The organism is Seonamhaeicola algicola, from assembly GCF_007997385.1.
In the GTDB taxonomy this organism is placed as follows: domain Bacteria; phylum Bacteroidota; class Bacteroidia; order Flavobacteriales; family Flavobacteriaceae; genus Seonamhaeicola; species Seonamhaeicola algicola.
Genome location: NZ_VOSC01000019.1, coordinates 607,562 through 665,232, shown reverse-complemented (window position 1 = coordinate 665,232; position 57,671 = coordinate 607,562). Strand labels below are relative to the sequence as shown.

The window sequence follows — 57,671 nt, the reverse complement described above, 5'->3', positions numbered from 1 at the left end:
GTAATAGTAGCGTTTTCAATAAGTACACCATCAACAATATTTTCGGCAATACCTTTCTGGGTTTGTGAGTACAAATCAAAACTACCATTAATAAACCACCATTTTGTTGGCCTGTAGTTTGTTGAGAGTTCTAAACCAAATGCAGAGGTGTCATCAAAATTATCATGGGTTAAAATAACACGCCCCGATGTAACATCACTTCTGTCTATAAACAAGGCGCGGTTAATTTCATCAGAAATGGCTCTATAAAAAACACCTGCTGTAACGCTACCTTTACGGTCTTTTAAATTGCGTGTATAGTTTACTTCAACTGAATTTGTAAATTGTGGCACCAATGCCTGATTACCAAATGATGAAATTAAAGGTGTACTCCATTCTTTTATTGGATTTACTTGCCCAATGCCTGGTCTGTCAACACGTCGGCTATAGCTAAATTGATATGAGTTTTTCTCAGAAGCTTCATAGGTTATAAAAACTGATGGGTAAAGTTCAAAATAATCATTATCAAAAGGTATGTTAGTAATGTTACTTGTTGTAACGTCTTGTTGTATGGCTAAGGTTTCTACATTTACATTTTCTGCTCTAACACCAACTTGGTAAGTCCATTTATTAATTTTTTTATTGAAGTTAACATAGGCCGAATAGATATTGCGTGTATAATCAAAATTAGTGCTTGGTGTTGGTATTAGTGCGCCGGTTTGATCATAAGAGTCGCCTGTTGAGGCATAACTAATATCAGTATTAAATAGGCGGGCTTCAAGGCCAACTTCAAGTTTTGCAGTTTCTGATAGTGGATTTGTGTAATCTAAATTAACAGTAGTGCGCTTTCTGTAGGTTTCATTAAAATCGGTATAATCGCTTAAAGGCCCTAAAATTTGATCAAAGAATACGGGATTTTCGCCTTCATATGTGTTATAATCTACTTCTAATTCAATATTTTCACCTTCTTTAGTAAAATCTAATTTATAGTTAAAGTTGTACTGTTCAGAAGTGTTTTCACCAATATTTGTAAAAATTTGGTTTTGATTAAAAGCTTCGTTATCTCTAAAAGTAGCTAGTGTTTTTCCAATGGTACTATTGTCGGTTAAGTTTTGATTTGTAAAAACAGATATGGTGTTTTTTTCGTTTAAATAAAAATCTAAACCAACTTTAAATTGATGGTTTTTTCTAGAATCTAAAAACGAAAAGTTTTGAACTGAGTTGTTTTCTGGTCGGTTAACTTCACCACGATTTCTGTTTTTTGAAATATTGTTGCTATAGCTACCAAATACATTGAATTTTCCGTTGCGGTAATTCATATTTAAAGCACTATTAAATTTAGCCTCTTTTTCGTGTGTAACACCTACATTAAGGTTACCATTAAAGCCAACCATGGTGTTTTTATGTAGTACAATGTTAATAATACCACTCATGCCTTCTGGGTTGTATTTTGCTGAAGGGTTTGTAATTAGTTCAATAGATTTAATGGCTGTAGATGGAATTTGTTTTAATAGTTGTGCTGTTGGTATGTTTGATAATTTACCATCTACCATTACACGCACGTTTTGATTGCCTCGCATACTAATATCGCCCGTTTGAGCATCAACATTTACTGATGGAATACCTACCATTAATTGCGATGCTGTACCAGTTGCGGCAAGGTCTTTACCTATTGTAATAACTTTTCTGTCTACTTTTTGTTGTATGGTAGAGTTTTCAGCAATAACGGTAACAGCTTCTAAGCTTTCAGCTTCTTCTTCTAAAAAAATATCACCTAAATTTACATTGTAATTACCTTTGCCTATGGTAATATTTTTAGTGTAAGTTTTATAACCAATATATTGAATGCTAACAATAACATTACCTTCAGTAATTTTATCAATTTTAAATGTTCCGTCATCTAAAGTAATACCGCCCGTAATAGTTTGGTTATTACTATTTTTAATAATAACGTTAACATAAGGTAAGGGTTGTTTTAAAGTAGCGTCTAATACAGTGCCGATTATAGATCCTTTTTTATCGGCGTTTGTAGGATCTGTATGTGCATTTGCTATTAGAGAAAGCAAAAAAATACACATAAAAAATGCATGTTTCATTTTGTTGTTTTTTGATTGATTTTGTTTGATATGATACCAAAGAGACGTAAGAAAACGCATAATGTTACTGCATTTAACAAAAAAAATATAAAAACTCATTTATTTAGAGTTAATTTAAATAACAAAAACTGTTTTATGAATAAAAAAACATTGGTTTTAGGAGCCTCATTAAAACCTAACAGATACTCAAATTTAGCTGTTGAAAAATTATCGGCTAATGCTATTGAAACTCATGCATTTGGATTGCGTAAAGGCCAAATTAATAAGGTTGAAGTTGATACAGAATTACAAGATTATAAAAATATACACACAGTAACATTGTATTTAAACCCTATGCGCCAAAAGGAGTATTACAATTATATTGTAGGCTTAAAGCCCAAGCGTGTTATTTTTAATCCGGGAACCGAAAACCCAGAGTTTTATAATATTCTAAAAGAAAATAATATAGCTTTTGAGGTAGCTTGTACTTTAGTTTTGCTTTCTACTAATCAATATTAAACCTAAAAAGGTAAGTAAGCCATTTATTATTAAAATTTCAAAACCAATTTGATAACCGTTTAATATATCTGCAGAGTATATATTTATAACATATGAAACTATTGGAGCAATAATAGCTACTACCCATACGTATTTGTCTTTTATTTGAGTTTTAGTAAAAATACCCAAAGCAAATAGCCCTAAAAGTGGCCCATAGGTGTAACCTGCTGCTTTAAATAATTCCCATATAACCGATACATCTTTAAAAATAGCATCAAAGCAAATAATAACAACAATTAGTACAATGCTAATTAAAATGTGCACACGTTTTCTAATTTTTTTCTGAATGTTATCAGGTTTTTTATCAATTTCAACAATATCAATACAAAATGATGTTGTTAATGATGTCAGTGCAGAATCTGCACTAGAATAAGCTGCAGCTACCAAACCAAGAATAAATAGAGCTGAAGTTAAAATACCAATTTCTGGTAACATAGCTATGGTTGGAAATAATTCGTCTTTTTTAGCAGTTATACCATGAGCATTGGCATATTCAGTAAGCATTAGTCCTAAAACTAAAAATAAAATATTTACAAAAATTAAAACAACGCTAAAAGAAATCATATTTTTTTGAGCTTCTTTTAAATTCTTACACGTTAGGTTTTTTTGCATCATATCTTGGTCTAGCCCCGTCATGGTAATGGTAATAAACATACCCGATAAAAAGCTTTTTATAAAATATTGGGCGTCATTAACATTATTAAAAAAGAAAACTTTACTCATTGCATTGTTTTTAACGCTTGTGTAAATTTCAGAAACACTATTTAAATTCAATGCCGATGCTAAAAAGAATATAGTAACCACAACCGAAATTAACATGAAAAGTGTTTGTAAAGTATCAGTAAAAATAATGGTTTTAATACCACCTTTAAATGTGTAAAGCCAAATTAAAATAACAGTTATTATTACTGTAAATGCAAACGGAATATTAAATTGGTTAAACACTAAAAGCTGCAGCACTTTTGCTACTAAAAACAGCCTAAATGAAGCACCAACAACGCGAGAAATTAAAAAGGCAACAGAGCCAGTTTTATAGCTTACAACACCAAATCTATCTTTTAAATAGGTGTAAATTGAAGTTAAATTTAGTTTATAGTATATTGGAAGTAGCACATAAGCAATAACAATATAGCCAAACAAATAACCAAAAACTACTTGCAAATAGCCAAATTGTTTGGTTTCAACAGCACCAGGTACTGATATAAATGTAACACCAGATAATGAAGCCCCAATCATGCCAAAAGCTACTAAATACCATGGGGCTGATTTGTTTGCTTTAAAAAAGGCATCGTTACTATCTTCTTTTCCTGTAAAATAAGAAATCAAAATAAGCACTACAAAATAGCCGGCAATGAGGTATAATATTTGAGCTGCAGTCATATTAAAAAAAATAATTAAGTGCCAAAATACAAATAACAATCCATAAGTTAAATCTAAAATTGTAAATTCGCAGCCATGGAATTTTCATCAAAAATACTTGAACGTGCCGTTAACGAAGTATCTCAATTGCCAGGTATTGGAAAACGTACGGCGTTGCGTTTGGTATTGCATTTATTACGCCAACCCAAAGCGCAAACACAAGCTTTAACTGAGGCTTTACAAACCATGCGAAATGATATAAAGTTTTGCGCATCATGTCATAATATTAGTGATAATACACTGTGCGAAATATGTTCTGCTAATAACAGAAACTCTGAAATAGTTTGTGTTGTTGAAGATATTAGAGATGTTATGGCTATTGAAAATACCAGTTCTTTTAAAGGATTGTATCATGTTTTAGGTGGAAAAATTTCACCAATGGATGGTATTGGTCCGCATGATTTAAATATTGAAACCTTAGTGAATAAAGTAAAAGAGGGAAAAATAAAAGAATTAATATTTGCATTAAGTTCAACCATGGAAGGCGATACAACTAACTTTTATATATACAAACAAATACAAGATTATAATGTAGTAACTTCAACCATTGCTCGAGGCATATCAGTGGGCGATGAATTAGAATACGCTGATGAAATTACCTTGGGAAGAAGTATAGTAAACAGAATTCCTTTTGAAACTTCATTAAAATCATAATCTCTCAATATTGAAACTTTCTGTAGTAATACTCAATTATAATGTTAGGTACTTTTTAGAGCTTTGTTTAAAAAGTGTACAAGCTGCTATTAAAAACATTGATGCTGAAATTATAGTAGTTGATAATAATTCTGAAGACAACAGTTGTAGCATGGTTAAATCACTATTTCCTGATGTAAAACTTATTGAGAATAATGAAAATTTTGGTTTTTCTAAAGGTAATAATATTGGTGTTAATCAAGCTAAGGGAGAGTATGTGTGTGTGTTAAATCCAGATACTGTAGTGCCTGAAAATGTTTTTTTAAAATTGTTAGATTTTGCTGAAAATACTAAAAATTTAGGAGCAATTGGTTGTAAGTTAATCAATGGTATTGGTGTTTTTTTACCTGAAAGCAAACGTAATGTACCTTTGGTAAAGGTGGCATACAAAAAAATGATTGGTAACGCGAAACAATATTATGCAAACCATTTAAATGAAAATGATATTGGTAAAGTGCCTGTACTTGTTGGTGCATTTATGTTTTTAAAACGTAGTGTTTATTATACTATTGGTGGTTTTGATGAGGATTATTTTATGTATGGCGAAGACATAGATTTATCTTATAAACTTACAAACGCTGGTTATAACAATTATTATTATGGTAAAGTAAGTGTTATTCATTTTAAAGGAGAAAGTACTTTAAAAGATAAATTGTATGCAAAAAGGTTTTATGATGCTATGCAAATATTTTATCAAAAGCATTTTAAGCAAAACATTATGTTTGATACTTTTGTGTGGTTGGGTGTTAAAATAGCTTATGTTTTAAGAGGTACACCTAAAATAACTCAAAAAAAAGTTAATAGATACGTGTTGTTTTCAGGTGGTAACCATGCTAAATTAAGTGACGTATTAAACAAAAAAATTGTATTAAAGACAGGTATGACACAGTTTCAAAAAGCCGATGAAATAGTGTTAGATGCAAACCATTTAAGTTATCAGGAAATAATAGCAACCATGGAAGCGTACAATAACCAAAGCTTAACCTTCAAAATATTACCAGAAAAATCAGATTTTATTTTGGGGAGTGATAGTCCACTTTGTAGAGGTGAGGTTATTCAGTTTTAGTTTAATTTATTGTTGAATATTTAAATAAATCATGTATTTTTCATTAATTTTGCAAACACAAAATAGAAAACAACTATTACATTAAAGATATGGCAAAGTTTGAGCTTAAATTACCTAAAATGGGAGAAAGTGTTGCAGAGGCAACAATAACATCATGGTTAAAAGAGGTAGGTGAAACTATTGAGATGGATGAGCCCATAGTAGAAATAGCAACAGACAAGGTTGATAGTGAAGTACCAAGTGAGGTAGATGGTGTTCTGGTTGAACGTTTTTTTAATGTTGATGATGTTGTACAAGTTGGTCAAGTAATTGCTATAATTGAAACCGAAGGTAGTTTGCCTGAAACAACTAAAGAAAGCACTGACGAAACAATAGAAGTTGCTCCTGAACAAGCCGCTGTTCAATTAGAACAAAATATTGTTACAGCTAAAGAAACTGTAACACCAGTAATATCAAGTGCAGATAGGTTTTATTCGCCATTAGTTAAAAACATAGCAAAACAAGAAGGTATATCGCAACAAGAATTAGATGCTATTACAGGAACAGGTAAAGATGGAAGAGTTACCAAAAATGATATTTTAAATTACATTGATAATAGAGGTAATACTGTAAATAAAATAGCTGCTCCTGCAGTTAATGAAACCAAAACTGTAGCCGCTAAAAAAGAAGAAAAACCAGTTGAAAAAACACAAGAAATTGATGTGGTTTCAAATGCTGAAGATGAAATTATAGAAATGACGCGCATGGGCAAACTTATAGCGCATCATATGAAAGAATCTATCCAAACATCAGCTCATGTACAAAGTTTTATTGAGGCCGATGTAACTAAAATTTGGAACTGGCGTAACAAACATAAAGATGCTTTCCAAAAGCGTGAAGGTGAAAAATTAACATTTACACCCATTTTTATGGAAGCCGTAGCCAAAGCACTTAGAGAATATCCAATGATGAATATTTCGGTGCAGGGAGATAATAAAATAATTAAAAAGAAAAACATAAACTTAGGTATGGCCACCGCATTACCCGATGGCAATTTAATAGTACCTGTAATTAAAAATGCCGATCAACTAAACCTTGTTGGTATGGCTAAAAAAGTAAACAGTTTAGCAAACAAGGCTAGAGTTAACAAGTTAAGTCCAGATGATATTCAAAACGGCACATACACTGTAACAAACGTAGGCTCATTTGGTAGCATAATGGGTACACCAATAATAAACCAACCACAAGTAGGTATATTAGCATTGGGTGCCATTAGAAAAGTACCAGCGGTTATTGAAACCCCAGAAGGCGATTTTATAGGTATACGCTATAAAATGTTCTTATCACATTCCTATGATCACCGTGTGGTTAACGGCGCATTAGGTGGTATGTTTGTAAAAGCAGTTAAAGATTATTTAGAAGCTTGGGATAGTAACAGAGAAATTTAAACATAAAAATAAACTTACAAAACCCAACTACTCATTATGTGGTTGGGTTTTTCTATTTTTGCATATCAACCAAATAAATTTTTAAAAGCGTCATAAATGCAACTCAACCTAACAAAACCCATTTGTTTTTTCGATTTAGAAACCACAGGAATCAATATTTCTAAAGATAGAATTGTTGAAATATCAATATTAAAAGTGTTTCCTAACGGAAAAGAAGATACCAAAACATGGTTGGTAAACCCTGAGATGAATATACCAAAAGAGGTAACAGCTATTCATGGTATTTCAAATGAAGATGTTGCAGATAAACCAACATTTAAAGAATTAGCCAAAGAAATTTATAACCTTATAAAAGATTCAGATTTAGGAGGTTTCAACTCCAACAGGTTTGATATTCCTTTATTAGCAGAAGAAATGTTGAGAGCAGATGTAGATTTTGATATGAAAAACCGTTTAGCCATTGATGTTCAAACCATTTTTCATAAAATGGAACAACGTACATTAAGTGCAGCATACAAGTTTTATTGTGATAAAAACCTAGATGGCGCTCATAGTGCTGAAGCCGATACAAAAGCTACTTATGAAGTATTAAAAGCCCAAATAGAAAGATACGAAGAGGTTGAAAATAACACTAAATTTTTAGCTGAATTTAGTTCCAGAAAGCAGTTTGCAGATTTTGCAGGCTTTATAGTTTTTAATAAAGATGGCGAAGAATGTTTTTCCTTTGGCAAACATAAAGGAAAAAAAGTAGTAGATGTTTTAGCCGAAGAACCTGGTTATTTTGGCTGGTTATTAAATGCAGATTTTCCTTTATACACTAAAAAAGTACTAACAAACATAAAATTAAGAGGCTTTAATAATAAATTGTTTTAATTACCTTTAACACACTTTATTTTTAAGCATTTTTTTAAGAAATACACGCTAAATGAAACTCATTTGTATAGGTAGAAATTATACCGAACATATTGAAGAATTACAAAATGAAAAACCGTTAGAACCCGTAATTTTTCAAAAACCAGATTCGGCTATACTATTAAAAAAACAACCTTTTTTTATACCAGATTTTTCAAATGATGTGCATTATGAAGTTGAGGTATTGGTTAAAATAAATAAAATAGGTAAGTACATTGATAAAAAATTTGCCCATAAATATTATGATGAAATTGGGCTTGGTATAGATTTTACTGCACGCGATTTACAAAGTAAATTAAAAGAAAAAGGCTTACCTTGGGAAAAAGCCAAAGCCTTTGACGGATCTGCAGTAATAGGTAAATGGTTGCCTAAAAGTAACTTTACCAATGTAAACACTATTGAGTTTTCTTTAAAAAAGAACGATAATATTGTACAAAAAGGAAATACAAGCCACATGTTATGGCAAATTGATGAAATAATTGAATATGTTTCAAAATATTTCACATTAAAGATAGGAGATGTTATATTTACTGGAACTCCGGCAGGGGTTGGAAAAGTAAATGCTAACGATAAATTAACAGGTTTTATACAAACCACCGAAATGTTTTCAATAACAGTAAAATAATGGAACAACATTACAAACTATTTAGAGTACGCGAGTTAGCTGATAATGATGAAGATTTTATTAAAACACTAGCCGAAGCTTTTTTAGAAGAAGTAGCGCCAGATTTAGAAAGACTTCAAACTGCCGTAGCAGAAAAAGATTATCATAATGCATACCAAGCGGCTCATAAAATGAAACCAACTGTAGATTTATTTGAACTTGGCGTATTAGACACTTTAATAGAAGTACAAGATTGGGGTAAATTCACTAAAACAGATGAAGATATCACAGCGCAATTACAAATTGTAACAACTGCCGTAGAAAATGCACTTGTAGAAATAAAGAACGATTTTAATTTGTAATGCTAGCCCATATAATAACCATTGGAGATGAACTACTCATAGGACAAGTAATTGATACCAATTCTGCTTTTATAGCCAAACAGCTAAATAAAATAGGAATTTCGGTATATCAAATAACGTCTATTCAAGATGATAAAAGCCACATTTTAAGTGCTTTAAAAAATGCTGAAAACGATTCAGATATTATCATTTTAACCGGTGGATTAGGGCCTACAAAAGACGATATTACAAAAAAAACCATTGCCGAATATTTTAATGATACACTTGTTAGAAGCCCCGAGGTGCTTCAAAACATAGAACAATTGTGGCGTAAACACGTTGGCGGTAAGCTATTGCAAGTTAATAAAGATCAAGCTTTAGTGCCGTCAAAATCAACCGTGTTAATGAACAAACTTGGTACAGCACCAGGCATGTGGTTTGATAAAGGAAACAAAACAATAATTTCTTTACCTGGCGTACCTTATGAAATGAGTACACTTATACAACATGCTGTAGTACCAAAATTGCAAACAAAATATAAGTGTCCGCATATAATTCATAAAACACTTTTAGTATATGGTTTAGGTGAAAGTGCTTTAGCTGCAAAAATTGAACAATGGGAAGATGCCTTACCAACTGATATGAAATTAGCATACTTGCCTAGTTTAGGTAAAATGCGTTTACGTTTATCATCAAAAGGGTTTGATGAAGCATTATTAAAAGCAAGGGTTGATGCACAGGTTGATAAAGTAATACCACTTATAAAAGAAGAATTTTTTGGTTTTGAAGATGAAGATGGTTCTGCCGAGGTTATTATTGCCAAACAATTAACAAAAATAGGAAAAACTTTAGCTATTGCTGAAAGTTGCACAGGTGGCACTTTAGCTGAACAGTTTACCAAAAATTCTGGAGCATCAGCATATTTTAATGGCGGTGTTGTAACGTATTCAACACAATCTAAAATTAACGTTTTAGGTGTTTCAAAAGATATTATTAATACCCACTCAGTAGTTAGTGCCCAAGTAGCTGAAGCTATGGCAAGTAATGCTTTAAAGCTTTTTAGTTCAGATTTTGCCGTGGCAACAACAGGAAATGCAGGCCCAACAAAAGGCGATTCTGATGCCGAAGTTGGCACCGTTTACATTGCAATAGCCACAAAAAACGGTGTTTTTTCTCAAATGTTTAGTTTAGGAAATCACAGAATAAAGGTTATAGATAGGGCAGTAAATAAGGCTTTAGAATTACTTCTTAAAGAAATTTTTAAAAATAGATAAAAATAAGATTGTCATAATGTAAATATTTTGTATATTTGCACCTCGATTTTAAGCAACAAAAAATTTAAAGTTATATAATAATGTCAAGAGTTTGTGAACTTACCGGGAAGAAAGCAATGGTTGGAAACAACGTATCACACGCGTTAAATAGAACTAAGCGCAGATTCAATGCTAACTTAGTTAAAAAACGTTTTTATATTCCAGAAGAAGATAAGTGGGTAACTTTAAAGGTTTCTACGTCTGCTTTAAAAACTATTAACAAAATAGGTATATCTGCAGCAATTAAAGAAGCTAAATCTAAAGGGTTTTTAAAATAATAGCTGCGTTTAAAAAGTATTAAGAAATGGCAAAGAAAGGCAACAGAATACAAGTAATTTTAGAATGTACAGAGCACAAAGCTTCTGGTCAACCAGGAACTTCTAGATACATTACTACAAAAAATAAAAAAAATACGCCTGATAGAATGGAATTAAAAAAATTCAATCCTATCCTTAAGCGTATGACAGTTCATAAAGAGATAAAATAATTAAGTCATGGCAAAAAAAGCAGTAGCATCGTTACAAACAGGATCTAAAAGGTTAACTAAAGCCATTAAAATGGTAAAGTCACCTAAAACAGGCGCTTATACTTTTGTTGAGGCTATTATGTCTCCAGAAGAAGTTAATGATTTTTTGAGTAAAAATTAGTAAGCCTTTCTTATCAAAATATTAAACTGCTTTCTTTTAGTAAGAAAGCAGTTTTTTTATGTTTATATTTGGCGTGTTAAATTACTAGAAACCTGTTTTAAACGTAGTTTTTCATTTTACATTTCTTTAAAAAGTATATTATTAAAAAGAAATGTTCTGTTATTATGGCAGAAAAAAATAGTGGCTAAATATTTGTTATAGCAAATAAATGCAATAGTGCACAAGCAATGTTTAGCTATTAAGTAAACAAGCAAACAACAAACACATAAACATTCAAAAGAATGAGTTTTTTTAAAAAAATATTTTCTTCTGAAAAAAAGGAAACATTAGATAAAGGTCTAGAAAAATCTAAATCCAGTTTTTTTGGTAAATTAAGTAAAGCTGTAGCAGGAAAATCTAAAGTAGATGATGAGGTTTTAGATAATTTAGAAGAAGTACTTGTAAGTAGTGATGTTGGTGTAAACACCACGTTAAAAATTATTGAACGTATAGAAGCACGTGTAGCTAAAGATAAATATCTTGGTACCGATGAGCTTAATACTATTTTAAGAGAAGAAATAGCTAGTTTATTAAGTGAAACTAACATAGGTGAAGAAACTGAATTTACTATTCCAAAAGAAAAAAAACCATACGTAATTATGGTGGTTGGGGTTAATGGTGTTGGTAAAACAACAACCATTGGTAAGTTGGCACATCAATTTAAAAAGCAAGGTTTAAAAGTTGTTTTAGGTGCAGCCGATACGTTTAGGGCAGCAGCAATAGATCAGTTACAAGTTTGGGCAGATAGAGTAGATGTACCAATTGTAAAACAAAATATGGGTAGTGATCCTGCCTCGGTTGCTTTTGATACGTTACAAAGCGCAGTTACACAAGATGCTGATGTGGTTATTGTTGATACCGCAGGCAGACTGCATAATAAGGTTAATTTAATGAATGAATTAACTAAAGTAAAACGCGTTATGCAAAAAGTGGTTGAAGATACACCAAACGATGTACTTTTGGTTTTAGATGGTTCTACAGGGCAAAATGCTTTTGAGCAAGCTAAACAATTTACAGCAGCTACAGAGGTAACATCATTAGCAGTTACAAAATTAGATGGTACCGCTAAAGGAGGCGTAGTTATTGGTATTTCAGATCAGTTTAAAATTCCTGTAAAGTACATTGGTGTAGGCGAAGGTATTGATGATTTACAGGTGTTTAATAAATTTGAATTTGTAGATTCATTTTTTAAATAAAACTTAAATTCCCGCAAAAGCGGGAATTTTTTTAATTATTTAATTACGTTATTAATTTTTTCCCATAAGTCATTATCAAAACTAGAAAGCGCAAATGTTTCATCATCGGCAGCTTCTCCCATTCTTATAATTACTAGTTTTTTGCTTGGTACTATATAAATTTTCTGATCGTTTTTTCCCATAGCAGCAAACATATCAATAGGTGCATTAGGCACTAAATTGCCTGCAAATTGTAATTGACTTCCAGGTAATAAATACTGTTGTTTTCCGTTTAGCCACCATAAATAACCATATGATTTGTTCATGTTTTGCGAAGTGTTTGTGGCTTCATTTAAAAAAGCTTCAGAAACAATTTGCTCATTTTTCCATTTTCCTTTAGCATAAATAAGTAAACCAAACCGTGCCATACTTCGTGTGTTGCTCCAGTACACATTAAAATCGTTTAACTCTAACCAGTTACCTTTGCTACTCATGCCAATTCGGTCTCTTAGTTTAGTATTAAAGTAGTTTTTAAATGACGTGCCACTAGCTTCAGCTAAAACATTTTGCATTTTTTTGTACACATTATGGTAAGCCCATCGTGTTCCAGCATCAGCTTTATATTGTAGGTTTTCTGGGTTTACATTATCACCTAAACTATCATCTAAACCAGAGCTCATAGATAATAAATGTTTACAAGTAATTAATTGTTCTTTTTCAATAGGCATTTGGGTCCAGCCATTACCTAAATAATCTGAAACTTTATGGTTTATATCAATTAAACCTTCATCTTCAGCAATGCCAGAAAGTGTTGAAGTAAGTGTTTTGCCTGCACTGGCCCAATACCAAAGTTTGTTACTATCATGCCCATTCATGTAGGTTTCAACAACAATTCTTCCGTTATAAAGTATCATAAAACTTTTAGTGCCATTGGTTTCTAAAAACGCTAATAAAGCATCGAGTTTAGTAGTATCCCAATCTAAATTAGTAATGGGAAGTGTTTCCCAAGAGGTGGTGTTTGCATCGGGAAAGTAAATAGAATCATCAACCACATTGTTATTACTGGTAGTTTCTTCCGAAGTACAATTAAAAAATATTAATGCCAAAAGCAGAAAAATGTAGGTTGTGTTTTTCATAATTTTAAAGGTAATTGATATTTATGACGCTTAAATATACTAAAGGTTTAATAGTAATTAATTTAAAATTATAAATCTTAAATCATTCCGTATCTTTGCACCCATATTTAAAATAGTATGCGTACAAAAACATTAAAAAAGAACAAGATAAATGTAGTAACCCTTGGCTGTAGTAAAAATGTTTACGATAGTGAGGTGTTAATGGGGCAACTTAAAGCCAGTGGTAAAGATGTTGTTCATGAAGAAGAAGGTAATATTGTAGTTATAAATACCTGTGGTTTTATAAATAATGCCAAAGAAGAAAGTGTAAATACTATTTTAGAGTTTATGCAAAAAAAAGAAGCTGGTATTGTTGATAAAGTTTTTGTAACAGGCTGTTTAAGTGAACGCTACAAGCCCGATTTGCAAAAGGAAATTCCGGATGTAGATCAATATTTTGGTACCACTGAGTTACCAGGTTTATTAAAAGCCTTAGGAGCCGATTATAAACACGAACTCATTGGAGAGCGTTTAACAACCACCCCAAAAAATTATGCCTATTTAAAAATAGCCGAAGGTTGCGATAGACCTTGTAGTTTTTGCGCTATACCTATAATGCGTGGTAAACACCGCAGTACACCTATTGAAGCTTTAGTAATTGAAGCTGAAAAACTAGCTGCAAATGGTGTTAAAGAGCTGATACTTATAGCCCAAGATTTAACCTATTATGGGTTAGATTTATATAAAAAACGAAACTTAGCAGAATTACTTGAAGCCTTGGTAAAGGTTGAAGGCATTGAGTGGATTAGGCTACATTATGCATTTCCAACAGGTTTTCCAATGGATGTACTTGATGTTATGAAACGCGAACCTAAAATTTGTAATTATTTAGATATTCCGTTACAACATATTTCAGATTCTATTTTAAAAAGTATGCGTCGTGGTACAACTAAGGAAAAGACCACTAAATTACTTAAAGATTTTAGAGCTAGAGTACCTGAGATGACTATTAGAACTACTTTAATTGTTGGTTATCCTGGAGAAACTCAAGAAGATTTTGAAACACTTAGAGATTGGGTAAAAGAAATGCGTTTTGAGCGTTTAGGATGTTTTACGTATTCTCACGAAGAAAATACACACGCTTACAATTTAGAGGATGATGTACCAGAAGATGTAAAGATTGAACGTGCCAATGAAATTATGGAAATTCAATCTCAGATTTCTTGGGAATTGAATCAAGCTAAAATTGGACAGGAGTTTAGAGTAGTGATTGACCGTAAAGAAGGAAATTATTTTGTTGGTAGAACAGAATTTGATTCACCCGATGTTGATAACGAAGTTTTAATTGATGCCACAAAAACTTATTTAAAAACAGGTGAGTACACCACTGTAAAAATAACCGAAGCCGAAGATTTTGATTTGTATGCGGATGTTGTAAATTAATTGTTTTATGGCGTTGCATACTTTTTTAAATTCAATTAGTTCAGAGCCTTTACATGTTTTAAGTGAAGCTATTTTAATATCTCAATACGTTAAATTAAACTTATCTGAAGATAATGAAGCATTAAAACAAGTTGATGTATCATCACCCAAGCATTTAGGGAATTTTATTAATCAAATTAAAGCAGAAAATAATGCATTAGTAGCGTTTGGTGGTTATAAGGAAGTACGCGGAATTTACAGGCGTAGTAATCATTTTAGCAACCCAGAGCAAGAGCGTAATATACATTTAGGTGTAGATTTATGGATTGATGCTAATACACCCATTTTTGCCCCTCTTGATGGTAGAGTGCATAGTTTTAAAAATAATATCAATTTTGGCGATTATGGGCCAACAATTATATTAGAACACACTGTTAATAATATAGTTTTTCACACACTTTATGGCCATTTAAGTTTACAATCAATTCAGCAATTAAAAGTTGGAAAAACATTTGTTAAAGGTGAACCAATAGCAACTTTAGGAGACGAAACCGTTAACGGAAATTACCCACCACATTTACACTTTCAAATTATAAAAGATTTACAAGGTTGTTTGGGAGATTACCCTGGAGTGTGTTCAAAAAAGGATTTGAATTTTTATTCGGAAAATTGTCCAGACCCTAATATTCTTTTAAAGTTAACTTAGTTAGTTTTTGGTTTTAACTCTGCAAGTATTAACCTTAAACAGTACATACAAAGGGCAATTTCCTGTAATGCTAGTTAGTATAAATACACCAGCTAAAATTAATAATATTGTACTAGCAGTTCCTGTTAAAACACCGGTAATAGATAGAATAACAATTACAAGCGCTATAACACCTCTTAATAATCTATCAATAATATCCATGTTTTTTTTAATCTTAAATAAACCCATAACATTATTTTATTAAATTGAATATATATAGTCAACTAGTAACTAACCAGTTATCTTATATAAAAGGTGTTTTTATAAAGTTAGTTTAAATTATTACAAAATAAAACTTTTTTAGTATTATTTTTTTTTAATAACTCATTAAAAAATCGTTTAAATGATTAAAAATGTAATTTTTAGGCTATTTCAGTTTCTAAATGAAAGCAAGTAATCTCTGGTCTTACATTTAAACGTACTTGGTATAAATGCCCTAAAGCTCTATTTATATATAATGTTCTTTGGTTTGATAAATTAAAAATACCAGCCGAATATAGTTTGTTTTTAACAGGTAAAATAGGTGGTTTTAAAAATGGCGGTTTTACTTGCCCACCATGAGTATGACCAGATAAAATCCAGCTATTGTAATTGTTCCACACATTTAAATCGCACACATCAGGGTTATGGCATAAAACTAAGTTTGCCTTATTAATGTTAAAATTTGCTAGCGCTTTTTCTGGGTGAAAATTAGTGCCCCAAAAATCGTCAATTCCAATAATATTTAAATCATTAATATTGGTAGTTTCATTTCTAAGTATTGTAATTCCACATGCGTTTACAATATCAGTAATAGTGTTGGCTACATTACTTTCTTTCCAATCTTCACCATAATCATGATTGCCTAAAACACCTAATGTGCCCATGTTTCCTTTTACGGCGTGTTGCATTACTTTTTGAAGTTGTTTAAATTGTTCAGGGCTGTCATAATGGACAAAATCGCCTGTATAAACAACAATATCAGGATTTAAATTTTGTGCTTTTTTAAAAGCGTTAATTAAGTAGTTGTCATCAACATGATTGCCAATGTGCACATCGCTTATTTGCATTATGGTTTTGCCAACTAGGTGGTTTGGTAAATTTTTAATGGGCATTTTAATAGAAACAAACTCAAGCCAATAAGGTTCCAGTTGCCATGCATATAAACCGCTTAAAGCGCCAATACCAATAGAGGTATAAATACTTTTCTTTATAAAATTTCTGCGTTTCAAAAAAATAGAATTTATAGGTATCTTAAAAAAAAGAAACTTTTGAGCTAAAATAGAAAAGAAAAAATCCTGATAAAAATTATCAGGATTTTGTTTTTTTTAAAGGTAAAATATTTTAATCTTCAACAATAACCCATTCGCCTTTAGCTAATAAAGGTTCTGCTTGTTTAAATTTTACAGTTTTATTTTCACCATTCATTACATTTTTTATGGTAACACGGTCGTTACGTCCAATTTTTGGTTTATCACGTACAATGGTTTCAACAATTTGTTGCTGTTGTGTATTGCTAGCAGCCCTATTTTGAGCAGAACGTTCATCAAGGTTTGGTATTTCTTCTTTAGTAGTTTGTACTTTTTCTTGTTTTCTTGCTCTGGCTTCTTGTATATTATCTTGTGTTTCTTGGGGTAATTCACCTTTAAATAAAAATGAAATAACATCTTTATTTACTTGGTCAATCATATCTTTAAACAATTCAAAAGCTTCAAATTTATAAATTAAAAGCGGATCTTTTTGCTCATGTACAGCTAATTGAACAGATTGTTTTAACTCATCCATTTTACGTAAATGCGTTTTCCAAGCATCATCAATTATGGCAAGTGTAATATTTTTTTCAAAATCTGTAATTAGTTGTTTACCATTTGTTTGGTAAGCTTTTTCAAGATCTGTAACAACATTTAAACTTTTAACACCATCGGTAAATGGTACAACAATACGCTTGTATTTATCGCGCTGATTTTCATATACATTTTGAATAACAGGGAAAGCAATTTCGGCATTGCGTTCCATTTTTTCACGATAATGATCAAAAGCAGCTTTATATATTTTTGAAGTGATATCTTGCTCTGAAAGTTTACCAAATTCAGTTTCAGAAATTGGAGAACTCATTGAGAAATATCTAATCAATTCAAATTCAAAGTTTTTATAGTCATTAGCAGTTTTGTTTGTTTGTGCAATACCTTCAGAGGTATCAAAAATCATGTTTGCTAAATCAACACGAAGGCGTTCACCATGTAAGGCATGTTTACGGCGTTTGTAAACAACCTCACGTTGTGCATTCATAACATCATCATACTCTAATAAGCGCTTACGTACGCCAAAGTTATTTTCTTCTACTTTTTTCTGAGCACGTTCAATAGATTTTGATATCATTGAATGTTGAATAACTTCGCCTTCTTTTAAGCCCATTCTATCCATCATTTTGGCTATACGTTCGCTACCAAAAAGACGCATTAAATTATCTTCTAATGATACATAGAATTGTGAGCTACCAACATCTCCTTGACGTCCGGCACGACCACGTAATTGGCGGTCTACTCTTCGGGAATCATGGCGCTCTGTACCAACAATTGCTAAACCACCCGCTTTTTTAACTTCGTCGCTTAATTTAATATCGGTACCACGACCCGCCATATTTGTAGCAATAGTTACTTGCCCGCTTCTGCCTGCTTGATCAACAATTTCAGCTTCTTTTTTGTGTTGTTTTGCGTTTAATACGTTGTGCGGAATTTTACGAATACTAAGCATTTTACCAAGTAACTCAGATATTTCAACCGAGGTTGTACCAATTAATACAGGGCGTCCTGCTTTTGATAATTGGGTTACTTCATCAATAACGGCATTGTATTTTTCGCGCTTTGTTTTATAAACTAAATCTTCACGATCATCACGTGCTATGGGTTTGTTTGTAGGAATTTCAACAACATCTAGTTTGTAAATCTCCCAAAATTCGCCAGCTTCAGTAACAGCTGTACCTGTCATACCTGATAATTTGCGGTACATTCTGAAGTAATTTTGAAGTGTTACTGTAGCAAATGTTTGTGTGGCGTCTTCAATTTTAACGTTTTCTTTAGCTTCAATTGCCTGATGTAAACCATCAGAATAACGACGCCCATCCATGATACGCCCCGTTTGCTCATCTACAATCATTACTTTGTTATCCATTACCACATATTGGGTGTCTTTTTCAAACAAAGCGTATGCTTTTAGTAATTGGTTTAGTGTGTGAATGCGTTCAGATTTTACGCCAAATTCTTTGTATAAATCTTCTTTTAAATTAGCTTCTTCTTCAGATGATAAGCCTTGGCTTTCAATTTTTGCAATTTCCATACCTATTTCTGGCATAATAAAAAAGTTAGGATCTTCTTTACCAGAAATAAACTCAACACCTTTATCGGTTAATTCAACTTGATTATTTTTTTCATCAATTACATAGTACAATTCTGCATCAACCTTGTGCATTTCGCGGTTGTTGTCTTGCATGTAAAAGTTTTCAGTTTTTTGTAGTAGCTGTTTTATGCCTTCTTCACTTAAAAATTTAATAAGTGCTTTGTTTTTTGGCATACCACGGTATACGCGTAATAATTGAAAACCACCTTCTTTGGTATCACCAGAGGTAATAAGCTTTTTGGCTTCGGCTAAAACACCTGTTAAATATTTACGTTGTACACCTACAATGTTATCTACTTTTGGTTTTAGCTCGTTAAATTCATGGTGATCTCCTTTTGGTATAGGGCCAGAAATAATTAAAGGTGTACGGGCATCATCAATTAAAACGGAGTCAACCTCATCAACAATGGCGTAGTGGTGTGGGCGTTGAACTAAATCTTCTGGTGCGTGCGCCATGTTATCGCGCAGGTAATCAAATCCAAATTCGTTGTTTGTTCCGTAAGTAATATCGGCATTGTAGGCTTTTCTTCGGGCATCAGAGTTTGGTTGATGGTAATCTATACAATCTACACTTAAGCCGTGAAACTCAAAAATGGGCGCCATCCACGCACTATCACGTTTTGCAAGATAATCGTTAACCGTTACAAGGTGCACACCTTTGCCTGCTAAGGCATTTAAATAAACAGGTAGTGTTGCAACAAGTGTTTTACCTTCACCAGTTTGCATTTCGGCAATTTTGCCTTGGTGCATGGCTATACCTCCAATTAATTGTACATCATAATGAATCATGTCCCAAGTAATTGGTTTTCCTGCAGCATCCCATGAATTAGCCCAAGTAGCGTTATCGCCATCAAGTGTAACGTAATCTTTAATGCCTGATAATTCACGATCAAAAGTAGTGGCATTAACGGTAATGCTTGTATTGTTAACAAAGCGTTTTGCTGTTTCTTTTACAACAGCAAAGGCTTCAGGTAAAATTTCTTCTAAAACAGCTTCGGTTTTAGTGTAAACATCGTCATGTATTTTGTCTATTTCTAGATAAATATCTTCGCGTTTATCAATATCTTCGGTACTTTCGGCTTCTTCGGTAAGTTTTGCTATTTGGTTGTTTAAATCTTTACAAGCCTCGGCAATTTTGGCTTTAAATTCAACGGTTTTATTTCGTAATTCGTTATGTGATAACGCTTCTAAAGCAGACTCAAAAGATTTTATTTTTTCAACAATTGGCTTAATAGCCTTAACGTCTTGTTTTGATTTGTCTCCTACAAATACTTTCAAGACAGAATTTAAAAAACTCATAGTATGTATTTATATTTACTAAGGTTTTACCCTGTAGTTTGTAATGTATAATGTATTTTAATGTGCTCTCAAAGATACATTATGTTATATGTTTTTGTAGCTATAAGAATAAAAAAAAGCCTCAAAAAAGAGACTTTTTAACTATTTTATGCTTTTTATTTAGTATTCATCTTCATTCCACAGGTAATCTTCATCTGTAGGATAATCAGACCAGATTTCTTCAATAGAATCATAAGAATCACCTTCGTCTTCAATAGACTGTAAATTTTCAACAACTTCTAAAGGTGCTCCAGTTCTAATAGCATAGTCAATTAGCTCGTCTTTTGTAGCCGGCCAAGGGGCATCACTTAAATAAGATGCTAGTTCTAAAGTCCAATACATTTCTTCTAGGTTTAATTTTTTGCAAAAATAAATTTTTAGTTTAAACGTGCAAGAAAAAAGTGCATTATTTAATCATTAATTAAAAGAGCGTTTTTCTTTACGTTACAAAAGCATAAAAATTTTACGTTTTGCAAGGTTAATACTCGGGTAGCTAAATGTTTTCGCTTAATACTTTTCAGGTATCCACTTTACTTCATTTGCTTGTAAAGTTTGTGACAACTTTCGTGCCAATACAAAAAGATAGTCAGAAAGACGGTTTAAGTACATTAAAACATTATTATTTATTGGTTCCGTTTCATTAAGTGCGGTTGCTAAACGTTCGGCCCTACGGCATACGCAACGGGCTATATGACAGAATGACACGGTTTGGTGTCCGCCCGGGAGCACAAAATGTGTCATGGGCGGTAATGCCTCATTCATGATATCCATTTCGTGCTCTAGGTGTGCAATTTGCTCATTAGTGATTTTATCAATATTCAAGCGCTCTTTGCCGTTTTTTAAAACAGCTTTTTCTGGGTCTGTGGCTAAAATAGCGCCAACAGTAAAAAGTTCATGTTGTATTTTTATAAGTGTATTTTTACACTGCTCTTGTATATTTTGGTCTCTAATTAAGCCAATATATGAGTTTAACTCATCAACGGTGCCGTAACTTTCAATACGAATATGATGTTTAGGTACGCGTGTACCACCAAATAGTGCAGTAGTACCTTTATCGCCTGTTTTTGTGTAAATTTTCATATTTTCAAAGTTAAAAGTAAAAAACTGAAAAGGCAAAAGTTAAATGTTTTGCTGCTTATTATTGCAATTTAAGTAGTAGAATTATTAAACTCTAATAACAAAATGTTCTTTGGCTTGCTCTTTTCTAAAAAAAACAAAGCCCCAATAAAAAGTATTAATTGTTACAGTAACTTTTGGGTGTTGTTTAATAGTTTCCCAAGCCTCAGTCATACCTTTAGACCAATATATGTCATCAAAAATAAAAATGGTATTGTTGTGTGTTGTTGGCAATAGTGTTTTAAAGTATTTTAGTGTGGTTTCTTTTTGATGATTGCCGTCAAAAAAAATCATATCAAATGTTTGATTTTTAAGTTTAGGAAGTATAGTTGCAAAATCGCCATTTTTAATTTGAATATTTTTGAAGTTTTTTAAGTTATCTTTTGAAAATTTTGAAATGTTTGGGCATCCTTCAATACTTAAAATATGGGAGTTGTTGTTTGCTTGGGCTATAGCATGTGTGGCAATACCTAATGATGTACCAAGCTCTAAAACATTAGTGGGTTTAAAATATTTTGAAAGCCTAAAAAGTAGTTTTGCTCGTTTTAATGTAGTGCCCGATGTTTTAGCTATTTCGGCTATTGTTCTGTGTTTTGAAGTTGTTTTTTTTGAGCCCGGACCTAAATCTATTATTGAAATACGTGTTTTGTTTTTTAGAAGTGATTTTTTGTAGCTTTTAAGGCTATTATAAGCTTTAAACTTTGTTTTATTATAAAAGCACTTAGTTACCAAATTGTACACAAAAGGCGAGTGTACACCATGTTGATTTGTAGATTTTAATAAAAATTTTAAATACTGAATGGTTTGGTATAACATGTTTTATAACTTATGAAAACACTTAATTTTCTAGTTTTTCAGATAATTCAAACCAACGTTCTTCTTTGGTTTCAATGGTATCAATAATACTTTGAAGCTCTTCTGATAGTTTGTTTATTTGGTCTTGTGTTAAATCTGGATTTAAAAACTTATCTTCTAATTGTTTTTTATCGTATGCTAAAGATTTTAGTTTACTTTCAATATTTTTAAGTTCTTTTTCTTCGTTATAACTTAGTTTGCTTGCTTTGTTTTCTTTCCAGGCGGTTTTGTCTTTTTTGTCATCGGTAGTTTTAGAAATGGTAGGTTGGCTATCTTCATAAACTCTATAATCAGAGTAGTTTCCTGGGAAATCTTCAATGTTGCCTTCGCCTTTAAAAACAAAAAGATGATCAATAATTTTATCCATAAAATACCTGTCATGCGATACAACTATGATGCAACCAGGAAAATCTAACAAAAATTCTTCAAGTACATTTAGGGTAACAATATCTAAATCGTTAGTTGGCTCATCAAGAATTAAAAAATTAGGATTTTGAATTAAAACGGTACATAAATATAAGCGTTTGCGTTCACCACCACTAAGTTTTTCAACAAAATCATATTGTTTTTTTCTGCTAAAAAGAAAGCGTTCTAAAAGTTGTTGTGCACTAATTTGTTTGCCTTTTTTTAAAGGAATATAATCACCAAATTCTTTAATAACATCAATAACTTTTTGCTCGGGTTTTATGGTAATACCGTTTTGGGTATAGTAGCCAAATTTTACAGTTTCACCTTTAACAACTTTACCAGCATCGGGTTGAGAGGTTTGGGTTAAAATATTAAGAAATGTAGATTTTCCTGTGCCGTTTTTACCAATAATACCAACACGTTCGCCTTTTTTAAAGGTGTAATCAAAGCTTTTTAAAATAACCTTGTCTTTAAAAGCCTTTGATACTTTGTGGAACTCCAAAATTTTGCTTCCTAGGCGTTCCATGTTAAGCTCTAATTGTACCTGATGTTCTTTACGGCGTTGGTGCGCTTTATGTTTAATTTCAAAAAAATCGTCAATTCTAGATTTAGATTTTGTGGTGCGTGCTTTGGGTTGTCTACGCATCCATTCTAATTCCTTTTTAAACAGCTGTTTTGTTTTGCCAGCCTCAATATTTTCACGCTCTTTGCGTTCTTCCTTTTTTTCTAGATAATATGAGTAATTCCCTTTATAGGTGTAAAGTTGGCCGGCATCTAGCTCAATAATTTCGTTACAAACACGTTCAAGAAAATACCTGTCATGTGTTACCATAAACAAGGTAATGTTTTCTTTAGCAAAAAAGGCCTCAAGCCATTCAATCATTTCTAAATCTAAATGGTTTGTAGGCTCATCTAAAATTAGTAAATCGGGTTTGTTTATAAGTGCATTAGCAAGCGAAAGCCGTTTTTTTTGTCCACCAGAAAGCAGTGCTACTTTTTGGTTTAAATTATCAAGTTTTAATTGAAAAAGAATTTGTTTGTATTGCGTTTCAAAATCCCATGCGTTGTGTTGTTCCATGGCCTCAAAAGCTTTTTGGTAAGCTTCTGTGTCTTCTGGGTTTAACAGTGCTTGCTCGTAGTTGTGAATTACTTTTAAAATAGGATTGTCACTAGCAAAAATAGTTTCTTCAACGGTTAAGTTTTTATCAAATTTAGGGTCTTGCGAAAGAAAAGCTACTTTAATGTCTTTACGGTAAATTACATTACCGCTATCAGCTTCGTCATCACCTGAAAGAATATTTAAAATAGAGGTTTTTCCGGTGCCGTTTTTGGCAACAAACGCAATTTTTTGGTCTTTATGAACACTAAAAGATAAGTTTTCAAAAAGAACAACTTCGCCATAAGATTTTGATATGTTTTCAACAGTTAAATAATTCATAAACCCGCTTTTTTTGCAAATAACGTGCAAATATCTATAAAATCCGATTGAAGTTTTATTATTCCCTTTGAAAACCTATATTTGTGATTACTCAACCTATTTTTAATGAAACATTGTTATTGGTTATTTTTATTGCTTTTTGCTGTGTTATTAAGCTCATGCATTACAAACAAAGATGTAGTGTACTTGCAAGATAAAGGCACTGCAATGAGTGATTCGCTTCAAATTAAAGAACTTTCAAAACCATACAGGGTTCAAATTAATGACATTTTGTATATAAATGTAAAGGCTTTAGATGAAGAATTGGTTAGTATTTTTAATCCAACATCTCAAGAAAACTCTGGTCAAAATGTAGGTGGAGCAAATTTATATTTTACGGGTTTTACGGTTGATTTACATGGAAATATTAAGTTTCCTATTTTAGGAGAAATTAATGTATTAGGTTACACTATTAAAGATATTGAAGCCAAAGTGAAAACGGCATTGTTAAAGCAATATTTTAAAGAAACAGCCGAAATTTTTGTCACTGTAAAATTAGCTGGGTTACGCTATACTGTTACAGGTGAAACGGGTGGTACAGGTGTTTATACATTGTACCAAGATAGGGTTAATATTATTGAAGCTTTAGCAAATGCAGGTGATATAAAAACAACAGGCGATAGAACTGATGTTTTAGTGATAAGACAATACCCAGACGGACAAAAAATACACCACATAGATTTAACTGATGTAGCTGCAATGAAATCACCGTATTATTACATTCAGCCTAATGATATGATTTTGGTAAAACCTTTAAAACGTAAGGTTTTAGGAGCTGGCGAAACAGCTACACAAACCTTAACAACGGTAGCGTCAATTTTTTCAGTATTAGTTTCTACGTATTTTTTAGCCAAAAACTTGTAAGTTGTATTTATGGATGATGAATTTGATATATTAGAAAATTCTGGAGCTACATCAGCCTCAGCCTTTGATATAAAAAAGTTTTTGTTCAGGGCTTTAAGCTATTGGAAATGGTTTATTTTACTATTAGCAATTAGCTTTTATTATGTGCATTACAAAAATGTAAGAGAAGAATTCTCATACAGATTAGGTACTAAAATTTCAGTTGAAGATGATAGTAATCCGCTATTCACTTCAAACGCAAGTTTAACTTTTAACTGGGGTGGTGTTACAGCTAAAGTTCAAACATTGGTTGTTACATTAAAATCAAGATCGCATCATGAAAAAGTGGTTGATCGTTTAGAGTTTTATAAAAGTTATTTAACACAAGGACGCTTTAGAAAAGAAGATATTTATAAAGCCGCACCTTTTAGGTTTAACCATGAATACAATGCGCACCAATTAATTAATTTACCTATTAAAATTACTTTTTTAAACAATGACACGTTTAATTTAGAAGTAAATTTTTCAGGCCCCACAGTATCAGCCCAAAACTATTTAACTAAAAACATTAAAGCTATTGATGTAACTCCGGGTCCGTTTAAAAAACAGTATAAAATTGGAGCACCAATTAATTTACCATTTTTAAAAGGCACAGTAGTTTTAGCAGCAGATAGAATTGCCAAACCTGATACAAGCTATTTTATTAGTTTTAGTAATTTTGATAGTGTAGTAGCTAGTTATAAAGCCCGTACATCAGTATCAAACCCAGCTAATTCACCAATTCTTGATATAGCATTAATAGATAAGAATACAGAGAAAATAGTTGATTATTTAAATGCAGTAGTTGAAGTTTTAAGTGAAGATCAATTAAACAGAAAAAACCAATATGCTACCAATGCTATTAAGTTTATTGATGAGCAAATTTCAAGAGTAAAAAGCGAACTAAGTAAAAATGCTGAAGATTTAAATGACTACCGAAAAAAGAATAAAATATTCAGTTTAGATGATGAAAGCGTTATACTTAATGAAAAACTTACCGAGTTAGATGCTGAAAAAGAAAGTATAAACAGGCAGCTTAATTACTACGCTAACTTAAAAAGTTATTTAACAACAAGTAGTACTTTTACTGAAATTCCGGCACCATCAATAGCTGGTATAAATGATGGTAATATTTTAAACAACGTATCTAAAATTAATGAACTTTCGGTTCAAAAATCTAAACTTCAATATTCAGTGCGTAGTGATGCTAGCATATTTAACGATTTAAATAGGCAAATTGAAGGTTTAAAAAATGTATTACTTGAAAACATAAACGCCGCTACTCATGTTTTAAAACGCGAATCTAAATTAGTAAGTAGTCGTTTGAGTAAAGTTGAATCTCAATTTAGTAAATTACCTGAAGATCAGCAGCGTTTAATTACCATAGAGCGCCAATATACTTTAAGTGAGCAAACTTATAATGTGTTTTTAGCTAAACGCGGTGAAGCTGAAATTATAAAAGCATCAAACGTATCTGATATTTTAGTAATTGATTCAGCTAAAAATACAGGCGCCCAAGTTTTAGGCAGGAATTTAAATGTTAGGTATGTTTTTGCTTTTTTAGTGGCTTTACTAATTCCTTTAGTATTAGCTTTTATATTTACATTATTAGATAACAGTATTCACAGCCCTATTGATGTTGAGCAATTATCTGCCATACCAATTCTTGGAGTTGTTGGCAAAAACCCGTTAGATAATAATTTAATAGTACATAGAAAACCAAAATCGGCAGTTGCCGAGTCGTTCAGGGCCATTCGTTCTAATCTTCAATATTTTTACAAAACTAAAAATTTAGAAGGCGCTAAAACACTTTTAGTAACATCATCTGTTAGTGGAGAAGGTAAAACGTTTACTTCTATAAACATGGCTACTGTTTTTGCTTTAAGTGGAAAAAAAACAGTGCTTGTTGGTTTAGATTTAAGAAAACCGAAGATTTTTGGAGACTTCAATATTAAAAATGATGTTGGTGTTGTTAACTATTTAATAGGGCAAGAACCTTTGAGCGAAGTGGTGCAAAAAACGGATGTTGAGTTTTTAGATGTTATTACATCAGGCCCCATTCCGCCAAATCCAGGAGAGTTATTAATAAGCCCTAAATTACAAGAACTAATAGAGCAATTAAAAAAGCAATATGATTATATTGTTTTAGATACGCCTCCTATGGGTTTAGTTGCTGATGCTTTAGAGTTATTTGATTTTGTTGATACTTCAATTTACATGGTTAGGCAAGATTATACTAAAAAAGGGATGCTTAATTTTATAAATGAAAAATATAGAAATAAGCAAATACAAAACATTAGCATAGTGTATAATGGTTATGATCAAAAAGCGAAATACGGCTATGGTTATGGCTACGGCTATGGCTATGGTTACGGCTATGGTAACTATGCTAACGGGTATCATGAAGACACTAAATCAACATCAGGACTGTTGAAAAAAATAAAATCCATTATTAAAAAGTAAACCTACTAATTTTAAATTTTTTGAGTAAACATCATACAAACGAGTGGTTATTTACAATATCTTCTAAACGAAAACTAATAGATTTAAATTTAAAAGAAGTTTGGAGGTATAGAGATTTATTAATGCTTTTTGTTAAGCGCGATGTTGTAACGGTATATAAGCAAACCATTTTGGGGCCTTTGTGGTATTTAATAGAGCCTTTATTTACCTCTATAATTTTTACATTAATTTTTAATAATGTAGCAAATATTTCTACAGGTACAGTGCCTCCTTTTTTATTCAATTTGGCAAGTATTACCATTTGGAACTATTTTAAAGTATGCTTTATGTCTACCTCCAATACATTTTCTGCCAATGCGGGTATTTTTGGTAAAGTGTATTTTCCGCGTATTATAGTACCAATATCGGTTGTAATATCAAACTTATTAAAATTTGGTATCCAGTTGTTTGTTTTTGGTTGTTTCTACATATATTATTACCACCAAGGCGCACAAATTTCATTAAATAGATATACGTTTTTATTCCCTTTAATTATCATCATTATGGGAATGCTAGGTTTAGGCTTGGGTATGATTATTTCATCATTAATAACTAAGTATAGAGATTTAAGAGTGCTAATTAGTTTTGGTTTGCAGTTACTTATGTATGTTTCTGCGGTAATGTATCCAGTTTCTTTTTTTAAAGAGAAACTGCCTAATTATGCATGGGTAGTAGCCTATAATCCGTTAACCTTTGTTGTTGAAAGTGTAAGGTATATGTTATTAAGTACAGGTACTTTTAATATCAATATGTTTATTTATACGCTATCTGTTACCCTTGTAATATTTTTTACAGGAATCATTATATTTAATAAAACAGAAAAGAATTTTATAGATACGGTTTGATGGATAGAACTGAAGGTTTATAATATTTAATAATAGTTTAGAATAAAAAAATAAGAAAAGTTTGTAGTGATACAATTCACTAAATAATGAGTAATATAATTTTAAAAGTTGAAAATTTAAGCAAGCAATACCGCTTAGGTGTTATTGGTACAGGTACTGTTAAAGATGACCTTAAACGTTGGTGGTATGGTGTGCGAGGTAAACAAGATCCGTTTAAAAAAATAGGCGAGGAGAATGACAGAACTGCCAAAGGAACCTCTAATTATGTATGGGCTTTAAAGGATATAAATTTTGAAGTAAAACAAGGCGAAGTACTGGGTATTATTGGTAAAAATGGCGCAGGAAAATCTACGTTGCTAAAAATACTGTCTAAAATTACAAGTCCTACAACAGGAATTATAAAGTCTAAAGGCACTGTAGCATCTCTTTTAGAAGTAGGTACAGGCTTTCATGCCGAACTTACTGGAAGAGAAAATATATACCTTAATGGTGCTATTTTAGGAATGACTAAAAAGGAAATAGCCTCTAAAATAGATGAAATTATAGAGTTTAGTGGTTGTGAACGTTATATTGATACCCCAGTAAAGCGATATTCGTCAGGTATGACAGTTAGGTTAGCTTTTGCGGTGGCAGCTTTTTTAGAACCCGATATTTTAATTATAGATGAGGTTTTGGCCGTAGGTGATGCCGAGTTTCAAAAAAAAGCTATTGGGAAAATGCAAGATATTAGCAGAGGTGGTGGTAGAACGGTTTTGTTTGTGAGTCATGATATGAATGCTATATCTATATTAACACAGCGGGTAATTGTTCTTAAACATGGAAAGGTTTGTTATGATGGAGGAACGGACCTAGCAATTAAAGAATATTTAAAAGGCGAATCAAATGAAGTTAATTATTTGTTTTCTGGAGATATTAAAAAGCCTACTATAACCCATGTTTTTTTAGATACTAGTTTACCTAATAATGTTCATGAATATGGTAAGCCTATTAGCTTTATATTTAAATTAAAGCTACCATTTAAAGTAAATAATTTAGCGCTTTCTTTTCAAATAATTGATGAGTTTCAAAACCCGATTACACATGTTTGGATTATTGATTCTCAAAACAATATAAAAAGAGAAAAAGGATTATATGAATTTAAATGTGAAATAAACAACCCTAAATTATATATGGGTGAATATTCATTACGCATTTATTTGTCTGATTCTAAAACTAAAGATCGGTTTGATTATTTAGAATCTGTTTGTGGTTTTAAAATACAAATGATGAAAACAGAAAGGCAAGATTTTAAATGGAATAAAGGTGCTTGCAAATATTTAGAAGATGCTACCTGGTCAGTGATTAAAGAAGCGTAATTATGATTAAAAGAATAAAGAAGAAGATATATAATAAGTTTTTTAAAGAGTTTCATGTTAATAATAAACAATCTGTAGATATTAATTATTCAGACATTTCTAATGAGGAAAGAGAAATTTTAAACATGGTAACTCCTTATACCTTAACAAGCAAGGAGCGAATTGTAAGTTTAATTAGAGCTGTAAAATATATAGAAAAAAACAAAATAGAAGGAAGTATTGTAGAATGTGGTGTTTGGAAGGGAGGCAGTATAATGGCTGTACTAAAGGCTCTTTTAAACTTAAAAAACTGTGACAGGCATGTTTATTTATATGATACTTATGAAGGAATGAGTGAGCCTACCGAAGTCGATAAATCTGTAAGAGGAGAATCTGCTACAACCGCTTATCAAAAAAAAGATGAAACTTGGAATAGAATAGCATGTTTTTCTGCTTTAGATGAAGTTAAAGCAAATATTCAAAGTGTAAAATATCCTCAAGATAAAATACATTTTATAAAGGGTAAAGTAGAAAATACTATACCTATGGTAGCTGTTCCAGATAAAATAGCAATTTTAAGATTAGATACAGATTGGTATGAGTCTACTTTGCATGAATTAAATTATTTATATCCTAAACTAGTCTCAGGAGGTGTTATAATTATTGATGATTATGGGCATTGGGAAGGTTGTAGAAAAGCGGTTGAAGAGTATATAGATAATAATAACATCAAATTATTCTTAAACCGTATTGATTATACTTGTAGAATGGGTGTTAAAAATTAAGAATGGAAAATTTTACCAGCATAAAATTAACATCTCAAAACTTAGATAGGTATTACATAAGAACATCTATATTAAAAGCACTAAAGACTATTATACCTCAATTATCTGGAGCGCTGTTAGACATTGGTTGCGGTAAAATGCCCTATAAGAATTATATTTTAGAGCATTCTGAAGTAAAAACATATGTTGGTTTAGATATTGAAAATGCTTTGGAATACGACAAATCTATAAAACCAGATGTGACTTGGGATGGTAAAACAATGCCTTTTGAAAAAGAAAGTTTTGACTGTGCCTTTGGAACAGAGGTTTTAGAGCATTGTCCTGAACCAGAAATTGTTTTAAAAGAAGTTTACAGAGTTTTAAAACCTGGAGGTGTTTTCTTTTTTACTGTCCCTTTTTTGTGGAATTTACATGAAGTACCCCATGATGAATATCGGTATACACCGTTTTCATTAGAGCGTCATTTAAAAAACGCTGGATTTAAAAATATAGACATAAAAGCTACAGGTGGTTGGCATGCTTCAATGGCACAAATGTTAGGTTTATGGGTTAGAAGAAGTGATATGCCAAGTTTTAAAAGAAGTATTTTGTCTGCTTTAATTAAACCGTTTATTTGCTATTTAATTAAGTTAGATAAGCCTGAGTTAGTCAATTTTAAAGAAGGTCAAATGGTAACAGGTTTATACGGTATTGTAAAAAAATGAAACAAAAACCATTGAACATAGCTATTTTCACCCCCAGTCAGAATCCATATTCTGAAACCTTTATTCAAGCGCATAAAAAGTATTTAAAAGGTCGTGTTTTTTATTATTATGGTATGGGGTCGCATATTCAATTAGAAGGTGGTGGGCGTTTAATGCCTGTTAGTCTTTATAAGCTATATCGTATTTATGAAAAGCTTTTTAAAAAAGGAAAAGCATATTTATGGCACAAGCGTTTGCTATACAGTTTAAAAAAAAATAAAATTGATGTTGTGTTGGTAGAATATGGTACCCATGCGTATCATTTATACAACGTTTTAAAAACTTCAAAATTACCAACGGTAGTCCATTTTCATGGTTATGATGCTAGTATTAAAAGTATTATAGAATCTTGTAATTATTATAAAGAAGTTTTTAGTTTTTCAAAAGCCATTATTACTGTTTCAAATGTTATGTATAGGGCTTTATTAGATATGGGGTGTCCTAAAGATAAGTTAATTAGTAATGTTTATGGCCCACAGGAAGTGTTTGAAAGTATTATACCTACCTATAGAAAAAAACAATTTTTAGCAGTAGGAAGATTTACCGATAAAAAAGCACCCTATTATACTATAATGGCTTTTAATAAGGTTTTAAAAAAGCATCCAGATGCTATACTATTAATGGCTGGTGATGGCGCGCTTCTCAATACCTGTAAAAACTTAGTAAACTATTTAAACATCGCTCAAGATGTTACATTTTTAGGTGTTATTACACCAGAAACATATAGTGATTTGTTACGAGAATCTTTGGCATTTGTGCAACATTCTGTAACGGCTTCTAATGGTGATATGGAAGGTACTCCGTTAGCTGTTTTAGAAGCTAGTGTAGCAGGTTTGCCAGTAATTTCAACCTACCATGCAGGAATCCCTGATATTATTAAACATGGTGAAACGGGTTTGTTGAGTGATGAACATGATGTGGAAACCATGGCGAATCACATGTGTAAGGTGTTAGATGATTTAGATTATGTTAAACAATTGGGGAACGCTGGTAAAATTTATATAAAAACACATTTTAGTTTACAAAGGCATATTGATAGGCTGCAGGAGATTTTGGAGAATTGAGTAGTGAATTGTAAGAGGTACTGGTTATAAAGAATTTTGTTTAGGGGGACTTCGACAAGCTCAGTCTGACATAACTTAGTTAGATTGATTTTGTTAAATAGAGAGATGTGCACAGTGGGTTACTTTCTATTTTAAAGAATTAAGTGTTTTTTTTATTATTTAAGTGTTTTGAGTTGGTTTTGTTTTTGTGTTCCTTTCAGAGATGGCTTTTGTTGTTATTTTTAGAGAGCCTTTTAATCGGGCTGTCTAAGGTATCAATATGGGCTATAAGTTAAGTAATTTGGATTTTTAAATTCTGTATATGAACTGATTAAGAGCTTAATAAGAGATATTTAATTACGAACTTATTACCAATATTTTAACTGATAACTTGTCAAATATTACCAATAAGCTCTTTAATGCACATTAATATCATGTGTTGTTTTTGTAAGTCGTTGAAAATAAGTTGTGTATTTATGTTTGTGTAGAAAACATATAGAGCGTTTAAATGAGATAAGCTCTAAGAAGGCCCTAAAAATTATGAATGATATTAGGGAGGCATATAACTTGCCTCATACCCGTTATATAAGTATTAAAGCGTATTGTAAATATTTTATGTTAGACCGTGAAGATGTGTGGGCGCGTTTAGAGTATATTAAAGCTGGTTAAGGTTGTATTCTATTTTTTATGATGTGGTTTTTTAATATTAATTTATATTTTAGCGTGATATGTTTGCCCTATGCAAGAACCACAGTTTTCTATACTTATAGCTAATTACAATAATGGACATTTTTTTAAAGATTGTTATAAAAGCATTGTAGCTCAAACCTATAGTAAATGGGAAGCTGTTATTGTTGATGATGCTTCAAAGGATGATTCTATTGAAATTATAAATGATCTGATAAAAGGCGATGATAGGTTTAAATTATATTTAAATAAAACCAATAAAGGTTGTGGTTATACTAAACATAAGTGTGCCACACTAGCACAAGGAGACATAATGGGTTTTTTAGATCCAGATGATGCCTTGGTTCCAGAAGCTATAGCGCTTATGGTTAACACACACCTTAAAAATAAAGATGTTGCTATTGTAACCTCAAAATATGAGTTTGTAGATTTAGAAATGAATTTTACTAAACCAAGCCTATATGGAAGCAACATACCCAAAGGAAAATCGTATTTAACCTATGCTAATGGTGCTTTAACCCACTTTGCTACTTTTAAGAAAGCGGCATATACACAATCTAGAGGTATAAACCCTTTTATGAAACGGGCAGTTGACCAAGATTTGTATTACAAGCTAGAAGAACAGGGCAAGCATTTGTTTCTAGATAAGGTTTTGTATCGTTATAGAGTTCATGAACATAGCATTTCAAATAATGATAACCTTTATAAAGCTGAGTATTGGCATTTTTATGCCATGTTAAAAGCTTATAAACGACGAAAAAAGAAACACCTTAAAATTGATAATTTTTCAAAGAGTTATATAAAGATATTAGCCTCTAATTATTATATAAAACGGTTTGAACGTCTTAAATTTTCTAATAAAAAATGTTCTCAATACTATTTGTTATACAAAGCTTTTATAGCGTATCCATTACATAAGTTGCCGTTTAAAATGAAGAGTTTAATGGTTTTAATATTGGGTAGGATATGAAAACACCCTTAATATCTGTTGTACTTCCTGTTTATAATGTAGCGCCCTTTATTAGAGAGGCTATAGATTCTGTTTTAAACCAAACAGTACAAGATTTTGAAGTTTTAGTTATTGATGACTGTTCAACTGATGATACTTTGAAGGTTGTTAAAGATTTTAAGGATGACAGAATACGAATCATTGAAAAGCAACAGAATAAAGGCCTTATTGATAGTTTAAATATAGGTTTTAAAGAAGCCAAAGGGCAATATATTGCTAGAATGGATGGTGATGATATTAACGTTTTAAATAGATTTGAAAAACAACTCCATGTTTTGAAAAATAACCCCAATATTAAAGCTTGTGGGTGTTGGTTGCAACAATTTGGAAATGTAAATAGAACTATAAAGCACAAAGAGTTTCATGATGAAATTGTTGCTAGAATGTTATTACATTGTTCTATGAGTATGGGGGCTGTAATGTTAGAAAGAAAAGCCGTTAGTGAATATAAATTTGATATAAGTAGAGTACATGTTGAAGATTATGATTTTTGGGCTAGAATTGCTTGGAGTTGCAAATTTTACAATATTCAAGAGGTACTATATTATTATCGGGTTCATAATAATCAGGTTACACATGTTCATAAAGTATTCCAAATAAAAGCCGACATTCCAATAAAATTATTTTTGTTTAAAAAACTTAAATATAATACCGAATTATATTCAGATGAATTAATAACTAAAATGTTGTTATTAAATCAATACATTGAAGTTAATGAAGTTAAGTTATTTTTTGACTGGTTGAAGGTATTAAGTAAATTGAATATTAAACAGCAAGTTTATTCACAGAAAGAGTTATTAACAGTATTACAGAGTATACTAAGAGTTTCTGTATTTTATTTTTATTTCAAAAAAAATGTTGTTGGTATTGATAAAAAATGGAGAAAACAATTGTTTTTTAAGTTGCCTAGAAAAGAAATGCTTTTTGTTACAAAATTAAAAGTTAGAGAAATAAAAAAGCGGTTATTATCATAATGATAAAAAATCAAAATAATGTTATAAACGGTAATTTGAGATTTTTAAGAATAATTTCTAACATTTAAAAGAAAATTTTCTGAAATAATTAATAAAACCATAGCCTTTTTAAAACGAATTATAAAACCAATATTTAAAAGAATTTCAATAAATAAATAGAAATGAGTAGATTGAAACAACTGAGAAAGATTTATAGGTTTTTTTTTCCAGATAATAGACCTCCCGAAGAAAAATTTAAGGATTTTCTAATGAAGAATTCGGAAATAGCTAATTTTAATTATGAAAATAACATATATAATATAGACACGAAGCATGGAATTAAGTTAAAAATACGAGATTATCAGCATAGTGATTATAATGTGTTTACACAGATTTTTAATTTCGAAGAATTTAAAATAGTATCTACGCTATTAAATCTCAATTTTGATAACTCTGAAAAACTGGTGGTTATTGATTCAGGAGCCAATGTTGGTTATACTACATTGTATCTTAATAAACATATAAATTCAAAAGATTTATATATCTATGCTGTAGAGCCTTCACCAGAAAACGTTAACTGTTTTAAAGCTAATGTATTTGAATTAAATAACCTTACTAATGTTAAAATATATGATAAAGCATTAAGTCATAAACAAGGAGTTAATTATAACATATCTAATGGGTTTAGAGATGGTAAAGATTGGTCTATAGAAACAATAGAGAACTCTAAAGGAGAGATTAAAGGAATTACTATTAATGACATTATAAAGGAGAATAATATAGAGGTAATATCATTATTAAAAATTGATATAGAGGGTGCTGAACGCTTTATATTTAATAAAGAAAGTGATATGTCTTTTTTAAACAAAACAAAAATATTAGCTATAGAAATACACGATGAATATAATATTAGAGTATCGATTTATGATATATTAAAATCATATGGTTTCTACCTTTTTGAATCTGGCGAATTAACAATAGGTTTGAATAAAGCATATATATAATGGAAAAAAGACCAATGATCTCTGTTATTATGCCGGTATACAATTGCGAAATGTACGTTGAAGAGTCTATTAATAGTATTTTAAATCAAACATTTGAAGACTTTGAATTAATTATAATAGATGACTGTTCTACTGATAAAACTAAAGACATTATTAAGCGTTTAGATGATAATCGTATTATATTCATTGAAAAAACAAAAAATACAGGTTATACCAATAGCTTAAACCATGCATTACAATTAGTTAAAGGCAAGTATATTGCTAGAATGGATGGAGATGATATTAGTTTCTTAGATAGGTTTCAAGCCCAAGTAGATTTTTTAGAAAGTAATGAAGATGTTGTTGCATGCGGAACCATTTTTAAATACCTTAATTCAGATACAGTTATTAACTTACCAGAGTTAGATGCTGATATTAAACTAGCAATGCTTAATGGGAATTCTATGGCGCACCCCTCTATAATGATAAGAAGTGCAGTTATTAAAAAACATAACATACAATACAATAAAGAAAGAGAACCAGCAGAAGATTATGATTTATGGGTTGAGTTAATGGCATTTGGCAAACTTCATAATTTACAGAAGGTATATTTAGATTATAGAAAACATACTTCGCAGGTATCAGTAGTTAGAAGAAAGCAACAAAATGAAAGTGCAATAAAAACACGTATTAAATTACTTAAATACGTTTATAAAAATATGCCTCAATATCATGAAGAAAACCTAATTGAGATTTATAGGCAAGAGCAAAGAAGTTTTGCAGAGGTAAAACAATACTTAGACTTTAAAAGAGAGTTTTTTAGTAAAAATAATGGGTTTTTCAAAAAAGAAGGATTGTTAGTTTATTTTGATAATGTAGAAAAAAAACTTTTAAAGAACTACCTATTAAAAAGAAGTCATTTTTCCTTTAAAACGCTTTTTGAATATTTAAAATTAAGAAATATGGTTTCCTATAGAAGTACCTTTAAAGAAAGTCTTAAACTTGTAATAAAGTCGTTTATGCTATATAAATATAGAATCTGTTTTTAACAGAATCTTTATTAGTATAAAGCGTTCATAAAATTTGTGTTTACTACCAAAAGAATAATTTTATTTAACTGAACATTTAAGTGAAAAGCATTATTTTTAAAATACCTGAGTTTCCTCACCTGTCAGAAACTTTTATTGTTGCTCAAATAGAAACAGCTATAACATTAGGTTATGATGTACAGATTTTAACAAGAAGATTGATTGAAACCGAAGCTTCTAAAATTCCAACAAGAATTCTTAAATATGATTTGTTAAATAAGATTATTGTAGAAAACTATAAAATTCCGAAGAACAAAGTATTAAGATTGTTAAAATGGGTATTTCTAATTGTTGAGAATTTTAAATCTATAAAAGCCATTTTTAAATACCATGGTGAGTTTTCAAAGTTTAGTTTAACTTGGCTGTATCAACTACATTTTTACAAACAATTTAATACAGCTCATGCTATACATGTACAATATGGTACTAATGTAAACCCATTAGATGTTCTTAAAAAAGTTGGTTTTTTAAAACCTTCGTTAATAGTTACATTTCATGGGCACGATGTGTTTTTCCCTATAAGTGGATATATTCACAATAATGGTTATTATGATAACTTGTTTGGTTTTGGCGACCTCATTACAGCTAATACACCTTATTTGGGAGACAAGATTTTAAAATTGGGTTGTCCTAATGAGCTTTTAAAACTAATTCCAGTAGGAGTAGATACAGATTTCTTTTATCCTATTACTTCTATACAAAATAGAAAGGATATACTAAGGTTAATAACTGTTGGCCGTCTAGAAGAAGTTAAAGGACATAAATATTGTGTAGAGGTAGTTAAAACTTTGGTAAAGCAAGGGATCAAAGTGGAGCTTACAATTATAGGTGAAGGCTCAGAAAGATTAAATTTACAAGCTTTAATAAAAGAATACCAGTTAGAAAAGCATGTCAATTTATTAGGAGCTAAGTCTCAAGAAGAAATAAGAAGTGAATTATGTAAACACGATGTTTATTTATTACTTAGTGTTATCTCATTTAATGGATTACGAGAATCTCAAGGTTTAGCAACGTTAGAGGCACAAGCATGCGGGCTTCCAGTAATTGTATTTGATTCTGGGGGAGTTAAATATACACTAAAGGAAGATCACACAGGTTTTATTTGCAATGAATATGATACAGAAGAAGTATCTTTGAAAGTAAAAGAATTTATTATTAATCCTGCAAAATTAAATGCAATGAGTGATAATGCAATAGAATTTGTAAAAAACAATTTTTCACAAAAGGTTCTTAATGAAAAATGGAGAACTATTTATCAAGAATTAAATAATGGATAGAAACAAATTGGTCTCAATTATTCTTCCCGTTTATAATGGAGAAAAATTTTTAGCTACATCTATTAAAAGTTGCTTAAATCAAACTTATAAAAATATTGAACTCATAATTGTTAATGATTGTTCTACAGATAATTCTCTTGAAATTATTAATGATTTTTCTAAGTTAGATAATAGAATTAAGGTTGTAAATAACCAAAAAAATTTAAAACTTCCAGCAAGCCTTAATGTTGGTCATGAAATTGCAAAAGGAGATTTTATAACCTGGACGAGCGATGATAATTTTTATGAACCAATAGCTATAGAAGAATTGGTGAAAACCTTAAAAGTTAAAGACTCAGACATTGCATATAGTAATGTTTATATGATTAATAATGATGGTCAAAGACTAAGGAAGGTTAATTTTCTTAGTATTGAAAATTTAATTTTTGGTAATCATATAGGTTCCTGTTTTCTTTATAAAAAGTCTGTTTACGTGAACAATAAGGGGTATAATGAAAATTTGTTTTTAGTTGAAGATTATGATTTTTGGTTAAGAGCATTAGTGCATAGTAAGTATACACATGTAAATAAACTCCTTTACAATTATAGAAAACATGAAAATAGTTTAACAAATCAAATTCATGTAGATACAGAAAAGTCTAATTTACATAGAGAAAATCTAAAAACAATGTATGCTAATTTTTGGAAGTTAATTTGTAGTAAAGAAAATACATTTATCACAGAATTTTGTCTTAAGGTACTAACACATCAAAAAATAAATTTTAAAGCCGTTGTTTTAAATCATAAGTATATTAATGCAGTACAAGAAGATCTTATGAAGAATTCTAATTTTTCTAGCATTATTGAGTTAAAAAGAGTTTTTTTAAGGCAATTAATAATTTTAATTGTCAATCAAAAAGATGGTTCAAACTTATCAAAAATATTGTTCGTTTTCAGAAAGTATTTTTTTGTTTTAGATATGCCATCTTTTAAAACATTAGTTAAGTACTCTATAAGATAAAAATGGAAGGAAAAGTAAGTATCATAATGGCCACATATAATAGGGCGCATTTTATAGAGGAAACTTTAAGTTCTATTAAAAAACAAACTTATACAAATTGGGAATGTTTAATTATAGATGACGGAGGTTCTGATAATACCGAGGAAATAATTACACCTATAATAAATAAAGACAAGAGATTTAAGTTTTTTAAAAGGACAGATGAATATTTAAAAGGATTACCTGGTTGCAGAAATTATGGATTAAACTTAGCTAAAGGTGATTATATTATTTTTTTTGATGATGATGATATAGTACACCCTCAAAACTTAGAGATATGTATCTCGGAGTTATCAGGAAAAAAAACATCTTTTTGTAGATACGAACGTTCGGTTTTTTTTGAATCGTTCAATTACGAATTTGATTTGTCAAAAGAATATGAAGTCTTTAATATTGGAAAAGCAGATGTTGATAAATTGATAACTAATGAGCTCCCTTTTAATTCATGTGCCGTAATGTGGAAAAAAGAATGTTTCAATAGTCATCGTTTTGTTGAGAGTTTAATGTATGCAGAAGAATGGGAATTGTATTCTAGAATTTTAAGTGCTGGTTTTGAGGGAATTTCAGTTAAGAAAGAATTGTTTTATGGTAGAAAACACCAAAAATCTAATACTGGAGAGTTTTATCAAGGAAATACGGTTAGAATAAACTCTAAAAAGGAAGCCATACGTCTTGTCATTTATAATTTATACAAAAAAGAATTACTTACCCCTTATTTATTTAAATACTTAATAAATTTGGCTATATCGTTTAGAGATTATAATCTCGTGAGACAAGTTTTAAATAATCTAGATCTAAAAATTAACACAAAATTATTTTACAAAATAAAATACTCACTTTATCCTTTATGGATTAAGTATAAAAAAACATGTAGAAATTGAAGATACTTATTTGTTTTGGTACACGCCCAGAAGCTATTAAAATGGCTCCAATTTGTTTAGAATTAGTTAAACAAAACATACCATTTAAACTTTGTGTTACTGCTCAACATAGAGAAATGTTAGATCAGGTATTAAATTTCTTTGGTTTATTGCCAGATTATGATCTTAATATCATGAAACCTAACCAAAGTTTAAATATGTTAAGTTCTAGAATACTATCTAAAATGGATGGGATTTTCGAAACAGAGCCTTTTGATATTGTATTAGTACATGGAGACACAACAACATCATCATTAGTAGCATTATCTGCATTTCACAGAAACATAAAGGTAGCACATGTTGAAGCGGGTTTAAGGACTTATGATAAACAATCTCCTTTTCCAGAAGAATTAAATAGACAATTAACAGGAAGAATCTCAGATTATCATTTTACGCCTACTATTAAAGCAAAAGAAAACCTTTTAAGTGAAAAGATTAACGAATCTGAAATTATAGTTACTGGAAATACCGTTATAGATGCCTTGTTAGTTGCAATACAAAAAATAGATGAGGGCTATACTAATGCAACAATAGAAAGTTTAAAAAATAAAATAGATTTAAATAAAAAACTAATTTTAGTAACAGGGCATCGTAGAGAAAGTTTTGGGCAAGGGTTTGAAAATCTTTGTAAAGCATTGTTAGAATTAGTAAGAGAAGAAGATGTTCAAATTGTTTACCCAGTGCATTTAAATCCCAATGTAAAAAATGTAGTTTATGAAAAACTTTCAAATATTGAAAACATTCTGTTGATAGAACCTTTAGATTACCCTAGCTTTATATGGTTAATGAGTAAAGCTACTGTAATAATATCAGATTCTGGAGGTATTCAAGAAGAAGCACCATCTTTAAATATTCCCGTTTTGGTTACAAGAAATACAACAGAAAGAGATGAGGGAATAAAGGCCAAATGTTCTTTTTTAGTAGGAACAAATCCTAAGAAGATAGTTGAAAAAGCAAAAGAAGTTTTAGATAGTGATTTTGTTATGAAAGTAAATAACCCATATGGAAATGGTAATGCAGCAAAAAGAATAGTAGAATTCCTTAGAGACTTTAAATATTCTAAATGTTAGATGATAAAAGAGTATTATTAATAAAAAGAAAGCAATAATTATAGGGAACCTTGCAAGTAGGATTAAAGATAATATAGATTAGAGAGAAAATTGGTAGTTAATGAGTAAAGAAATAGTTGTAGTAGTAGACTCAATTGATGTTAATGATAGTAGCGGATCTAAAGCAAATGTGGCGCTCATTAAAAATTTAGCAGCTATTGGTTATAGAGTTACTGTTTGTCATTATACTCAAAAAAACATTAGTTTAAAAGATGTTAATTGTATTGCAATTAAAGAAAATAGGTTTAGTCTATTATTTGTTTTAAGTCGTACCCAACGTATTATTCAACGTTATTTAAAAATTAATCTAGCTCAATATTTAGAACCAATATTTGGATTTTCTTTTACTTTTTTTAACGACACAAAAAGTATTAGTCAATTTTTAAAAAAGTTGAAACTTAAATCAGATTTAGTACTAACTTTAAGTAAAGCAGCCAGTTTTAGACCTCATTATGCTGTAAATAAAATACCAGAATTACATAATAAGTGGTTAGCCTATATACATGATCCATATCCTTTTTCTTGTTATCCGCAACCATACAGGTTTAAAGAACCTGGGTACAAAGTAAAAGAAGTCTTTTTTAAAAAAGTTACAGAAAATGCAGAGCATGTAGTGTTTCCAAGCTTGTTGTTAAAAGAATGGATGGGGCAATTTTTTAATAACTGTAATAAGAAAGGTGTAATTATACCACATCAACAATTTGAATTAAGTACAGAGAAAATTAAACTTCCTAATTTCTTAGATATTAATAAGTTTAATTTATTACACGCAGGAGGGCTTTTAAATGCAAGAAATCCAGAAGGGTTATTAAAAGGGTTATTATTGTTTTTTCAAAAATTTCCAGAGCACAGAGATGAAGTTCAGTTAATTTTAATAGGTAATACAACGCGTTTTTCTAATATGTTAAGTGCTTATCATAAAGAAATGCCTGAATTAGTTGTTGTAGATAAAACACTTCCCTTTAATGATGTTTATGCAATTCAAATGATGGTCTCGGTTAATATTATTCTTGAAACTATATCTAATATTAGTCCATTTTTACCAGGTAAGTTTCCTCATTGTGTTTCCGCTAATAAAAAGATGATGTCTTTATCTCCTTTAAAAAGTGAAGTTAGACGCTTATTAGGAGCTGATTATCCCTATGTAGCCGAGATTGATGATGTAACTAAGATTGCCAACATTATAGAAGAATTATATTTTTTATGGAAGAAAAACTCTGATAATCTTTTATTGAATAGAGAAGATTTGAATTATTACCTCTCAGGTAAATATTTAAAAGAAGTAATAGATAATTTAAATAAATAAATTAACTGTGTTTGATGAATAAATTAGCGGTAATATTGCCTACTTATAATTCAGCTCATTTTCTTAAGGAGTCTATTGGTGCTATTTTAAACCAATCTTTTAAAGAATTTGAATTATTTATTATAGATGATTGCTCAACAGATAACACAGAACAATTTGTTCAAAATATTGATGACAACAGGGTTAAATATATAAAAAACTCGAAAAACCTTGGTCTTGCAGCCACTTTAAATAAAGGGCTTAAACTTTTGGTGGATAAATATGAATATATAGCTAGAATGGATGCAGATGACTGGTGCTACACCAATAGATTCGAAAAACAGATTTCTTTTTTGGAAGCCCATAATGATATCGTTTTATGTGGAACACAAGGGTATTGGCTAAGGGACTTCAATGTAATGAATAGTTCTTCTTGGTCTTACCCAACGGATAACTTAGAAATTAAATATAACCTTTTGTTTACAGCTTGTTTTGGACATTCTTCGGTTATATTTAGAACTTCTTTTTTGAAAGAAAACAAAATATGGTATAACGAAAGTATTGATACTTGTGAAGATTGGGATTTATGGACCAGAATAATTAAACAAGGAAAGGTTGCTAATTTACCTGACTTTTTAATGAAATATAGAATAGTAGATAATAGTAATCATAGAGCACAAGAGAATAGAGAGAAACATTTAAGAGAAAGGTCTAAGGTTATTGCTAGTTACTGGCAAAGTTTTAATATTTCTAGTAATGCAGACTTTATTTATAATAGCTATTATAGTTCAAAATCAATTTCAAAAAAGGAGTTTGAAAAAAATATCTTAACTCTTATTAAAATGTTTAATGTTTTAAATGTTCATGCTTCTAAAGAATTGAGTAAAGATGGACAGCAAATTTTAGAATATAGATGTTTAAGAAGTATATTACGTGCCTGGGTCAATTCAGGAATAACTAAGAGTGCTTTAGGTATTTGGTTCTTAATATTAAAGAATGTAAAGTTTACTAGTAAATTAAAGATTATAAAAAGTATTATTAAATGATTGAAGCCTCTATTTTAATCGTTTCTAAAGATAGAAGATTAGAATTAGAAAAAACTATTTCTATTCTAGAGACTTTTATTAATAAAGATAAGTGTGAGTTACTTGTATTTCTTGATGGTTGCAGAGATGATTCAATAGATCTTAAAGAAAAATACCCATGGGTTTTGTGGAAGGTGTCTGGTAAAAATATTGGGGCTTCAAAGGCAAGAAATAAGCTATATAAACAAGCTTCTGGAGAGATACTAATAGGGCTAGATGATGATGCCCACCCTTTACAAGAAAATTTTATAGAAGAGGTAAAAGGTGTTTTTAAAAGAAATGAAAAAATTGGAGTTATTGCATTTAAAGAAATAAGAGGTGTGTTTAAATCTAATAAAGATGCTTTAAATGAAAATATAGAAGAACAAGAATATTTATGTAATGAGTTTGTGGGGTGTGGATTTGCCATAAAAAAAACTGTATACAACTCAACAAAAGGATTTCCTATTTGGATGGATATTTACGGTGAAGAAACATGCGTTTCAATAGAAGTTATTAATAAAGGCTATGATATTTTGTACACAAGTGCCATTTCTGTAAATCATAGAGTTGATAGTAATTTAAGAAAAAAGCAAGGAAATAATTACTTTAGGTTTGGAAGACAGTTAAGAAATTCGGGTTTCTATTTTTTAGTTTATTATAAATACCCTCTTAAAAGTATATTAAAGCTTTTTGTCAATAATTTTATTAAATATGCAATTTTAGATTTGAATTTTTTTAAAACTTACTTAGTAACAGTATTTGTTTTTCTTATTAAATTTCCCAAGATTTTATTGAATCACAGACAACCAGTAACTAATGATACTCTAAAGAAGAAGAGAGCTCTTCCATTACCAGGAAAATAATTTGGGTTTTTAATATGAAAAAGAAAAGAATTGAAATTTTAGATGGATTTAGAGCTATTGCCATCATAATGGTTATGTGTTTTCACTTTTTTTCTAGATGGGCAAACATATACCCCTATGCAGATTCATATGATTATTTTTGGTTTGGTAGGTTAGGTGTTCACTTTTTTTTTATTATAAGTGGGTTTGTTATTTTTTATTCACTCAACAATACAACTTCTTTTAAAGTTTTCTGGAAAAATAGGTTGATAAGATTGTTGCCTTCTATGGTAATTGCAACGCTTATAACTTTTATTTTTGTGCTATTTTTTGATACTGAAAAAATATTTCCTCACGCGCATTTAGTAAAAAATGTCTTTGCAAGTATAACTTTTGTTCAACCCGAATTATTATCAACACTATGTGATAGAAAAATTGAATTTGATTATATAAATGGTAGTTATTGGAGTTTATGGCACGAAATACAGTTTTACTTTTTTATTAGTTTTATGTATTTTTTTTTCCAAAATAAATTTATGAAGGTGTTTTTTGTAACATCGGTATTCTTAACTTTTTTTTGGTTTTATATAAGTCTCCTAGATTCAACTGAAATATTTTTTTTAAAAAAACTTAAGTCAATATTTGAATTGTTTAACCTAATCAAGTCATTACCTCTATTTAGTTACGGTGTTTTTTATTATCTTTTATACAAAGGAGAATTCAAAAAATATATACTAATTTGTGTATTAGTTATGTTCTTTTTGCAATGTTCTTTATTTTGGTATGATAAGGCAAGAGTCATATCAATGTTTATAGGGCATATTTTATTTTTATTATTAATATGCAGAAGTCGTTATTTAAACTGGTTAAAAAATCCTCTTCTTATAAAAATAGGTGGGGCGTCTTATTTTTTGTATTTAATACATGAGGTAATAGGAGTAGTGCTAATTACCAAGTATGGAGATTTGGAGCATTACGCATTATTGTTTGTTCTTTTTCTAATGATATGCTTTGTTTGTGTAAGTGTCTTTTACACCCAAAAGGTTGAAATTAGAATAGGGAAGTATCTAAAGAAAAAAATGAGTTAGTTATTATTTCATGTTAAAAAAGAGTGTGCTGTAATAAAAAATTAGAGTAGTTAATTACTAATACACTTAATGTCTCTAATAAAATTGATTTCCAAATATTGATAATAATAAAAGTACCGGTTAATCATAATATGTGTTATTTTTATCTTTTGCTTTTAAGAAGTTATCATTTGTTTTTTAAACCAATTTTAAAAAAAAAAAAATTAAATGACGGTAAAAATTATAGCCGAAATAGCTCAGGCACATGATGGCAGCTTAGGTATGGCACATAGTTATATTGATGCCTTGGCTAAAACAGGAGTGGATGCTATTAAGTTTCAGACACATATTGCGGAGGCTGAAAGTAGCATATTTGAACCCTTTAGAGTAAAGTTTTCTAAACAAGATGAATCTCGTTTTGATTATTGGAAAAGAATGGAGTTTACCTTAAGCCAATGGAAAGAGTTAAAGCAACATTGTGATGATGTGGGTTTAGAGTTTATGAGTTCGCCTTTTAGTAATGCTGCTGTAGATGTATTAGAAGAAGTTGGTATTTCTAGTTATAAAATAGGCTCGGGTGAGGTAAGTAATCTGTTGTTGTTAGAGAAAATAGCGCAAACAGGAAAGCCTGTAATCCTTTCTTCAGGAATGAGTTCATATGAAGAGTTGGATGACACTGTAAGTTTTTTAAATTCTAAAGGTGTAGATTTTTCAATTTTACAATGTACAACCTCGTATCCCACTAAACCAGATCAATATGGTTTAAATGTGATTCAGGAATTAAAGGAGAGGTATAAGGTTCATGTAGGATATTCAGATCATTCTGCCGAGGTGGGTACAGGAATTGCTGCAGTTGCTTTAGGAGCCGACATTTTAGAATTTCATGCGGTATTTAATAAAGAGATGTTTGGTCCAGATGTATCTTCGTCTTTAACAATATCAGAAATAGAATTGTTGGTAAGATCCGTTAGAAACTTTGAAAAAGCGTTAAAGAACCCTATTGATAAGTCGGATAATTCAGAGTTTAAGGATTTAAAAGCTATTTTTGAAAAATCTTTAGCTATTAATAAAAATTTAGATAAAGGCCATATTATAACGTTTTCAGATTTAGAAGCAAAAAAACCAGCAAAAAAAGGGATCCCCGCTTCTAAATTTCAAGATGTTATAGGAAAAGAAACGACCAGAGTTATAAAACAATGGGAGTTTTTAAATTTAGAAGATATTAAATGAGTGTGAGAAAAATTTGTGTGGTAGTTACCGCAAGACCTTCATATAGTAGAATAAAAACGGCTTTAAAAGCTATACAAGAACACCCTAAATTACAATTACAGTTGGTAGTTGCAGGTTCTGCACTTTTGGGACGTTATGGTAATGCTGTTGACTATATTGAAAGCGACGGTTTTAAAATAGATGCCAAAGTGTTTATGGTGTTAGAAGGCGAAAATAAAACTTCTATGGCTAAAACCACGGGCTTGGGTGTTATGGAATTAGCCAATACTTTTTATAATTTAAAACCAGATGCTGTGGTAACCATTGCCGATAGGTTTGAAACTTTAGCAACCTCTATAGCAGCGGCATATCAAAATATCCCTTTAATACATATTCAAGGTGGTGAGGTTACGGGTAATATAGATGAAAAAGTACGTCATGCCAATACTAAATTAGCAGATATTCATTTAGTAGCCTCTGAAGATGCTAAAGTTAGGGTAATAAAAATGGGAGAGGATGCCCAATATGTTTTTAATACGGGTTGTCCGTCAATAGATATAGCTAACAAAGTAAAGAAATCGCCAGAGTTAAATTTCAATCCTATTGAAAAGTATGGTGGTGTAGGGAATGATATAAACTGGCAAACGGGTTATATAGTAGTTATGCAACATCCTGTAACCACAGAATATACAAAGGCCAAAGAGAATGTATTGTCAACTTTACGGGTGGTTCATAAATTGGGCATACCTGCATTTTGGTTTTGGCCCAATGTTGATGCAGGTGCCGATGGTACATCAAATGGTATTAGACTATACAGAGAAATTTATAAGCCAGAGAATATTCGTTTTTTTAAAAATATGATTCCTGAAGATTTTCTTAGATTACTAATTAATAGTAAATGTTTAGTAGGAAACTCTAGTGTAGGCATTAGAGAGTGTGCTTATTTAGGGGTGCCTGTTGTTAATATAGGAACGCGCCAACAAGGAAGAACACGTGGAGTTAATGTTTTTGATGTGTCTTATAATGAAGATGATATTGAATTAGCTATTAAAAATAGAATAACGAAAAAATCTCAAATACCAAGTGACTCAATTTATGGTAATGGTAATTCAGGAGAAAAAATAGCCAACATTTTAGCAGATGTAGCATTACGTTTTCATAAAACCATATCGTATTAATGAAGATATTAGGACTTATACCAGCACGTGGCGGTTCCAAATCTATTCCAGGAAAGAATATCAAAAAGCTAAAAGGCAAGCCTTTGTTGCAATATACCGTTGAAGCAGCTAAAAACTCTAAAAAATTAGCTCATTTAATTTTAAGTTCTGATGATGATGACATTATTCATGTAGCTAAAGAGTTAAACGTAGAGGTGCCTTTTGTAAGGCCAAAACACTTAGCGGAAGATGCATCACCAACTTTAGGGGTTATTCAGCATGCTTTACAATTTTATAAAGCACAAAACATACATTTTGATGCTGTATGTTTGTTACAAGTAACCAGTCCGTTTAAAACGGGAGCTTTTATTGATAAAGCCATAGCAAAATTTGAGAAATCTGATTGTGATGCTTTAGTATCGGTTCAAAAAGTGCCAGATGAATATAATCCGCATTGGACATTTAAAGAAAATAATGAAGGTTACATAGAGTTAGCAACAGGCGATAAAACAATAATTTCTAGACGTCAGGACTTGCCTAAAGCTTATCATAGAGATGGGCTTATTTACATTACAAAAACCGAGGTGTTATTAGAACAACATTCACTTTATGGTACTAAGTTGGCCTATATAAAATCACCTTTAGACTATACTATAAATATTGATACTCTAGATGATTGGAAACAAGCGGAGCTGTTTTTAAATTCTAAAAACACATAGCATGTGCGGGGTTGTTGGAGTTATAGGAGAAGATCATCATCAATATCGAATAGATGATATGCTGAGGTCTCAGCATCACCGAGGTCCGGATTTCACAGGTACTTATTTTGACAGTGGATTTGCTGCATTAGGACATAATAGGTTGTCTATTATAGATTTAACATCTAATGCTAATCAGCCATTTCAAGATACATCAGGAAGGTTTACCATTGTTTTTAATGGAGAAATTTATAATTATTTAGAGCTTAAAGATAGGTTGAAAGATGATTATAACTTTCAAACATCATCAGATACCGAAGTATTATTGGCTGTTTTTATAAAATACGGTAAAGCATGTTTAAGCATGTTAAATGGCATGTTTGCTTTTGCTATTTGGGATAGCTTAAAAAAAGAACTTTTTGCAGCAAGAGACCGTTTTGGTATTAAACCATTTTATTATATTAAGTATAATAAAACCTTAATTTTTTCTAGTGAAATTAAAGCCATACATGAAGCAGGTATTAAAAAAAATCCAAATGAACAGGTATGGTCTGGTTATTTTGTTAATGGTAGTTATGGATTGCCTAATGAAACTTTTTGGGAAGGTATCCATCAATTACCTGCAGGACATTTTTTAGAATATGCTCATGGTATTTTAAAAATTGAACAATGGTATGATTTTGTAAAAGCAGTACACCATCAACCCAAAATAAAAGATTACCAAGAGGCGAAAGCTGTTTATTTAAAGCTGTTAATTGATAGTGTAAACCTTAGGTTTAGAGCCGATGTGCCTATTGGTTTTAATGTTAGCGGCGGGTTAGATAGTTCTGCACTTTTGGCATTGGCAAACATTTCTCAACCTGATATTTCTAAAATACAAGCGTTTACGTTTTATACCAATAATAAAAATTATGATGAATTACCATGGGTAGAACAAATTATAGCCGCTTATAAAAATCCTTTAAATAAAGTTTTGTTGCAACCTCATGAAGTAACATCTTTATCAAAAGAAATTTCAGATATACAAGATGAACCTTTTGGAGGTATACCTACATTGGCTTATTCAAAATTATTTGCTTCGGCATCAAATAAAGGTATTAAGGTGTTGTTAGATGGTCAGGGAATGGATGAACAATTAGCAGGTTATGACTATTACAGAAATACCTCAGGTTCAAATATACAGGGCGTTAAAAAAAGTCCGTTTAGAGCCAATATGTTACATGAATCATTTGTAGAACTTTCTAAATGCAATACGTATCCTAAACCTTTTAATTCGTCAGTGAAAAATCTTCAATACAGAGATTTGTTTTACACAAAAATACCTAGAGCCTTACGTTTTAATGATAGAGTTTCTATGGCTTATTCAACCGAGCTAAGAGTGCCTTTTTTAGATTATAGATTGGTAGAATTTGCTTTTTCGTTACCAAAAGAATTCAAACTTAAAAACAATCAAGGAAAACAGCTTTTAAGAGATGTTATTTCAAAATATGTAGATAGTAACGTTACTTATACCCCAAAGCGCCCTTTACAAACACCACAACGTGAATGGTTAGGTGATGATTTAAAGGAATTTGTTCAAGAGCATATTAACAGCATTAAATCTTCAGAATACAAACACTGGTTTAATGAAAAAGAATTGGATTTAGAGTGGAGCAGATATTTGTCTGGTGATAATCAATCTAGCTTTCATATTTGGCAGTTGGTTAACTTCTCATTGTTAATGGTTTCTTAGGCCATATTTATTTCTAAAAATGGTATATTTAACCTTTTAAATTCAATTAAAATTTGAAGAGAAAAAAAACGAAACTAGGATTAGTAATAACAGATGGAGTTGGCTACAGAAACTTCATTTTAAGTGATTTTTTAGATTATGCTACTCAGCATTTTGATGAGGTAGTAATTTTATCATGTTTACCAAAATCTGTATATAACAAGCACACCCAAGTAAAGGTCATAGAACTTGATGTTTTTCAAGAAACTTTTAAAACTTGGTTTTTTAGAAAAGCCAAAGAAATTGCTCACCTTAGGTTGAATAAAAAAAATAACTTTGGAATTTTAGATAATTTAAAAGCCAACCATTCAAAATTAAAAACAACACGCGGGTATGCCACCCGTTTTATTTATAAGCTAACCGCTTTATTTCATTCAGAAACTACCATTCAACAGTTTCAAAAGCTACAAAATTTTACATTTAGAAATCATGATACAACTAAACAATATATCTCTATTTTAGAGGAAGAACAACTAGATATTATGTTCTTTACACACCAACGGCCGCCATATATAGCGCCTTTGGTATACGCTGCCCAAAAAAAACACATAAAAACAGCAGCGTTTATTTTTAGTTGGGATAATTTAGCTTCAAAAGGGCGTATGGCTTCAAACTTTAATTATTACTTGGTTTGGAGTGATTTAATGAAGCGTGATTTGTTGAAATTTTATAAATCTATAAAGGAAAATACTATTAAAGTAGTTGGAACGCCTCAATTTGTGCCTTATGTAATGGATGTTTATAAGATGCAAGCATCTGAATTTTTTAAGGATTTTGATTTGAATCCGAAATTAAAAACCATTTGTTTTAGTTGCGGTGATATTTCAACCAGTAAAAATGATGAGCTTTATATTGAAATAATAGCTAATGCTATTGATGCAGGCGATATAGAACCAATTAATTTTATTGTTAGAACATCACCTGCTGAAGACCCAGTAAGATTTAAAAAATTAGTTGAAGAATATGCTTTTATAACATGGAATTTTCCAAAATGGAAACAGGTAAGACCTAATCATCAAGAAGCATGGTCTCAAAGAATTCCTTCAGTTGATGATGTAAAACAGTTAAGAGCTTTGTTAGAGTATTCAGACTTAAATATTAACATGCTTTCTACTATGAGTTTAGATTTTATGATGTTTGATAAGCCTGTTATAAACCCTGTATTTGGAAATGAAGATAATGGATTGTATAATGATCAGCGTTTTTTAAATTATGAACATATTCAGCATTTAGTTAATAGTAAGGCTAGTAAGGTTGTGAAAAATGAAACAGCATTAATAAAAGCTATTTCTCAATGTTTATCGGGCAAAGTAGATTTTAAAAACAGAAAGGCATTTATTAATCAACAAGTAGGAATTCCTTTAAAAGAAACTAATAAACAATTGGTTAATAGTTTAGTTTCATGGCTTTAAATACAAAGAAAATAGCAATAATATGTAATTATAAATTGCTTCCTGAAAGGGTAGGCGGTATGGATTATTTTTTTTGGGCCTTTGATAAAAAGTGTAAAGAAAACAATGTAGAAATCCAGTGGTTCTTTCCTAACACTTCAAATCAAGGAGATTATTCATTTTTGAATATAATTTCTCCAGATGCAGACATAGCTTTAGAAACATTTGTTCTGCAAACTATTCAAGGGCAATATGATGTAGTGTTTACTCATTTTTTAGAATTGTGTACGTCATTTTATTGTCAACTTAAAAAGAAAACAGAGGCCAAAATTATAGCAGTAGATCATAACCCAAGACCATTGGGTGGCTACCCTGTAAAAAAGCGCCTAAAAAAACGTTTGAAAGGTTGGTTGTTTTCAAGGTGTATAGACCAGTTTATAGGGGTTTCTAAATATACTACTAATGAAATATTACAAGATTTTGGGAGCCATTTAAAAACTAAAACTTCGGTTGTTTATAATGGTATTATTATTAATGATATTAAGCCCAATTTAAAACGAAATATAACACACCCAAAGTTTTTGGTGGTCTCTCATTTAAGAGCTTCAAAAGGTATACAAGATTTAATAGATGCTGTAAATCTGCTTTCAGATGCTATAAAGGAAAATCTTAAAATAGATATTTACGGAGAAGGCCCATACGAATCTGAATTAAAGAAAAAGATAAGTCAGTTTAAATTACAAACTGTCTTTAATTTTAAAGGAAGTGTTTCAAATCTTAATGAACTGTATTGTCTTTACGATTACATGCTCCAACCAACGCATATGGAGTGTTTTAGTCTATCAATTCTTGAAAGTCTTGCAGCGAATGTTCCCGTAATAACCACTAATGTTGGAGGAAATGAAGAAGCTGTTAAGCATGAAGAAAATGGTTATATTTTTAATGCAAGAGATATTTCAGAATTAAAAGATATAATTGAAAGTGTGTTTCTTGGAGAAAAACAAATAAAAATAAATACTAGAACTGCAATAGAAGATTCTTTTTCGATTAAAAATATGGTTGAAAACTATTTTAAACTCATTTCATGAAAGTAGCCTATTTAACACCAGAATTTCCTCATGAAAAGACGTTGCCATCAGCAGGCATAGGCGCTAGTATCTTTAATTTATCCAAAGGATTAATGCAATTAAACCATAGTGTAATTGTTATTGTTTATGGGCAAGATAGAGATGAGGTAATTCAAGAAAAAGACCTAACTATTTTCAAGGTAAAGAATGTTAAGTTCAAAGGTTTTTCGCTTTTCCTAACACAAAAAAAAGTACAACGCTTAATTAACGATCTTTATAGCACAAGTAAAATAGATATTGTTGAGGCTCCAGACTGGACGGGGTTTACATCTTTCTTAAACGTAAAATGCCCTTTAATTATAAAGCTACATGGTAGCGACACCTATTTTTGTCATTTGGATAATAGATCAGTTAAATTCAAAAATAAGTTCTTAGAAAAGTTAGCGTTGCAAAAGGCAGATGGTGTCATTGCAGTGAGTAATTTTGTTGGTGAGTTAACTAATAAGGTGTTCAGCTTAAATTTAAAATTTAATGTGATTCCCAATGCAATAGACGTAAAACTATTTAATCCAATTGAGTCGAAAGAGAACGAGTGTATCCTATACTTTGGCACACTAATACGGAAAAAGGGCGTTTTAGAAATACCACAAATTTTTAACGAGGTACATAAAGTTTTACCGAGCGCGAAACTTATCTTAATAGGTAAAGATGCATCAGATATAAAAACAGGCAACGCTTCAACTTGGCAATTAATGAAGAATGAGTTTAGTGTTAATGCGAAATCTCAAGTTCAGTATAAAGGACAGGTGCCATACGCTGAAATTAAGAACTATATTAACGAGGCTACCGTATGTATATTTCCATCTTTTGCAGAGGCGCTTCCGGTTTCTTGGTTAGAGGCCATGGCAATGAAAAAGGCCATTGTTGCTTCTAATATTGGGTGGGCAAGTGAGATGATAGCCAATACTAAAGAAGGAGTTCTGGTAGATCCTAAAGATCATAAGGCTTTTTCAAAAGCAATTATAAGTATTTTAAATGATGTTACTTTACAAAACAACTTGGGAGATGCTGCAATTGTTAAAGTGAAAAACATGTTTGATTTAGAAGTTATAGCTAAAAAAAATATTGACTTTTATAAAACCTTAATAAACAATGTCTAATTCAAAATTGGTTTTAAAAGAATACGTAACAGAGTCTAATGAAGTGTTACTATATACAGGCCATCCTAATTTAGAATTGTTAGAAGGATTGGTACATACTCCTGGTGATGTTTGGCATAGCTCGGTAGAACAAGGTCTAAAAAACTGTTTTCAGGATATAAAATATCAGACAGCTGTTTACTGGTGGTTTTTAAATGATTTTGACCAAGATACTTGTGTTAATTGGCGTATTAATATCAATGCTTTTGTAATAAGAAAGCAAGTGTGGGATCTGTTTAAAGATTCAATTTTTAATTATGAAAATATAATGCTATCTGGTTTAGATTTTGGTTTCAATCTATTACGTTATCAAGGTGGTATTCCACTTTATGTAAAAGGCCTTTTTGTTAATGAGGAACAAGCCAATTTAAAAGTATCTTCAAAAGATAGATATTGTTTTTATCTAAAAAACTTCAAAAAACATCATAGCTATTATATGCTTTTAAGACAAGGTGTTTTCAAATTTTTTAGTGAATTTAAAGCATTAAAGGCAGCCACTGTTAAACTAGGCGATGTTAAAGGAAACGTTAGTTTAAATGTGCCTTTAAGAGATCTGGAACCTCTTAATTCCAAACCAACGGTTAGTTTGGTAATCCCTACAATGAAACGTCAAAAGTTTACAGAATTATTATTACAAGACCATAACGAACAAAGTTATCTAATAAAGGAAGCTGTAATTGTAGATGCTACACCAGAAGATGAGCGCGATTCAAAATATTACCAAAAGGAAAACTTTAAATTTGATATTAAGGTAAAATGGCAAACAAGCAAAGGTAGCTGTAGGGCTAGGAATGAGGCCGTAAATCTTTGTACAGGAGATTATATCATTTTTGCAGATGATGACATTAGAATTTTACCTGATTTTGTAGAAAACCATTTGAGATTTTTACAAACATACAAAGCAAAAGCAGCCAATGGACTGGATATTATGGCGACTAATCAGTCTCAAGATTTAAGTGATCTTAAACAAAGACTAGAAGATTTAGGTAAGAAACGATGGAAAGGAGGCGTTTCTCAAGCCTTTAGTAATGCTAACTCTATTGTTAAACGTAGTTTAGTGGAAGAACTTATTGGAAATGATGTTAATTTTGATGGTGGTTATGGTGAGGATTCAGATTTTGGACTCCGTATTCTAAAATCAGGTCATGCGGTAATGTATAATCCATTTTCACCAAATTTACATTTAAAGCCGCCACAGGGAGGCTACAGATTCTGGGGACAACAATCTAAGATTATTGGGAAAAAACGAAAAAAACAACCATGGGAATTAGATAAACCAGTTAAGTTTATAACCCCTGTTCCAAGTCCAACAATTACTTATGGCATTTTAAAACATTACAAAAAAGAGCAAATAAAAGAATGGAGAAACAAACATTTTTTTATTTACTTATTTAAAAAAGATAAAAAAACGCTACCATTACGTTTATTAAAACTGCCTTATAAGCAATATCAATTTTCAAAATCTTTAAAATACGCTAAACGTTTAATAGCTTTAGGTCCAAGATATAAATAGGATGAGATTTTCATTAATTATCTGTACATATATGAGGCCAGAGCCTCTTTTAAAATTGTTGAAGTCAGTTAAGAATCAATCTTTATACCCAAATGAGATCCTTATTATTGACGGTTCTACAAATAAAAAAACAGAACAGGTATTAGCGGAAAACGATTTTAGTAGTCTTAAATATTTTAAGGTAAATGCCATTAACCGAGGTTTAACCAAACAAAGAAATTATGGACTTAAGAAATTTAATGCGTTAACAGAAATTGTTTGTTTTTTAGATGATGATATTATCTTAGAGCAAAATTACTTCAAAGAGTTAATTTCAACTTATAAAGTCCATCAGAATGCATTAGCTGTAGGAGGGTATATAACCAATGAGGTAGATTGGATGAAATCTGATGGAAGTAATAACCCAACTAATTTTTATTATGACGAATGGATGCGAAAAGAGCCATCTAGATTTAAGTTAAGACGGAAGTTTGGCCTATTGCCAGATGCAACCCCAGGTTTTTTACCCTCATTTTCCCACGGACGCTCCATAGGATTTTTACCACCATCGGGGAAAACCTATGAAGTTGAATTGATAATGGGAGGTGTTTCAAGTTATAAAAAAGAAGTTTTTAACGAACTTCAGTTTTCAACCTTTTTTGAAGGTTATGGTTTGTATGAAGATGCAGATTTCTCATTGCGCCTAGCTAAACGAGGCAAGCTTTATGTTAATACTGCTGCTAGATTAGGACATTTTCATGATACAGCTGGTAGACCTAATAGGTTCAACTATGGAAAAATGGTAATAAGAAATGGTTGGTATGTGTGGCGGGTTAAATACCAAAACCCATCTACTAAGGCGCAATTTAAATGGCATGCTACTGCGTTATTATTAACAATAATTAGATTTACCAATATATTTACAACAGACAGTACTAAAAGTAAAGAAGCCTTCACGGAAAGTATGGGGAGGGTAGTAGGTTGGTTTTCTATTATTTTTAATAGTCCGAAAATTAAATTATAAATTTGACCTATGTTTAAAAAAATTGGGCAAGACTATTCTAAGTATAAAAAATATGGAGGTAACTTTATTTCTATTGTTTTTTTTACACAAGGATTTTGGGCCATTTTTCAACATAGAATTGCACATAGCTGCTACACGCTTAAAATTCCAATTGTTAAGCACATATTATTAGTTGTCTGTTTGGTTTGGCAAAAACTAATAGAAATACTCACAGGTATTTCATTGCCTTATTCGGCTAAAATTGGTTCTCATTTCTATATTGGCCACTTTGGCGGCATTATAATAAACGCTAAGGCGGTTATAGGGAATAACTGTAATATTTCGCAAGGTGTTACTGTTGGAGTTAGTGGTAGAGGAGATACCAGGGGTGTACCTACTATAGGTAATAATGTGTACATAGGGACTAATGCAGTTGTTGCTGGAAAAATTAACGTTGGAGATAATTGTGTGATAGCTGCTAATTCTTTGTTAGTAAGTTCTATTAAAGATAATGTTACAGTAGCCGGTGTACCAGCAGTAGTTATTAATAATAATACCTCTAAAGATTATATTTAATGCGGTTTTTGGTAATCACTAATGCACCAACCTTGTTACAAGACTCTAAACATGTCGCTTACGATCCATATGTTAGAGAAATGAACATTTGGTGCAAATATGTTGACGAATTTACTATTGTTTCTCCAACAACATATAATGCCGAATTATTGGTGTCTTCATTTAATAAGCAACCCAAAGTGATATCTGTTAATGGCTTTAGTTTTACGTCATTTTCCAATAGTATTAAGAGTGTTTTGTATATCCCCCAAATACTATTTAAAGTATTTAGAGCCTGTAAAAAAACAGACCATATTCATTTACGTTGCCCCGGTAATATAGGTTTGTTGGGGTGTTTTGTTCAAATATTATTTCCTAAGAAACCCAAAACAGCTAAATATGCTGGAAATTGGGACCCCAAAGCCAAACAACCACTCAGTTATAAACTGCAAAAATGGATTCTAAGTAACACATTTTTAACAAAAAATATGCAGGTTTTAGTTTATGGTCAGTGGGAAAAACAAACTAAAAACATCAAACCGTTTTTTACAGCATCCTTTTATAAAAATG

The 57,671-nt window shown here is 30.8% G+C and carries 55 protein-coding genes (2 of these 55 running past the window's edge); 45 read left to right on the top strand and 10 right to left on the bottom strand.

Annotated elements, in window-relative coordinates; translation table 11 throughout:
• Window positions 1-2,075, bottom strand: the 5' portion of a protein-coding gene (locus FUA26_RS08395; RefSeq protein ID WP_147134289.1) for a TonB-dependent receptor domain-containing protein. It extends 412 nt beyond the left edge of the window; 2,075 of the gene's 2,487 nt are visible here — the first part of the coding sequence; it begins with the start codon at window positions 2,073-2,075; its stop codon lies off the left edge, out of view.
• Window positions 2,076-2,210: 135 nt separating this feature from the next.
• On the opposite strand from FUA26_RS08395, the gene FUA26_RS08390 reads away from it, so the two are divergent.
• Window positions 2,211-2,573 (top strand): CoA-binding protein, encoded by a 363-nt coding sequence (locus FUA26_RS08390; protein WP_147134286.1) that lies wholly within the window; start codon window positions 2,211-2,213, stop codon window positions 2,571-2,573.
• Here the strand turns inward: FUA26_RS08390 and FUA26_RS08385 are convergent.
• Complete coding sequence (locus FUA26_RS08385; protein ID WP_147134283.1) at window positions 2,544-3,992, bottom strand: sodium:solute symporter; 1,449 nt, start codon at window positions 3,990-3,992, stop codon at window positions 2,544-2,546. The two genes, FUA26_RS08390 and FUA26_RS08385, sit on opposite strands and share 30 nt — an antisense overlap.
• Before the next feature lie 75 nt (window positions 3,993-4,067).
• On the opposite strand from FUA26_RS08385, the gene recR reads away from it, so the two are divergent.
• The 11 genes from recR (at window position 4,068) to ftsY (ending at window position 12,269) form a co-directional block, all read left to right on the top strand.
• Complete coding sequence (gene recR, locus FUA26_RS08380; RefSeq protein ID WP_147134280.1) at window positions 4,068-4,685, top strand: recombination mediator RecR; 618 nt, start codon at window positions 4,068-4,070, stop codon at window positions 4,683-4,685.
• Between the two features lie 10 nt (window positions 4,686-4,695).
• Window positions 4,696-5,790, top strand: coding sequence for a glycosyltransferase family 2 protein (locus FUA26_RS08375; protein ID WP_147134277.1), 1,095 nt, complete (start codon window positions 4,696-4,698; stop codon window positions 5,788-5,790).
• Between the two features lie 89 nt (window positions 5,791-5,879).
• Window positions 5,880-7,217, top strand: coding sequence for a dihydrolipoamide acetyltransferase family protein (locus FUA26_RS08370; protein ID WP_147134274.1), 1,338 nt, complete (start codon window positions 5,880-5,882; stop codon window positions 7,215-7,217).
• Window positions 7,218-7,313: 96 nt separating this feature from the next.
• A complete protein-coding gene (locus tag FUA26_RS08365; RefSeq protein ID WP_147134271.1) occupies window positions 7,314-8,090 on the top strand; it encodes a 3'-5' exonuclease in 777 nt (258 codons plus the stop codon).
• A 52-nt stretch (window positions 8,091-8,142) separates the two neighbouring features.
• The gene (locus FUA26_RS08360; RefSeq protein ID WP_147134268.1) at window positions 8,143-8,754 is read left to right on the top strand and encodes a fumarylacetoacetate hydrolase family protein; all 612 of its coding nucleotides are present in this window, start codon (window positions 8,143-8,145) and stop codon (window positions 8,752-8,754) included.
• Window positions 8,754-9,095, top strand: a complete 342-nt coding sequence (locus FUA26_RS08355; protein WP_147134265.1) for an Hpt domain-containing protein — start codon at window positions 8,754-8,756, stop codon at window positions 9,093-9,095. Before FUA26_RS08360 ends, FUA26_RS08355 begins: the two co-directional genes overlap by 1 nt.
• Window positions 9,095-10,348, top strand: a complete 1,254-nt coding sequence (locus FUA26_RS08350) for a competence/damage-inducible protein A (RefSeq protein ID WP_147134262.1) — start codon at window positions 9,095-9,097, stop codon at window positions 10,346-10,348. Before FUA26_RS08355 ends, FUA26_RS08350 begins: the two co-directional genes overlap by 1 nt.
• Before the next feature lie 80 nt (window positions 10,349-10,428).
• Window positions 10,429-10,665 (top strand): 50S ribosomal protein L28, encoded by a 237-nt coding sequence (gene rpmB / locus FUA26_RS08345; RefSeq protein WP_147134259.1) that lies wholly within the window; start codon window positions 10,429-10,431, stop codon window positions 10,663-10,665.
• 26 nt (window positions 10,666-10,691) lie between these two features.
• Window positions 10,692-10,874, top strand: coding sequence for a 50S ribosomal protein L33 (gene rpmG, locus FUA26_RS08340; RefSeq protein WP_133354867.1), 183 nt, complete (start codon window positions 10,692-10,694; stop codon window positions 10,872-10,874).
• Between the two features lie 7 nt (window positions 10,875-10,881).
• Window positions 10,882-11,034 carry a DUF4295 domain-containing protein gene (locus tag FUA26_RS08335; RefSeq protein WP_147134257.1) on the top strand — a complete coding sequence of 51 codons (153 nt, stop codon included), beginning with the start codon at window positions 10,882-10,884 and terminating at the stop codon, window positions 11,032-11,034.
• Between the two features lie 281 nt (window positions 11,035-11,315).
• On the top strand, window positions 11,316-12,269 hold the full coding sequence (gene ftsY, locus FUA26_RS08330) for a signal recognition particle-docking protein FtsY (protein ID WP_147134254.1): 954 nt from the start codon (window positions 11,316-11,318) through the stop codon (window positions 12,267-12,269).
• Window positions 12,270-12,304: 35 nt separating this feature from the next.
• Here ftsY and FUA26_RS08325 read toward each other — a convergent pair whose 3' ends face one another.
• Window positions 12,305-13,384 (bottom strand): serine hydrolase domain-containing protein, encoded by a 1,080-nt coding sequence (locus FUA26_RS08325; protein WP_147134251.1) that lies wholly within the window; start codon window positions 13,382-13,384, stop codon window positions 12,305-12,307.
• A 117-nt stretch (window positions 13,385-13,501) separates the two neighbouring features.
• Between FUA26_RS08325 and rimO the strand changes: the two genes are divergently transcribed.
• Both rimO and FUA26_RS08315 read left to right on the top strand, forming a co-directional pair.
• Window positions 13,502-14,806: a 30S ribosomal protein S12 methylthiotransferase RimO gene (gene rimO / locus FUA26_RS08320; protein ID WP_147134248.1), complete on the top strand. Its 1,305-nt coding sequence runs from the start codon at window positions 13,502-13,504 to the stop codon at window positions 14,804-14,806.
• Window positions 14,807-14,813: 7 nt separating this feature from the next.
• Window positions 14,814-15,491 carry a peptidoglycan DD-metalloendopeptidase family protein gene (locus tag FUA26_RS08315; protein WP_147134245.1) on the top strand — a complete coding sequence of 226 codons (678 nt, stop codon included), beginning with the start codon at window positions 14,814-14,816 and terminating at the stop codon, window positions 15,489-15,491.
• Here FUA26_RS08315 and FUA26_RS08310 read toward each other — a convergent pair whose 3' ends face one another.
• From FUA26_RS08310 to FUA26_RS08280, 7 genes are all read right to left on the bottom strand, one after another.
• Window positions 15,492-15,719, bottom strand: a complete 228-nt coding sequence (locus FUA26_RS08310; protein ID WP_246109103.1) for a YgaP family membrane protein — start codon at window positions 15,717-15,719, stop codon at window positions 15,492-15,494.
• Between the two features lie 173 nt (window positions 15,720-15,892).
• Entirely contained in the window at window positions 15,893-16,741 is an 849-nt protein-coding gene (locus tag FUA26_RS08305) for a metallophosphoesterase (RefSeq protein ID WP_147134242.1), read from the bottom strand.
• 112 nt (window positions 16,742-16,853) lie between these two features.
• Window positions 16,854-20,204: a preprotein translocase subunit SecA gene (gene secA / locus FUA26_RS08300; protein WP_147134239.1), complete on the bottom strand. Its 3,351-nt coding sequence runs from the start codon at window positions 20,202-20,204 to the stop codon at window positions 16,854-16,856.
• 159 nt (window positions 20,205-20,363) lie between these two features.
• On the bottom strand, window positions 20,364-20,585 hold the full coding sequence (locus FUA26_RS08295) for a DUF2795 domain-containing protein (protein ID WP_019387375.1): 222 nt from the start codon (window positions 20,583-20,585) through the stop codon (window positions 20,364-20,366).
• A gap of 165 nt (window positions 20,586-20,750) precedes the next feature.
• Complete coding sequence (locus tag FUA26_RS08290) at window positions 20,751-21,323, bottom strand: cob(I)yrinic acid a,c-diamide adenosyltransferase (protein WP_147134236.1); 573 nt, start codon at window positions 21,321-21,323, stop codon at window positions 20,751-20,753.
• 84 nt (window positions 21,324-21,407) lie between these two features.
• The gene (locus tag FUA26_RS08285) at window positions 21,408-22,175 is read right to left on the bottom strand and encodes an O-methyltransferase (protein WP_147134233.1); all 768 of its coding nucleotides are present in this window, start codon (window positions 22,173-22,175) and stop codon (window positions 21,408-21,410) included.
• A gap of 22 nt (window positions 22,176-22,197) precedes the next feature.
• Entirely contained in the window at window positions 22,198-24,060 is a 1,863-nt protein-coding gene (locus FUA26_RS08280; protein ID WP_147134229.1) for an ABC-F family ATP-binding cassette domain-containing protein, read from the bottom strand.
• Window positions 24,061-24,165: 105 nt separating this feature from the next.
• On the opposite strand from FUA26_RS08280, the gene FUA26_RS08275 reads away from it, so the two are divergent.
• From FUA26_RS08275 to FUA26_RS08130, 31 genes are all read left to right on the top strand, one after another.
• The gene (locus FUA26_RS08275; RefSeq protein ID WP_147134226.1) at window positions 24,166-24,963 is read left to right on the top strand and encodes a polysaccharide biosynthesis/export family protein; all 798 of its coding nucleotides are present in this window, start codon (window positions 24,166-24,168) and stop codon (window positions 24,961-24,963) included.
• 9 nt (window positions 24,964-24,972) lie between these two features.
• Window positions 24,973-27,444 carry an exopolysaccharide transport family protein gene (locus tag FUA26_RS08270; protein ID WP_147134223.1) on the top strand — a complete coding sequence of 824 codons (2,472 nt, stop codon included), beginning with the start codon at window positions 24,973-24,975 and terminating at the stop codon, window positions 27,442-27,444.
• 20 nt (window positions 27,445-27,464) lie between these two features.
• Window positions 27,465-28,328 carry an ABC transporter permease gene (locus FUA26_RS08265; RefSeq protein ID WP_147134220.1) on the top strand — a complete coding sequence of 288 codons (864 nt, stop codon included), beginning with the start codon at window positions 27,465-27,467 and terminating at the stop codon, window positions 28,326-28,328.
• Window positions 28,329-28,414: 86 nt separating this feature from the next.
• Window positions 28,415-29,683, top strand: coding sequence for an ABC transporter ATP-binding protein (locus tag FUA26_RS08260; RefSeq protein ID WP_147134217.1), 1,269 nt, complete (start codon window positions 28,415-28,417; stop codon window positions 29,681-29,683).
• Between the two features lie 2 nt (window positions 29,684-29,685).
• On the top strand, window positions 29,686-30,447 hold the full coding sequence (locus FUA26_RS08255; RefSeq protein WP_147134214.1) for a TylF/MycF/NovP-related O-methyltransferase: 762 nt from the start codon (window positions 29,686-29,688) through the stop codon (window positions 30,445-30,447).
• A 2-nt stretch (window positions 30,448-30,449) separates the two neighbouring features.
• Window positions 30,450-31,151: a class I SAM-dependent methyltransferase gene (locus FUA26_RS08250; RefSeq protein ID WP_147134212.1), complete on the top strand. Its 702-nt coding sequence runs from the start codon at window positions 30,450-30,452 to the stop codon at window positions 31,149-31,151.
• Window positions 31,148-32,254 (top strand): glycosyltransferase family 4 protein, encoded by a 1,107-nt coding sequence (locus tag FUA26_RS08245; RefSeq protein WP_147134209.1) that lies wholly within the window; start codon window positions 31,148-31,150, stop codon window positions 32,252-32,254. The genes FUA26_RS08250 and FUA26_RS08245 overlap by 4 nt, the downstream gene beginning before the upstream one ends.
• Before the next feature lie 519 nt (window positions 32,255-32,773).
• Window positions 32,774-32,902, top strand: coding sequence for a hypothetical protein (locus FUA26_RS15850; protein ID WP_262712123.1), 129 nt, complete (start codon window positions 32,774-32,776; stop codon window positions 32,900-32,902).
• Between the two features lie 70 nt (window positions 32,903-32,972).
• Window positions 32,973-33,890 (top strand): glycosyltransferase family 2 protein, encoded by a 918-nt coding sequence (locus tag FUA26_RS08240; protein ID WP_147134206.1) that lies wholly within the window; start codon window positions 32,973-32,975, stop codon window positions 33,888-33,890.
• The gene (locus tag FUA26_RS08235) at window positions 33,887-34,903 is read left to right on the top strand and encodes a glycosyltransferase family 2 protein (protein WP_147134203.1); all 1,017 of its coding nucleotides are present in this window, start codon (window positions 33,887-33,889) and stop codon (window positions 34,901-34,903) included. Before FUA26_RS08240 ends, FUA26_RS08235 begins: the two co-directional genes overlap by 4 nt.
• A 161-nt stretch (window positions 34,904-35,064) precedes the next feature.
• Window positions 35,065-35,886 (top strand): FkbM family methyltransferase, encoded by an 822-nt coding sequence (locus tag FUA26_RS08230; RefSeq protein ID WP_147134200.1) that lies wholly within the window; start codon window positions 35,065-35,067, stop codon window positions 35,884-35,886.
• On the top strand, window positions 35,886-36,914 hold the full coding sequence (locus tag FUA26_RS08225; protein ID WP_147134197.1) for a glycosyltransferase family 2 protein: 1,029 nt from the start codon (window positions 35,886-35,888) through the stop codon (window positions 36,912-36,914). The genes FUA26_RS08230 and FUA26_RS08225 overlap by 1 nt, the downstream gene beginning before the upstream one ends.
• Before the next feature lie 80 nt (window positions 36,915-36,994).
• Complete coding sequence (locus FUA26_RS08220) at window positions 36,995-38,230, top strand: glycosyltransferase (protein WP_147134194.1); 1,236 nt, start codon at window positions 36,995-36,997, stop codon at window positions 38,228-38,230.
• Complete coding sequence (locus tag FUA26_RS08215) at window positions 38,223-39,230, top strand: glycosyltransferase family 2 protein (protein ID WP_147134192.1); 1,008 nt, start codon at window positions 38,223-38,225, stop codon at window positions 39,228-39,230. Before FUA26_RS08220 ends, FUA26_RS08215 begins: the two co-directional genes overlap by 8 nt.
• Before the next feature lie 2 nt (window positions 39,231-39,232).
• Window positions 39,233-40,150 (top strand): glycosyltransferase family 2 protein, encoded by a 918-nt coding sequence (locus FUA26_RS08210; RefSeq protein ID WP_147134189.1) that lies wholly within the window; start codon window positions 39,233-39,235, stop codon window positions 40,148-40,150.
• Window positions 40,151-40,191: 41 nt separating this feature from the next.
• On the top strand, window positions 40,192-41,259 hold the full coding sequence (gene wecB, locus FUA26_RS08205; protein ID WP_246109107.1) for a non-hydrolyzing UDP-N-acetylglucosamine 2-epimerase: 1,068 nt from the start codon (window positions 40,192-40,194) through the stop codon (window positions 41,257-41,259).
• A gap of 100 nt (window positions 41,260-41,359) precedes the next feature.
• On the top strand, window positions 41,360-42,604 hold the full coding sequence (locus tag FUA26_RS08200) for a glycosyltransferase family 4 protein (protein ID WP_147134183.1): 1,245 nt from the start codon (window positions 41,360-41,362) through the stop codon (window positions 42,602-42,604).
• Between the two features lie 14 nt (window positions 42,605-42,618).
• On the top strand, window positions 42,619-43,629 hold the full coding sequence (locus FUA26_RS08195; RefSeq protein WP_147134180.1) for a glycosyltransferase family 2 protein: 1,011 nt from the start codon (window positions 42,619-42,621) through the stop codon (window positions 43,627-43,629).
• A complete protein-coding gene (locus FUA26_RS08190) occupies window positions 43,626-44,513 on the top strand; it encodes a glycosyltransferase family 2 protein (RefSeq protein ID WP_147134177.1) in 888 nt (295 codons plus the stop codon). The genes FUA26_RS08195 and FUA26_RS08190 overlap by 4 nt, the downstream gene beginning before the upstream one ends.
• A 14-nt stretch (window positions 44,514-44,527) precedes the next feature.
• The gene (locus tag FUA26_RS08185; protein WP_147134175.1) at window positions 44,528-45,580 is read left to right on the top strand and encodes an acyltransferase family protein; all 1,053 of its coding nucleotides are present in this window, start codon (window positions 44,528-44,530) and stop codon (window positions 45,578-45,580) included.
• Window positions 45,581-45,787: 207 nt separating this feature from the next.
• Entirely contained in the window at window positions 45,788-46,789 is a 1,002-nt protein-coding gene (locus FUA26_RS08180; protein WP_147134172.1) for an N-acetylneuraminate synthase family protein, read from the top strand.
• Window positions 46,786-47,946, top strand: coding sequence for a UDP-N-acetylglucosamine 2-epimerase (gene neuC / locus FUA26_RS08175; RefSeq protein ID WP_147134170.1), 1,161 nt, complete (start codon window positions 46,786-46,788; stop codon window positions 47,944-47,946). Before FUA26_RS08180 ends, neuC begins: the two co-directional genes overlap by 4 nt.
• Entirely contained in the window at window positions 47,946-48,644 is a 699-nt protein-coding gene (locus FUA26_RS08170; protein WP_147134167.1) for an acylneuraminate cytidylyltransferase family protein, read from the top strand. Before neuC ends, FUA26_RS08170 begins: the two co-directional genes overlap by 1 nt.
• 1 nt (window position 48,645) lies before the next feature.
• Complete coding sequence (gene asnB / locus FUA26_RS08165) at window positions 48,646-50,355, top strand: asparagine synthase (glutamine-hydrolyzing) (protein ID WP_147134164.1); 1,710 nt, start codon at window positions 48,646-48,648, stop codon at window positions 50,353-50,355.
• 53 nt (window positions 50,356-50,408) lie between these two features.
• Window positions 50,409-51,806, top strand: a complete 1,398-nt coding sequence (locus FUA26_RS08160) for a CDP-glycerol glycerophosphotransferase family protein (protein ID WP_147134162.1) — start codon at window positions 50,409-50,411, stop codon at window positions 51,804-51,806.
• Complete coding sequence (locus FUA26_RS08155; RefSeq protein WP_147134160.1) at window positions 51,797-52,873, top strand: glycosyltransferase family 4 protein; 1,077 nt, start codon at window positions 51,797-51,799, stop codon at window positions 52,871-52,873. Before FUA26_RS08160 ends, FUA26_RS08155 begins: the two co-directional genes overlap by 10 nt.
• Window positions 52,870-54,012: a glycosyltransferase family 4 protein gene (locus FUA26_RS08150; RefSeq protein WP_147134157.1), complete on the top strand. Its 1,143-nt coding sequence runs from the start codon at window positions 52,870-52,872 to the stop codon at window positions 54,010-54,012. The genes FUA26_RS08155 and FUA26_RS08150 overlap by 4 nt, the downstream gene beginning before the upstream one ends.
• Window positions 54,005-55,564, top strand: a complete 1,560-nt coding sequence (locus tag FUA26_RS08145; RefSeq protein ID WP_147134154.1) for a glycosyltransferase family 2 protein — start codon at window positions 54,005-54,007, stop codon at window positions 55,562-55,564. The genes FUA26_RS08150 and FUA26_RS08145 overlap by 8 nt, the downstream gene beginning before the upstream one ends.
• 1 nt (window position 55,565) lies before the next feature.
• Window positions 55,566-56,567: a glycosyltransferase family 2 protein gene (locus tag FUA26_RS08140; protein WP_147134152.1), complete on the top strand. Its 1,002-nt coding sequence runs from the start codon at window positions 55,566-55,568 to the stop codon at window positions 56,565-56,567.
• Window positions 56,568-56,576: 9 nt separating this feature from the next.
• Window positions 56,577-57,122 (top strand): serine O-acetyltransferase, encoded by a 546-nt coding sequence (locus tag FUA26_RS08135; protein ID WP_147134150.1) that lies wholly within the window; start codon window positions 56,577-56,579, stop codon window positions 57,120-57,122.
• Window positions 57,122-57,671, top strand: the 5' end (the start) of a protein-coding gene (locus tag FUA26_RS08130; protein ID WP_147134148.1) for a glycosyltransferase. It continues 557 nt past the right edge of the window; 550 of the gene's 1,107 nt are visible here — the first part of the coding sequence; it begins with the start codon at window positions 57,122-57,124; the stop codon falls past the right edge of the window. Before FUA26_RS08135 ends, FUA26_RS08130 begins: the two co-directional genes overlap by 1 nt.

Coding starts and splice junctions, on each gene's coding strand:
- FUA26_RS15850 (WP_262712123.1), top strand. CDS start 32,774: ATGAATGATATTAGGGAGGCATATAACTTGCCTCATACCCGTTATATA.
- FUA26_RS08150 (WP_147134157.1), top strand. CDS start 52,870: ATGAAAGTAGCCTATTTAACACCAGAATTTCCTCATGAAAAGACGTTG.
- FUA26_RS08210 (WP_147134189.1), top strand. CDS start 39,233: ATGGAAGGAAAAGTAAGTATCATAATGGCCACATATAATAGGGCGCAT.
- rpmB (WP_147134259.1), top strand. CDS start 10,429: ATGTCAAGAGTTTGTGAACTTACCGGGAAGAAAGCAATGGTTGGAAAC.
- FUA26_RS08200 (WP_147134183.1), top strand. CDS start 41,360: ATGAGTAAAGAAATAGTTGTAGTAGTAGACTCAATTGATGTTAATGAT.
- FUA26_RS08235 (WP_147134203.1), top strand. CDS start 33,887: ATGAAAACACCCTTAATATCTGTTGTACTTCCTGTTTATAATGTAGCG.
- FUA26_RS08135 (WP_147134150.1), top strand. CDS start 56,577: ATGTTTAAAAAAATTGGGCAAGACTATTCTAAGTATAAAAAATATGGA.
- FUA26_RS08245 (WP_147134209.1), top strand. CDS start 31,148: ATGAAACAAAAACCATTGAACATAGCTATTTTCACCCCCAGTCAGAAT.
- FUA26_RS08230 (WP_147134200.1), top strand. CDS start 35,065: ATGAGTAGATTGAAACAACTGAGAAAGATTTATAGGTTTTTTTTTCCA.
- FUA26_RS08280 (WP_147134229.1), bottom strand. CDS start 24,060: ATGAATTATTTAACTGTTGAAAACATATCAAAATCTTATGGCGAAGTT.
- ftsY (WP_147134254.1), top strand. CDS start 11,316: ATGAGTTTTTTTAAAAAAATATTTTCTTCTGAAAAAAAGGAAACATTA.
- FUA26_RS08195 (WP_147134180.1), top strand. CDS start 42,619: ATGAATAAATTAGCGGTAATATTGCCTACTTATAATTCAGCTCATTTT.
- FUA26_RS08260 (WP_147134217.1), top strand. CDS start 28,415: ATGAGTAATATAATTTTAAAAGTTGAAAATTTAAGCAAGCAATACCGC.
- FUA26_RS08270 (WP_147134223.1), top strand. CDS start 24,973: ATGGATGATGAATTTGATATATTAGAAAATTCTGGAGCTACATCAGCC.
- FUA26_RS08240 (WP_147134206.1), top strand. CDS start 32,973: ATGCAAGAACCACAGTTTTCTATACTTATAGCTAATTACAATAATGGA.
- FUA26_RS08335 (WP_147134257.1), top strand. CDS start 10,882: ATGGCAAAAAAAGCAGTAGCATCGTTACAAACAGGATCTAAAAGGTTA.
- rpmG (WP_133354867.1), top strand. CDS start 10,692: ATGGCAAAGAAAGGCAACAGAATACAAGTAATTTTAGAATGTACAGAG.
- FUA26_RS08225 (WP_147134197.1), top strand. CDS start 35,886: ATGGAAAAAAGACCAATGATCTCTGTTATTATGCCGGTATACAATTGC.
- FUA26_RS08390 (WP_147134286.1), top strand. CDS start 2,211: ATGAATAAAAAAACATTGGTTTTAGGAGCCTCATTAAAACCTAACAGA.
- FUA26_RS08290 (WP_147134236.1), bottom strand. CDS start 21,323: ATGAAAATTTACACAAAAACAGGCGATAAAGGTACTACTGCACTATTT.
- FUA26_RS08145 (WP_147134154.1), top strand. CDS start 54,005: ATGTCTAATTCAAAATTGGTTTTAAAAGAATACGTAACAGAGTCTAAT.
- FUA26_RS08190 (WP_147134177.1), top strand. CDS start 43,626: ATGATTGAAGCCTCTATTTTAATCGTTTCTAAAGATAGAAGATTAGAA.
- FUA26_RS08295 (WP_019387375.1), bottom strand. CDS start 20,585: ATGTATTGGACTTTAGAACTAGCATCTTATTTAAGTGATGCCCCTTGG.
- FUA26_RS08180 (WP_147134172.1), top strand. CDS start 45,788: ATGACGGTAAAAATTATAGCCGAAATAGCTCAGGCACATGATGGCAGC.
- FUA26_RS08215 (WP_147134192.1), top strand. CDS start 38,223: ATGGATAGAAACAAATTGGTCTCAATTATTCTTCCCGTTTATAATGGA.
- secA (WP_147134239.1), bottom strand. CDS start 20,204: ATGAGTTTTTTAAATTCTGTCTTGAAAGTATTTGTAGGAGACAAATCA.
- FUA26_RS08370 (WP_147134274.1), top strand. CDS start 5,880: ATGGCAAAGTTTGAGCTTAAATTACCTAAAATGGGAGAAAGTGTTGCA.
- FUA26_RS08325 (WP_147134251.1), bottom strand. CDS start 13,384: ATGAAAAACACAACCTACATTTTTCTGCTTTTGGCATTAATATTTTTT.
- FUA26_RS08250 (WP_147134212.1), top strand. CDS start 30,450: ATGGAAAATTTTACCAGCATAAAATTAACATCTCAAAACTTAGATAGG.
- FUA26_RS08365 (WP_147134271.1), top strand. CDS start 7,314: ATGCAACTCAACCTAACAAAACCCATTTGTTTTTTCGATTTAGAAACC.
- rimO (WP_147134248.1), top strand. CDS start 13,502: ATGCGTACAAAAACATTAAAAAAGAACAAGATAAATGTAGTAACCCTT.
- FUA26_RS08155 (WP_147134160.1), top strand. CDS start 51,797: ATGGCTTTAAATACAAAGAAAATAGCAATAATATGTAATTATAAATTG.
- FUA26_RS08140 (WP_147134152.1), top strand. CDS start 55,566: ATGAGATTTTCATTAATTATCTGTACATATATGAGGCCAGAGCCTCTT.
- FUA26_RS08185 (WP_147134175.1), top strand. CDS start 44,528: ATGAAAAAGAAAAGAATTGAAATTTTAGATGGATTTAGAGCTATTGCC.
- FUA26_RS08170 (WP_147134167.1), top strand. CDS start 47,946: ATGAAGATATTAGGACTTATACCAGCACGTGGCGGTTCCAAATCTATT.
- neuC (WP_147134170.1), top strand. CDS start 46,786: ATGAGTGTGAGAAAAATTTGTGTGGTAGTTACCGCAAGACCTTCATAT.
- wecB (WP_246109107.1), top strand. CDS start 40,192: ATGGCTCCAATTTGTTTAGAATTAGTTAAACAAAACATACCATTTAAA.
- FUA26_RS08355 (WP_147134265.1), top strand. CDS start 8,754: ATGGAACAACATTACAAACTATTTAGAGTACGCGAGTTAGCTGATAAT.
- FUA26_RS08310 (WP_246109103.1), bottom strand. CDS start 15,719: ATGGGTTTATTTAAGATTAAAAAAAACATGGATATTATTGATAGATTA.
- FUA26_RS08360 (WP_147134268.1), top strand. CDS start 8,143: ATGAAACTCATTTGTATAGGTAGAAATTATACCGAACATATTGAAGAA.
- FUA26_RS08275 (WP_147134226.1), top strand. CDS start 24,166: ATGAAACATTGTTATTGGTTATTTTTATTGCTTTTTGCTGTGTTATTA.
- FUA26_RS08285 (WP_147134233.1), bottom strand. CDS start 22,175: ATGTTATACCAAACCATTCAGTATTTAAAATTTTTATTAAAATCTACA.
- recR (WP_147134280.1), top strand. CDS start 4,068: ATGGAATTTTCATCAAAAATACTTGAACGTGCCGTTAACGAAGTATCT.
- FUA26_RS08315 (WP_147134245.1), top strand. CDS start 14,814: ATGGCGTTGCATACTTTTTTAAATTCAATTAGTTCAGAGCCTTTACAT.
- asnB (WP_147134164.1), top strand. CDS start 48,646: ATGTGCGGGGTTGTTGGAGTTATAGGAGAAGATCATCATCAATATCGA.
- FUA26_RS08255 (WP_147134214.1), top strand. CDS start 29,686: ATGATTAAAAGAATAAAGAAGAAGATATATAATAAGTTTTTTAAAGAG.
- FUA26_RS08385 (WP_147134283.1), bottom strand. CDS start 3,992: ATGACTGCAGCTCAAATATTATACCTCATTGCCGGCTATTTTGTAGTG.
- FUA26_RS08350 (WP_147134262.1), top strand. CDS start 9,095: ATGCTAGCCCATATAATAACCATTGGAGATGAACTACTCATAGGACAA.